General features: G+C 70.1%; 51 protein-coding genes and 1 pseudogene (1 of these 52 only partly in view). 25 read left to right on the top strand and 27 right to left on the bottom strand.

Features of this window, described 5'->3' with window-relative positions; genetic code table 11:
* The 9 genes from ACODT0_RS34975 to ACODT0_RS34935 form a co-directional block, all read right to left on the bottom strand.
* Positions 1 to 139 carry the start of a creatininase family protein gene (locus ACODT0_RS34975; RefSeq protein ID WP_203203336.1) on the bottom strand. Its footprint begins 683 nt before the window's first position, so 139 of the gene's 822 nt are visible here — the first part of the coding sequence; its start codon is at positions 137 to 139; its stop codon lies beyond the left edge, outside the window.
* Positions 140 to 256: 117 nt separating this feature from the next.
* Complete coding sequence (locus ACODT0_RS34970; protein ID WP_489043344.1) at positions 257 to 1420, bottom strand: MFS transporter; 1164 nt, start codon at positions 1418 to 1420, stop codon at positions 257 to 259.
* Between the two features lie 22 nt (positions 1421 to 1442).
* Positions 1443 to 3068: an MFS transporter gene (locus ACODT0_RS34965; RefSeq protein WP_261209003.1), complete on the bottom strand. Its 1626-nt coding sequence runs from the start codon at positions 3066 to 3068 to the stop codon at positions 1443 to 1445.
* 44 nt (positions 3069 to 3112) lie between these two features.
* The gene (locus tag ACODT0_RS34960) at positions 3113 to 3883 is read right to left on the bottom strand and encodes an amino acid ABC transporter permease (RefSeq protein ID WP_057595865.1); all 771 of its coding nucleotides are present in this window, start codon (positions 3881 to 3883) and stop codon (positions 3113 to 3115) included.
* A 91-nt stretch (positions 3884 to 3974) separates the two neighbouring features.
* Positions 3975 to 4745, bottom strand: coding sequence for a basic amino acid ABC transporter substrate-binding protein (locus ACODT0_RS34955; protein ID WP_489043343.1), 771 nt, complete (start codon positions 4743 to 4745; stop codon positions 3975 to 3977).
* 116 nt (positions 4746 to 4861) lie between these two features.
* Entirely contained in the window at positions 4862 to 5293 is a 432-nt protein-coding gene (locus ACODT0_RS34950; RefSeq protein WP_172705829.1) for a hypothetical protein, read from the bottom strand.
* Positions 5294 to 5296: 3 nt separating this feature from the next.
* Positions 5297 to 7684 (bottom strand): hypothetical protein, encoded by a 2388-nt coding sequence (locus ACODT0_RS34945; protein ID WP_057597867.1) that lies wholly within the window; start codon positions 7682 to 7684, stop codon positions 5297 to 5299.
* 21 nt (positions 7685 to 7705) lie between these two features.
* Positions 7706 to 10153 (bottom strand): type VI secretion system Vgr family protein, encoded by a 2448-nt coding sequence (locus ACODT0_RS34940; RefSeq protein WP_489043342.1) that lies wholly within the window; start codon positions 10151 to 10153, stop codon positions 7706 to 7708.
* A 131-nt stretch (positions 10154 to 10284) separates the two neighbouring features.
* Entirely contained in the window at positions 10285 to 10761 is a 477-nt protein-coding gene (locus ACODT0_RS34935; RefSeq protein ID WP_057594358.1) for an Lrp/AsnC family transcriptional regulator, read from the bottom strand.
* Positions 10762 to 10939: 178 nt separating this feature from the next.
* On the opposite strand from ACODT0_RS34935, the gene ACODT0_RS34930 reads away from it, so the two are divergent.
* From ACODT0_RS34930 to ACODT0_RS34910, 5 genes are all read left to right on the top strand, one after another.
* Entirely contained in the window at positions 10940 to 14542 is a 3603-nt protein-coding gene (locus ACODT0_RS34930; protein WP_489043341.1) for an indolepyruvate ferredoxin oxidoreductase family protein, read from the top strand.
* Positions 14543 to 14873: 331 nt separating this feature from the next.
* The gene (yajC, locus tag ACODT0_RS34925; protein WP_057594360.1) at positions 14874 to 15206 is read left to right on the top strand and encodes a preprotein translocase subunit YajC; all 333 of its coding nucleotides are present in this window, start codon (positions 14874 to 14876) and stop codon (positions 15204 to 15206) included.
* Positions 15207 to 15299: 93 nt separating this feature from the next.
* Positions 15300 to 17192: a protein translocase subunit SecD gene (secD, locus tag ACODT0_RS34920; RefSeq protein ID WP_489043340.1), complete on the top strand. Its 1893-nt coding sequence runs from the start codon at positions 15300 to 15302 to the stop codon at positions 17190 to 17192.
* Positions 17193 to 17204: 12 nt separating this feature from the next.
* Positions 17205 to 18158, top strand: a complete 954-nt coding sequence (secF, locus tag ACODT0_RS34915; RefSeq protein ID WP_057594362.1) for a protein translocase subunit SecF — start codon at positions 17205 to 17207, stop codon at positions 18156 to 18158.
* A 165-nt stretch (positions 18159 to 18323) separates the two neighbouring features.
* A complete protein-coding gene (locus ACODT0_RS34910; RefSeq protein ID WP_489043339.1) occupies positions 18324 to 20699 on the top strand; it encodes a DUF1631 family protein in 2376 nt (791 codons plus the stop codon).
* A gap of 13 nt (positions 20700 to 20712) precedes the next feature.
* Here the strand turns inward: ACODT0_RS34910 and ACODT0_RS34905 are convergent, their stop codons facing one another.
* The 3 genes from ACODT0_RS34905 to ACODT0_RS34895 form a co-directional block, all read right to left on the bottom strand.
* The gene (locus tag ACODT0_RS34905) at positions 20713 to 21231 is read right to left on the bottom strand and encodes a Smg family protein (RefSeq protein WP_057594364.1); all 519 of its coding nucleotides are present in this window, start codon (positions 21229 to 21231) and stop codon (positions 20713 to 20715) included.
* A 127-nt stretch (positions 21232 to 21358) separates the two neighbouring features.
* Entirely contained in the window at positions 21359 to 22513 is a 1155-nt protein-coding gene (dprA, locus tag ACODT0_RS34900; RefSeq protein ID WP_489043338.1) for a DNA-processing protein DprA, read from the bottom strand.
* Between the two features lie 16 nt (positions 22514 to 22529).
* Positions 22530 to 23744, bottom strand: coding sequence for a LysM peptidoglycan-binding domain-containing protein (locus tag ACODT0_RS34895; RefSeq protein WP_057594366.1), 1215 nt, complete (start codon positions 23742 to 23744; stop codon positions 22530 to 22532).
* Positions 23745 to 23904: 160 nt separating this feature from the next.
* On the opposite strand from ACODT0_RS34895, the gene def reads away from it, so the two are divergent.
* The 5 genes from def to ACODT0_RS34870 are packed head-to-tail and all read left to right on the top strand — an operon-like array spanning position 23905 to position 26972.
* Positions 23905 to 24426: a peptide deformylase gene (gene def / locus ACODT0_RS34890; protein ID WP_057594367.1), complete on the top strand. Its 522-nt coding sequence runs from the start codon at positions 23905 to 23907 to the stop codon at positions 24424 to 24426.
* Positions 24427 to 24429: 3 nt separating this feature from the next.
* Positions 24430 to 24933 (top strand): hypothetical protein, encoded by a 504-nt coding sequence (locus ACODT0_RS34885; protein WP_057594368.1) that lies wholly within the window; start codon positions 24430 to 24432, stop codon positions 24931 to 24933.
* Positions 24930 to 25889: a methionyl-tRNA formyltransferase gene (fmt, locus tag ACODT0_RS34880; RefSeq protein ID WP_489043337.1), complete on the top strand. Its 960-nt coding sequence runs from the start codon at positions 24930 to 24932 to the stop codon at positions 25887 to 25889. Before ACODT0_RS34885 ends, fmt begins: the two co-directional genes overlap by 4 nt.
* A 7-nt stretch (positions 25890 to 25896) precedes the next feature.
* Complete coding sequence (locus tag ACODT0_RS34875) at positions 25897 to 26637, top strand: AzlC family ABC transporter permease (protein ID WP_057594369.1); 741 nt, start codon at positions 25897 to 25899, stop codon at positions 26635 to 26637.
* Positions 26634 to 26972, top strand: coding sequence for an AzlD domain-containing protein (locus ACODT0_RS34870; protein ID WP_057594370.1), 339 nt, complete (start codon positions 26634 to 26636; stop codon positions 26970 to 26972). Before ACODT0_RS34875 ends, ACODT0_RS34870 begins: the two co-directional genes overlap by 4 nt.
* Here ACODT0_RS34870 and ACODT0_RS34865 read toward each other — a convergent pair.
* The 7 genes from ACODT0_RS34865 to ACODT0_RS34835 form a co-directional block, all read right to left on the bottom strand.
* Positions 26956 to 27870: an NAD(P)-dependent oxidoreductase gene (locus ACODT0_RS34865; protein ID WP_489043336.1), complete on the bottom strand. Its 915-nt coding sequence runs from the start codon at positions 27868 to 27870 to the stop codon at positions 26956 to 26958. The genes ACODT0_RS34870 and ACODT0_RS34865 overlap by 17 nt on opposite strands.
* A 66-nt stretch (positions 27871 to 27936) precedes the next feature.
* Complete coding sequence (locus ACODT0_RS34860; protein WP_057594372.1) at positions 27937 to 28920, bottom strand: Bug family tripartite tricarboxylate transporter substrate binding protein; 984 nt, start codon at positions 28918 to 28920, stop codon at positions 27937 to 27939.
* A 47-nt stretch (positions 28921 to 28967) separates the two neighbouring features.
* On the bottom strand, positions 28968 to 29942 hold the full coding sequence (locus tag ACODT0_RS34855) for an MBL fold metallo-hydrolase (RefSeq protein ID WP_489043335.1): 975 nt from the start codon (positions 29940 to 29942) through the stop codon (positions 28968 to 28970).
* Positions 29939 to 30148 (bottom strand): DUF2783 domain-containing protein, encoded by a 210-nt coding sequence (locus tag ACODT0_RS34850; protein ID WP_093351286.1) that lies wholly within the window; start codon positions 30146 to 30148, stop codon positions 29939 to 29941. The genes ACODT0_RS34855 and ACODT0_RS34850 overlap by 4 nt, the downstream gene beginning before the upstream one ends.
* On the bottom strand, positions 30145 to 31806 hold the full coding sequence (locus tag ACODT0_RS34845) for an FAD-dependent monooxygenase (RefSeq protein ID WP_489043334.1): 1662 nt from the start codon (positions 31804 to 31806) through the stop codon (positions 30145 to 30147). The genes ACODT0_RS34850 and ACODT0_RS34845 overlap by 4 nt, the downstream gene beginning before the upstream one ends.
* A gap of 15 nt (positions 31807 to 31821) precedes the next feature.
* On the bottom strand, positions 31822 to 32943 hold the full coding sequence (locus tag ACODT0_RS34840; protein ID WP_489043333.1) for an alpha/beta hydrolase family protein: 1122 nt from the start codon (positions 32941 to 32943) through the stop codon (positions 31822 to 31824).
* Positions 32936 to 33481 carry a VOC family protein gene (locus ACODT0_RS34835; protein ID WP_057594377.1) on the bottom strand — a complete coding sequence of 182 codons (546 nt, stop codon included), beginning with the start codon at positions 33479 to 33481 and terminating at the stop codon, positions 32936 to 32938. Before ACODT0_RS34835 ends, ACODT0_RS34840 begins: the two co-directional genes overlap by 8 nt.
* 106 nt (positions 33482 to 33587) lie before the next feature.
* Here ACODT0_RS34835 and ACODT0_RS34830 point away from each other — a divergent pair, with 106 nt between their 5' ends.
* The 3 genes from ACODT0_RS34830 (at position 33588) to pyk (ending at position 37328) form a co-directional block, all read left to right on the top strand.
* The gene (locus tag ACODT0_RS34830) at positions 33588 to 34496 is read left to right on the top strand and encodes a LysR family transcriptional regulator (protein ID WP_057594378.1); all 909 of its coding nucleotides are present in this window, start codon (positions 33588 to 33590) and stop codon (positions 34494 to 34496) included.
* 89 nt (positions 34497 to 34585) lie between these two features.
* Positions 34586 to 35779 (top strand): phosphoglycerate kinase, encoded by a 1194-nt coding sequence (locus tag ACODT0_RS34825; RefSeq protein WP_057594379.1) that lies wholly within the window; start codon positions 34586 to 34588, stop codon positions 35777 to 35779.
* A 100-nt stretch (positions 35780 to 35879) separates the two neighbouring features.
* Positions 35880 to 37328, top strand: coding sequence for a pyruvate kinase (gene pyk / locus ACODT0_RS34820; protein WP_489043332.1), 1449 nt, complete (start codon positions 35880 to 35882; stop codon positions 37326 to 37328).
* Here the strand turns inward: pyk and ACODT0_RS34815 are convergent, their stop codons facing one another.
* Positions 37329 to 38345, bottom strand: coding sequence for a 1-aminocyclopropane-1-carboxylate deaminase (locus tag ACODT0_RS34815; protein ID WP_057594381.1), 1017 nt, complete (start codon positions 38343 to 38345; stop codon positions 37329 to 37331).
* A gap of 151 nt (positions 38346 to 38496) precedes the next feature.
* On the opposite strand from ACODT0_RS34815, the gene ACODT0_RS34810 reads away from it, so the two are divergent.
* From ACODT0_RS34810 to ACODT0_RS34795, 4 genes are all read left to right on the top strand, one after another.
* Positions 38497 to 39036 carry an Lrp/AsnC family transcriptional regulator gene (locus ACODT0_RS34810; protein ID WP_057594382.1) on the top strand — a complete coding sequence of 180 codons (540 nt, stop codon included), beginning with the start codon at positions 38497 to 38499 and terminating at the stop codon, positions 39034 to 39036.
* Positions 39037 to 39118: 82 nt separating this feature from the next.
* A complete protein-coding gene (locus ACODT0_RS34805; RefSeq protein WP_082322028.1) occupies positions 39119 to 40048 on the top strand; it encodes an alpha/beta hydrolase in 930 nt (309 codons plus the stop codon).
* A gap of 66 nt (positions 40049 to 40114) precedes the next feature.
* A complete protein-coding gene (gene fba, locus ACODT0_RS34800; protein ID WP_057594383.1) occupies positions 40115 to 41179 on the top strand; it encodes a class II fructose-bisphosphate aldolase in 1065 nt (354 codons plus the stop codon).
* Between the two features lie 102 nt (positions 41180 to 41281).
* A complete protein-coding gene (locus ACODT0_RS34795; protein WP_057594384.1) occupies positions 41282 to 42187 on the top strand; it encodes a phosphoribosylaminoimidazolesuccinocarboxamide synthase in 906 nt (301 codons plus the stop codon).
* Between the two features lie 54 nt (positions 42188 to 42241).
* Here the strand turns inward: ACODT0_RS34795 and ACODT0_RS34790 are convergent, their stop codons facing one another.
* From ACODT0_RS34790 to ACODT0_RS34775, 4 genes are all read right to left on the bottom strand, one after another.
* The gene (locus ACODT0_RS34790) at positions 42242 to 42688 is read right to left on the bottom strand and encodes an META domain-containing protein (protein ID WP_057594385.1); all 447 of its coding nucleotides are present in this window, start codon (positions 42686 to 42688) and stop codon (positions 42242 to 42244) included.
* Positions 42689 to 42801: 113 nt separating this feature from the next.
* Positions 42802 to 44103: a type II toxin-antitoxin system HipA family toxin gene (locus tag ACODT0_RS34785; protein WP_413764590.1), complete on the bottom strand. Its 1302-nt coding sequence runs from the start codon at positions 44101 to 44103 to the stop codon at positions 42802 to 42804.
* Positions 44104 to 44144: 41 nt separating this feature from the next.
* The gene (locus ACODT0_RS34780; protein WP_413762044.1) at positions 44145 to 44444 is read right to left on the bottom strand and encodes a helix-turn-helix transcriptional regulator; all 300 of its coding nucleotides are present in this window, start codon (positions 44442 to 44444) and stop codon (positions 44145 to 44147) included.
* Between the two features lie 132 nt (positions 44445 to 44576).
* The gene (locus tag ACODT0_RS34775; RefSeq protein WP_489043331.1) at positions 44577 to 45497 is read right to left on the bottom strand and encodes a tetratricopeptide repeat protein; all 921 of its coding nucleotides are present in this window, start codon (positions 45495 to 45497) and stop codon (positions 44577 to 44579) included.
* A 36-nt stretch (positions 45498 to 45533) separates the two neighbouring features.
* Between ACODT0_RS34775 and purE the strand changes: the two genes are divergently transcribed.
* From purE to ACODT0_RS34760, 3 genes are read left to right on the top strand one after another with little or no spacing between them, the layout of a single operon-like run.
* The gene (gene purE, locus ACODT0_RS34770) at positions 45534 to 46076 is read left to right on the top strand and encodes a 5-(carboxyamino)imidazole ribonucleotide mutase (RefSeq protein WP_057594388.1); all 543 of its coding nucleotides are present in this window, start codon (positions 45534 to 45536) and stop codon (positions 46074 to 46076) included.
* Entirely contained in the window at positions 46073 to 47254 is a 1182-nt protein-coding gene (locus ACODT0_RS34765; RefSeq protein ID WP_057594389.1) for a 5-(carboxyamino)imidazole ribonucleotide synthase, read from the top strand. The genes purE and ACODT0_RS34765 overlap by 4 nt, the downstream gene beginning before the upstream one ends.
* A gap of 7 nt (positions 47255 to 47261) precedes the next feature.
* Positions 47262 to 48263 carry an L-threonylcarbamoyladenylate synthase gene (locus ACODT0_RS34760; RefSeq protein WP_057594390.1) on the top strand — a complete coding sequence of 334 codons (1002 nt, stop codon included), beginning with the start codon at positions 47262 to 47264 and terminating at the stop codon, positions 48261 to 48263.
* 26 nt (positions 48264 to 48289) lie between these two features.
* Here the strand turns inward: ACODT0_RS34760 and ACODT0_RS34755 are convergent, their stop codons facing one another.
* From ACODT0_RS34755 to ACODT0_RS34745, 3 genes are all read right to left on the bottom strand, one after another.
* Positions 48290 to 49888 carry an alpha/beta hydrolase family protein gene (locus tag ACODT0_RS34755; protein ID WP_479671078.1) on the bottom strand — a complete coding sequence of 533 codons (1599 nt, stop codon included), beginning with the start codon at positions 49886 to 49888 and terminating at the stop codon, positions 48290 to 48292.
* A 119-nt stretch (positions 49889 to 50007) separates the two neighbouring features.
* Complete coding sequence (gene dacB, locus ACODT0_RS34750) at positions 50008 to 51459, bottom strand: D-alanyl-D-alanine carboxypeptidase/D-alanyl-D-alanine endopeptidase (RefSeq protein ID WP_489043330.1); 1452 nt, start codon at positions 51457 to 51459, stop codon at positions 50008 to 50010.
* An 8-nt stretch (positions 51460 to 51467) separates the two neighbouring features.
* Positions 51468 to 52055 carry a GDP-mannose pyrophosphatase gene (locus ACODT0_RS34745; RefSeq protein WP_489043329.1) on the bottom strand — a complete coding sequence of 196 codons (588 nt, stop codon included), beginning with the start codon at positions 52053 to 52055 and terminating at the stop codon, positions 51468 to 51470.
* A gap of 79 nt (positions 52056 to 52134) precedes the next feature.
* Here ACODT0_RS34745 and ACODT0_RS34740 point away from each other — a divergent pair, with 79 nt between their 5' ends.
* From ACODT0_RS34740 to ACODT0_RS34720, 5 genes and pseudogenes are all read left to right on the top strand, one after another.
* Entirely contained in the window at positions 52135 to 52905 is a 771-nt protein-coding gene (locus tag ACODT0_RS34740) for a DeoR/GlpR family DNA-binding transcription regulator (protein ID WP_489043328.1), read from the top strand.
* Positions 52906 to 52971: 66 nt separating this feature from the next.
* A complete protein-coding gene (locus tag ACODT0_RS34735; protein ID WP_489043327.1) occupies positions 52972 to 54006 on the top strand; it encodes a DMT family transporter in 1035 nt (344 codons plus the stop codon).
* Positions 53999 to 54727: a tRNA (adenosine(37)-N6)-threonylcarbamoyltransferase complex dimerization subunit type 1 TsaB gene (gene tsaB / locus ACODT0_RS34730; protein WP_489043326.1), complete on the top strand. Its 729-nt coding sequence runs from the start codon at positions 53999 to 54001 to the stop codon at positions 54725 to 54727. The genes ACODT0_RS34735 and tsaB overlap by 8 nt, the downstream gene beginning before the upstream one ends.
* Complete coding sequence (gene rimI / locus ACODT0_RS34725) at positions 54724 to 55278, top strand: ribosomal protein S18-alanine N-acetyltransferase (RefSeq protein ID WP_057597908.1); 555 nt, start codon at positions 54724 to 54726, stop codon at positions 55276 to 55278. Before tsaB ends, rimI begins: the two co-directional genes overlap by 4 nt.
* Positions 55275 to 55524 (top strand): annotated as a pseudogene (locus ACODT0_RS34720) (uracil-DNA glycosylase family protein); the annotation flags it as partial. The gene rimI and the pseudogene ACODT0_RS34720, both read left to right, overlap by 4 nt.

The following is a 55524-nucleotide window of genomic DNA, read 5'->3' as shown; positions in this document are numbered from 1 at the left end:
TCGACATCGGCAGGTGCGGACCGTGCTGCTCGGTGGCGCCCACCGGCAGCACGGCGATCAGCCGTTCGCGGTCGAGGCGGGAGAACTCTTCGCTGGTCAGGTCCGACCAGAAGCGGCTGCGCAGGGTGACCGGGTTCATCGGGGTGGTCCTCGTTCGTGGCGACGGCGCGGATGATGACCTAAATTATCCGAATGGTCAAAAAAAGTCGCGTCAGGGTTTTCCTCGGGCTGCCGCCCCGCGCTCGGGTCGTCGCGCTCAGGTCGTCGCCACCCCGGCCTTGCGCCACGGCCACGGCAGCAGCAGGCAGGCGCCGACCAGCGTCACGCCGCCGGCCAGCGCGCAGAACACTTCCACGGGGAAGCGCGGCACCACGCTGCCGAGCAGGAACGAGACCGAGAAGATGCCGAGGTTGAGCAGGCTCGCGTGGTACGAGTTGATGGTGCCGCGGTAGCGCTCCGACAGCGCGCTGAGCCGCGCATGGTGCAGCGGCCCCGCGCAGCCGTAGCCGAAGGCCCAGGGCAGGCCGAGCAGCACCAGCTGCATGGTCGAGCCCACCGGCAGCGCGAGGCCCAGCAGGCCCGCCGCCGCGGCCAGCGCCGCGAGCGGCAGCGCGGCCTCGCCGAGCGCGCGCTGCAGCCGGCCGCTGGCGAGGTTGCCGGCGATCACGGCCAGGCCGAACAGGCCGGCGATCAGGCCGGTGTCGGTCGACGACAGCACCAGCTTGCGCGCCGCCACCTCGGCCACCACGGCGCCGAAGCCCGCCACCCAGCCCAGCCAGAGGTAGCTGACCGCGAGCCGTCGCCGCACGCCGGGCGTGCGCAGCGCCTGCGCGTGGGTGGCGAGGAAGCCCGCGTGCGATGTGGCGGACGGCACGCGCTGCACGAAGGTGCGCGTCACCGCGAGAAAGGCCAGCGCGGCCATCGCCGCCAGCGTGTAGTAGGCCGAGCGCCAGCCCGCGGTGTCGCTCAGCCAGCCGGCCACCACCGGCGTGAGCACGAAGGCCAGCATCAGGCCGACGAACACGTGGCTGAGCCGGCGGCCGATCTGCTCGGGCGGCGATTCGTCGGCCACCAGCGACAGCGCATTGGGCTGGATCAGACCCGCGCACAGCCCCGCCAGCGCCGACAGCACGATCGCCACCGCCAGGCTCGGCGCGCTCGGGAGCGCGGCGCTCAGCAGCGCGAAGCCCAGCAGCCCGGCCTGCAGCGGCCGCCGGCGGCCCCTGCGGTCCGACAGCGGCCCGGCGATCAGCGCGAAGGCGCCGTAGGCGAGACCGTAGGCGGCCGGCAGGTAGGCGATGGCGCTCGAGCGCACGCCGAGGTCGGCGCTCATCGCGCCCATCATCGGACCCGCCACCACCTCGGCCGAGCCGATGAGGAACAGGCAGCAGAACAGCGTGGCGACCTGGGTCGTCTTCATGGCGTCAGGGGGCTTGTGTGGATCAGCGGCGCACGACGTAGCGCGTGACCACCGGCGGCGATTCGCCGAGGTGGAAGGCCAGCCGGCGCTCGCGCAGCGCCATGTCGGCGGCGGTCGCGCGGTTGAAGCGGCGCAGGTGCTCGGTCCAGCTCTCGTCGACGATCTGCTCGACGTAGCGGCCCGGCTCGCCGATGTCGTGCAGCAGCTCCCAGCCGATCGCGCCCTGGCTCAGCCGCGCGCGGCGCGTCTGCTGCATCACCAGGTGAAAGGCGGCGGCGCGCGCCGGGTCGATGATGAACTCGACGTGGATCACCACGCGGCCGTTCTCCTGCGGCGCCTCGGACGGCGGCCCCGAGGCCCAGCCGGCCTTGGCGGGCGTGGTGTCGTCCTCGCCCGAGACGTCGGTGACCCAGCGCAGCGCGGCCAGCATCAGCAGCGTGCCGGTGACCGAGGCCACCACCAGGCTCACCTGCAGGTCGGTGACCGTGGCGACCTGGCCCCACAGCGCGGCGCCGATCGCGCTCGCGCCCATGATCGCCATCTGGTAGGTCGACATGCCGCGCGCGCGCACCCAGTCGGGCAGCGCGAGCTGGGCCGACACCGAGAGCGAATTGGCCACCGTGATCCAGGCCATGCCGCCGAAGAACATCGCCGGCACCGCGACCCAGGCATTGGGCGCGAAGGCCATCACTGCCGTGGCGGCCGACTGCAGCGCGGTGCCGCGCAGCACCAGCTGGTCGCGCCCCAGCGCCTGGCGCAGCCGCGGCAGGAACAGCACCGCCACGATCGCGCCCGAGCCCATGGCCGCCAGCAGCAGGGTGAAGGTGCCGGCGCCGCCGCCCTGGAGGTTGCGTGCCAGCAGCGGCAGCAGCGCCAGCAGCGCCGTCGAATGGAAGAAGAAGATCGTGATGCGGCTGAGCACCGCGCGCATGCGCTGCGACTGCCAGACGAACTGCACGCCCACGCGCATCGCGCTGATCAGCCGCTCGCGGCCCAGCGGATTGGGCGTGTGCTCGCGGCGCCAGCGCAGCACCACGAAGCCCGAGGCCACCGACAGCACCGCGTTGAGCGCGAACACCCAGACGCTGCCCGCGCTCGCGATCAGCATGCCGGCCGTGAGCGGGCCGATGATGCGCGAGGCATTCATCGCGATGCCGTTGAGCCCGAGCGCGGCCGGCAATTGCGGGCGCGGCACCAGCTCGGGCACGATGGCCGAGAACACCGGCCAGCGCAGCGCCAGCCCGATGCCGTTGGCGAAGGTCAGTGCCAAGAGCAGCGGCGCGGTCATCATGTCGAGCGCGATCGCGGCGCACAGCACGATCGCCGTGCCCGCGAGCCAGAACTGCGTGGCCATCAGCCAGCGCCGGCGGTCGAGGATGTCGGCCAGCGCGCCGCTGGGCAGGCCGAGCAGGAACACCGGCAGCGTGGAGGCCGATTGCACCAGCGCGACCCAGATCGGCGAGGTGGTCAGCGAGGTCATCATCCACGCCGCCGCCACGTCGTTCATCCACATGCAGATGTTGGCGATCAGCCAGGTGCTCCACAGCATGCGGAACACCGGCAGCTTCAGCGGCTCGAGCGCGGCGAGCTTGGGCGGCTTCGGCCGCGCGGGCGGGATGGGCGTCTCTTCGGGCGATATCGGGGGCATGTGGGGCTATTGTCGCCGCGAGGCCCCGGCCGGTCAGTTCGCGGTCAGCCGCGGTCGCTGCGCGCGAGCCGGTGCTCGAGCCGGCGCAGCAGCGTGGTCAGCACCAGCGTCATCACCCAGTAGATCACCGAGATCGCGAGGTAGGGCTCCCAGTAGCGCGCATAGGCGCCGGCCACCGTGCGCGCCGCGTAGGCCAGCTCGGCCAGGCCGATGGCGGAGACCAGGGAGGTGTCCTTCAGCAGCGCGATCGCGTTGTTGCCCAGCGGCGGCAGCATGCGGCGGAAGGCCTGCGGCAGCACCACGTAGCGCATCACCTGCGCCGGGTTGAAGCCCAGCGAGCGGCCGGCGTCGAACTGGCCGCGCGAGATCGACTGGATGCCCGCGCGGAAGACCTCGGAGATGTAGGCCGCCGAATTGAGCGTGAGCGCCACCACGCCCGAGATCAGCGCGCCGTGCTCCTGCTTGAGCGTGCGCGCGAGCTCGCCGTCGATCAGCAGGCCGGACGTGGGGTGGATGAACACCGGCATCACCGCGAAGTGGATCAAGAGGATCTGCACGAACAGCGGCGTGCCGCGGAAGAAGCTCACGTACACCGTGGCCGGCCAGCGCAGGAAGAAGCGCGCCACCCAGGTCCAGGGCGCATGCCGCGGCTGCGCCAGCCGCGCCAGCGCCAGGCACAGGCCCCAGCTCGCGCCCAGCAGCACGCAGACCACCGTCATGCGCAAGGTCATCCAGGCGCCCTGCCAGAACAGGTCCTTGTATTCGACCAGGATGTCCCAGCGGAACCATCCGAACAGCAACACCGGTTGTTCCATGGCGGCTTCCTTCAATGCAGAGAAACGAACGAAAAGAAAAACGAAACGGCCGCGAAGCGCGGCCGTGGGAGCAGAACGGGGGCCGTGCGGCTCAGCGCACGTTCGGGTCCTTGTTGAACCACTTCTTGTAGATTGTCACGTAGCTGCCGTCGGCGCGGATCGCCGCCAGGCCGGCCGAGAGCTTGTCGAGCAGCGCCTTGTCGCCCTTCTTCACCACGATGCCGAAGCCTTCCTCGGGGAAGGACTTGTCGTCGACGGTCTTCAGATCGGGGTTCTGCGACACGCGGTAGGCGATCACGCCGTTGTCGCCCATCGCCGCGTCGACGCCACCGCCGGCAAGCTCGGAGATGATCAGCGGCGTGCTCTCGAAGCGGCGGATGTTCGGGCTGGTCTTGCCGAACTCGCGCGACGCGATGTCGTCGGCCGTCGAGGCGCTCACCACCGCGATCTTCTTGCCCGTGAGCTCCTTGAGCGAGGCGACCGTGCTGTTCTTCGGCAGCGCGATCAACTGGCGCGCCGCGAAGTAGGGCGGCGTGAAGTCGTAGCTCTGCTTGCGCTTCTCGTTGATGGTCACGCCCGAGATCACGAGGTCCACGTCGCCGTTGTTGAGCGCGCCGAAGATGCCCGTGAACGGCGTGTTCACGATCTTGATCTTCAGGCCCTGTTGCCTGGCGATCGCGTTGATGATGTCGATGTCGAAACCGACGATCTGCTTGTCCTTGTTCTCGAACGCGAACGGCGCATAGGTGGCGCTGGACGCCACGGTCAGTTCGCGGTTCTGCGCCTGGACGGGCGCCAGGGCGCCGAAAGCCATCACAGCGGCGGCAAAGCCAAGCGCCAGGGCGCGGCGGGTGGGGGTCATGCGGGGTCCTTGGGTGCCGGGGGGGCGGGGGGCGGGGGGCGGGGGGCGGGGGGCGGGTTGGGGTGGGCGAGGATTTTAGGCTGGTGGCAGGCCTTGCCCTGGTGTTTCGCGATTCCCTACTCGCGCTTGCCCCATTGGCAGCCGGCGTCCGCGAAGCCCGCTGCGGCATCCAGCTCGAACAACCACACCTTGTTTTTCGCGAAGTTCCTGTAGCGCAGCACATAGCTGGAAATGCCCAGGCCTGCGCCTTCTCTCGAAAGGATGTATTCCCCGGAGGGCGCGTTGTTCGTGATTTCGATCCAGGTGGTGGCACTTTCCGGACCGGCAGCCTTACCGGGGGCGGATAGGACAAGGGGGATCTTCTTGTTCGATGCTTCGTACTTCACGAAGCCCGTACTCCAGTTCCTCATGCTGTCGTGATAGAGGCGCAGTTCCAGCCGTACCGGGTGTTTGGATCCGGACGTGAAGCAGGATGTCTCGCTCGACGTTCCGGCATTCGCAACGAGGGCCAAGGCCAGCCCGGAAAGCAGCGTGAAAAGGGATCGCATGGGCTAGGGAAGCTGTCTGATGAGCGGGACGTTGATCGTGTGCTGTGCAAGAACGAAGTGGGTCCGGGGCCTAGGCGGGTTGCCGCTCACCACCGGACGTCCCTGCGCATCCAGGACGGGCTCCTTTTGACTGCTTCGCCGCCAGGAAAAACCGATGCTTTCATTGCTGGCGCCCGAGATGTCTTCCAGGAAAAAATACTTGAGATGAATGGCGCTCTGAAGCCGTGCATCGAGGCCGTTCAGATTCTGGATCGCGACATAGCCGTTGACATCGTTGCTCACCCTGATCACGTCCGACTGCGAAATCCCGACATCCATGTGACTCAGCATGTTCTCTCGTCTGACCACATAGAAACAGGCGCTGTCCACGCAGTTGTCCGCATGATGAGCGCCGCGATTGTCCGCCGCGATCAGTGTGTCCGGGTTCCATCCGAGCGCGGGGAACGCGGCCGAAGGAAAGGTTCTCGGAAAGCCTCGAAACTCTCCATAGGACGTGTAGTTGCTCAGATGAGTCAGCTGGATCAAGCCTCGCCCGAAGTAGGGGGCATAGCTGGCACGTTCGCCAGCGATTTCTTTCACGAGCGCGAGATTTCCGGTTTCGGGAATGACGTGGGAGAAGAAGTGAAGAAGCCTTTGCTTGGCTGCGCTGATTCCATACTTTCTCGCCGCCTTGTTGAATGGCAGGATCCAGTTGGTCGCCCGCGCGATCGCCGTCTGCCACGGCGTGGTTGCTGATCTGAAAGTGGTTCCATGGAGGTGCAGCAGCGTCCGGGGAAAGCACTGCGCGAACTCCGCGGCGCTGAGCCATCCGCAGGCTCTCATGTGCGCGATGAACTCCCTGGGATGAAAGCGCCAGTCGGCACGCTTGAGTTCCTGGGGCAGGCCGAGGAAGCTCACGGCCTTGGCGTGTTTCACGAAGCGCTCCCACTTCCGGGTACTCGTGGCGTCGTCGTCGGTGGGCTTCAGATCCGCGGTTTCCAGCCAGCCATAGCTGGCTTCTATTTCCGCTTGGTCCCACTCGGTAGGGAAACGACAGATCGCGCGGCGCAGCCGGGCGCGGACTCGTGTATCTCCGAGGCGTTTGATGAGTTCCTCCCGCTCCATCCGGCGTTTGTTGTTCGGATCCGGATCGCGTATCGAGGCTTTGAGGTTGAGGGAATCGCAACGCAGATCGGATGGCGTGCCGTCGTCGTCGAAGAAGTTCCAGCCGGAGATGGTCGGAAAGTCGGCATCGCTGAATTTCAGGGTTCCGGTGGCGTTGAGATCCGCCCACAGCTCGCCCTCGCTCGTGACGATCTTGCGCCAATGCACGGCATCGGCCGGTAGTGGATCGGAGCCGAGATTGCGGCCGAAGCGCAGCAGTTCATACCAACCGCTGGCGCTGCTGCGGGCCTGGTCCGCGGACGGCAGGGCGTCATGGCGGTCCTTCGCCGCGGCACAGAGGTCATATTCGAAACGTCCGCGAGGCGTGGGGGTGGCCATCTGCCGGATGTAGTCATGCCGGCTGTCGATACGCGGTGCGCCGATCGGCTGGCCATGCCGGTCGAACGTGGCCAACATGACATTCCCTTCTTCATGGGCGATGCACACCCACAGCGGAACGCGCAAGGTATCGGGTGGGAAGTGGTCGGTGGCCGCGCTGGCGCCACCGCCGGCAGACAGGGCCGAACGAACATGCGTCGACGGCCGGTGTGTGGAAGTTGGCGTGCCGGCTGGAAGGTAGATGTAGGCGTTGCCGAAGACGCTATCTGTACGCCCACCGGTTGCAGGTACGAACGCGATGTCCGGGTCGACCCAGCGAGGTGCGCGTCCAGTGAGGTGGCGAAGATTGGCTTGGTCGCAGCAGATCTCGAAATGAAGCTGCCCTGCATGGCCGTAGATCTGGCCCGGCATGCCGATGACCTCCTTGCGGTAGATGGCGTCGCCAGGTGCCCATGGTGCGTTCGTTCGAGGACTGCGAGACAGGCCCTCCAGGTGCATGTAGACGCTGTAATAGACGACCTCCGTCGCCACCGCCTGCACCGCCCCGATCTCGGTCCGATGCTCGATGGCCATGAACCCGTCGCTGGTCCAGGCCGCGGTGGGCGGGCTGGCGCCGAAGGGGTTGTAGTTGAGCGGATGGTCGGGGTCGCTGTTCGGCGCGGTCGGCGCATGGACGAAGACGATCCTGCCGTCGGCGACGGCGCGCACCGGCAGGTAGGCGCCGGCGGCTTGCGGGGCCTGGATGTGCAGGCCGTTGTGCCAGGCCAGCTGCAGGCTCAGCGGAAAGGAACCTTCGGGCGCCTGGGTGCCGGGCAGGCGCGAAGCTGGCGGCGCCATCGCGATGTCGAGCCAGGCGCTCTCGGACTGGCCGGCGGCACGCTCGGGGAGGAAGGGCGGGCTGATGATCATGGTGCGCTCGACGCTTCGCTTTCAGAGCGACACCGGATAGGCCGCATCCCGGTCGGGCGACCGTCGCCATGTCGCCCGGGGAAAGGTCTGGCGTTCGAGCGGCCTCTGCATCGGCCCCACCTGCGCATGCAGCGCCGCATGCTCCTGCCAGGTGCCGGCGGTGCCATGCACGATCCCCTGCGCGCTCCATTCGGTGTAGCTGCCGCCGCCGATGATCACGACCTTCTTGCGGGCGCTGATGTGGAGCTCGCCGTCGATGCTCCGGATTCGCACGTCCTTGTGCGCGAGCAGCACCAGCTCGTCCGCATGGGCTTCGATGTCGATCGGTCCTTTAGCGGCGATGAAGCGGATGCCGTGCCGCTGCGTGAAGGCGCGGATGCCCTCGGCGGCGCTGGCGAGCCAGCGTCTGGCGCTGCTGAAGCCGAGATGGCCGCTGCTCGTGAAGGCCGCGTGTGTCTTGGCGTGCAAGTGCAGCGGACCCGCTGTCGAGGCCACGATGCCGGCGGGGCTCGCGAGCACCAGGTGCGGCGCTTCCAGTTCGGGGAATGGATCGCCCGTGCCGGCGATGGTCGTGTTCTGCCTTGCGAGCGCCTGCTGCACTTCGTCCTGGTCGATGCCGGCCTCCTGCGCGCGGTGCAGCCTGGCGGTTTCCGCGAGCATGTCGTGCTGGTCCTGCGCACGGGCCAGCCGCGCGGTGGTCTCGCCCATGTCGAGCGCATGGTTCGCCGCGTTCGGCCGGGCCTCGGTGGTGATCAGCATCCCCCGTGCCGCCCTCAGCACCCCGTGCCCGTCGGTGCGCAGCTCGAAGCCCTCGCCGCGCTCCTCCTTGCGTCCCGCATGGTCCTCGATGCGCGCGTAGCGCCCCAGGCTCAGCACGCTGCACTGGTGGTCGCTCCTGAGCTGCGCCTGGATCCGATCGGGCGTGTCGTCCAGCACCAGGTGGTTGCTGCGTCCCGCCGCCGCATTGCCGCCGCCCTCGGTCAGCTCCCGGCTCCTGAACCCGCTGAGCGCGGCCTGCTGCGGCAAGGCCCACGGCGGCAGGTTGTCCCGGTCATGCACCCGCCCCGTGCAGATCGGCAGGTCGGCATCGCCGCCGATGAAGCTCACGATCACTTCCTGGCCGATGCGCGGCAGCCAGGCGCCGCCGAGCTGGTTGCCCGCCCAGGGCGCGCTCACGCGCAGCCAGCAGCTGCCGTGGGCGTCGTGGGTGCTCTCGCGGTCCCAGGGGAACTGCACCTTGATGCGGCCCAGGGCATCGGTCCAGAGGTTCCGGCCCGCGGGGCCGACGACTCTTGCCACCTGCGGGCCGACGGCCACGGGCTTGGGCCGCACGAGCGCGGGGCGCAGCGGTTCGGCCAGCGGGTGGGCGGTGAAGTCGAGATTCACGCGCCAGTGCGCGCGGCGGTTGCTGTCGGCGCCGACCTCCTCGATCAGCAAGCGGGTGTCGAGCGCGAGGTACTCGGTGGCCTCGACCTCCTGGCGCGGGTGGCCGTGCAGGCGGAAGGTGTGTCCAGGGGCCAGGCCCCGCAGGGGTCCGCAGCCCCGCGCGCGCACCGCCTCGGCGCGCAGGGCCTGCAGGCGAAGCAGCGCCAGCTGGCGGCCCTCGGCGAAAGGATCGTTCGCGGCTTCCTCGAAGCCCCCGCGTCCGGCCCGAGGCTGCGCCCAGTGGCTGCCGCCCACCGGGTCGTGCCAGCTGTAGACCTCGGCCCGTGAATCGCCCTGGCCGACGGAAAGGTCGGCCCGCGGCCGCATGTAGTCGTACTCCCGGCTCGCATACCGCCCGCTGGCGATCCGGTGCATGGGCACGAAGCCGTGGACGTACTCCGCATCGAGCTTCCAGCCCGGCGGGTGGAAGTCCAGGTCGCGGTAGCGCCCGGCAGCAGGGTGGAAAGCCCCGGTCCCATCGCCGAGCACCAGCCGGTGCGCCCCGCCCGCATGCTCGAAGTGATAGCCGATGCCCCATTCCTGGCACAGGCGCTCGAAGAAGGCGAAGTCGCTCTCGTTGAACTGGGTCTGGTAGTCGCGCGGCGGATAGTGCTCGGCCAGGCGCCAGCGCACGGGAAAGGGATAGCGCGCGAGCAGGGCCTCGAGGATCTGCACGACCGTCAGGTCCTGGAAGATCCTGCAGTCGGTGCGCAGTTCGGCCAGGTGCAGCCAGGGCCGCAGTGTCAGCAGGTATTGGGCGTGGCGGCCCGCCTCGCCGAGAAAGGCCGCCTCGGTGACGAGCGCGTTGATCTCGCGCACGCCGTCCGCACCATCGTCGAGCGCGATGCGGCAGTGGATCTCGCGGCCGATGAAGGCATCGAGGTCGAGGTCGGCGTCATCGGGCGACTCGAGCAGCAGCTCATAACAGAACAGCGCATCGAGCCCCTCGCGGCCCGACAGCCGCACGGCCCGCAGCGCGGGCTGGCCATCGACAAGGGGAAGCGCCGGTCCGGAGACCGACAAGGTGCGCGGCAAGTTCGACATCGGCGTGACCTCCCAGGGAACGAGGTCGCGCAGTGTGCAAGCGCCATCGCGTTGGCACTGCAAACAATGGTCATCCCCGCAAGCGAGCGCTCACAAAAGCGCCGCGGGGCGGAGAAAAGTCATGGCCGCCGCTACTTCGCCAGGTGCCCCAGCGGCAGCGCGCTGCTCGCCTTCACCTCGCCGAGCGAGAAGCTGGTGTGCAGGTCCTTCACGTTCGGCAGGTTCATCAGGTGCTGCCGCGCGAAGGCGGAGAAACCGTCGAGGTCGCGCGCCACCACCTGCAACTCGAAGGTGCCCGTGCCGCTGATGTAGTGGCAGGCCACGACCTCGGGCATCTTGCGGATGGCGTCCTCGAGCTTGCGGGTCGCTTCGTTGGTGACGCGCTCGGTGTCGACGCGCACGAAAGCGAGCACGCCCAGCCCGATCTTGTGCCGGTCGATCTCGGCGCGGTAGCCCTTGATGAAGCCGGCCTCTTCCAGCGCGCGCACGCGGCGCCAGCAGGGCGCGGCCGACAGGCCCACGCGCTGCGCAAGCTCGGCGTTGGTGAGGCGGCCGTCGGTCTGCAGTTCTTGCAGGATGGCAAGGTCGAACTTGTCAATGCTTTCCATAAGCCTCGATATTAAGCAATCTTCTTTCTGGAAGTGGCTTTTTGGGGGCATGGAAAGCAAACACCTGTCGCGGACCCCGGCATACACTTTGCGTGATCATGGGCTCGCGCCCGACCGGGCACAGACCCGCACCTATCAGCCAGGCCCACAAGGCCCTGCCACCACGGAGACGACAGACATGAATGCCCCGCTGCCCGAGCACATCCGCCGCGCGCTAGAAACCGTCACGCTCGACGACAAATACAGCCTCGACTACGGGCGCGCATTCATGAGCGGGGTCCAGGCCCTGGTCAAGCTGCCGATGCTGCAGCGCCTGCGCGACAAGCAGGTCGGCAAGAACACGGCCGGCTTCATCAGCGGCTACCGCGGCTCGCCGCTCGGCGGCTACGACCAGGCGCTGTGGAAGGCCAGCAAGTTCCTCAAGGAACAGAACATCGTCTTCCAGCCCGGCGTGAACGAGGAACTCGCGGCCACCGCGCTGTGGGGCACCCAGCAGCTGGGCTTCTCGCCGCAGGGCACCAACAAGTTCGACGGCGTCTTCGGCATCTGGTACGGCAAGGGCCCGGGCGTGGACCGCTGCTCCGACGTCTTCAAGCACGCCAACATGGCGGGCACCACCGCCTGGGGCGGCGTGATCGCGGTGGCCGGCGACGACCACATCTCCAAGAGCAGCACGGCCGCGCACCAGAGCGACCACATCTTCAAGGCCTGCGGCACGCCGGTGTTCTTCCCGGCCAACGTGCAGGAAATCCTCGACCTCGGCATCCACGCCTTCGCGCTGAGCCGCTTCTCGGGCGTGTGGTCGGGCATGAAGACGATCCAGGAGATCGTCGAGTCGAGCGCCACGGCCATGATCGACCCCGAGCGCGTCGACATCGTGATCCCGACCGACTTCGAGATGCCGCCCGGCGGCCTGCACATCCGCTGGCCCGACCATGCGCTGGAGCAGGAAGCCCGGCTCATGCACTACAAGTGGTATGCCGCGCTGGCCTACATCCGCGCCAACCGCCTCAACCACAACGTGATCGAGGGCCCGAACGACCGCTTCGGCATCATGGCCAGCGGCAAGGCCTACAACGACACCCGCCAGGCCCTGATCGACCTGGGCCTGGACGACGCGGCCTGCCGCCAGCTCGGCATCCGGCTGCACAAGGTGGGCGTGGTGTGGCCGCTCGAGGCGCAGCTCACGCGCGAGTTCGCCACCGGCCTGCAGGAGATCCTGGTGGTCGAGGAGAAGCGCCAGGTCATCGAATACCAGCTCAAGGAAGAGCTCTACAACTGGCGCTCCGACGTGCGGCCCAACGTGGTCGGCAAGTTCGACGAGGGCGAGGTGCACGCGGCCGAGGGCTACTCGGGCGGCGAATGGTCGATGCCCAACCCGACCGCCCACACGCTGCTGCGCGCCAATGCCGACCTGAACCCGGCGCTGATCGCCAAGGCGATCGCCGGGCGCCTCAAGAAGACGGGCCTGCTGCCCGCCGGCTCCGACATGGCGGCGCGCATCGACGCGCAGCTCGCGATCCTCGAGGCCAAGGAGCGCTCGATGCAGGTGATCCAGGCCGAGGGCGTGAAGGACGCGCGCCAGCCCTGGTTCTGCTCGGGCTGCCCGCACAACACCAGCACCGTGGTGCCCGAGGGCTCGCGCGCCATGGGCGGCATCGGCTGCCACTTCATGGCGACCTGGATGGACCGCTCCACCATCGGCTTCACGCAGATGGGGGGCGAGGGCGTGCCGTGGGTGGGCCAGCAGCCGTTCACGACCGACCAGCACATCTTCGCCAACCTCGGCGACGGCACCTACTTTCACAGCGGCCTGCTGGCGATCCGCCAGAGCATCGCGGCCGGCGTGAACATCACCTACAAGATTCTCTACAACGACGCGGTCGCGATGACCGGCGGCCAGACCGTGGGCGAGCGCCCCGAGGGCCACTCGGTGCTGCAGATCGCCGAGAGCCTGCATGCCGAGGGCGCCAAGAAGGTCGTGATCGTGACCGACGAGCCCGAGAAATACGAGGGCGTCAGCATCCCGGGCGACCACGTGCAGGTCAAGCACCGCGACCTGCTCGACGAGATCCAGCGCGAGTTCCGCGCGATGCCCGGCACCACGGCCATCATCTACGACCAGACCTGCGCCACCGAGAAGCGCCGCCGCCGCAAGCGGGGCACGGCCGTCGATCCGGCCAAGCGCGTGGTCATCAACGAGTTGGTCTGCGAAGGCTGCGGCGACTGCGGCGTGCAGAGCAACTGCCTGAGCGTGGAGCCGCTGGAGACCGAGTTCGGCCGCAAGCGCGCGATCAACCAGAGCACCTGCAACAAGGACATGAGCTGCCTGAAGGGCTTCTGCCCGAGCTTCGTCAGCGTCGAGGGCGGCCAGCTCAAGAAGAAGGCGAAGAACAAGGCGGCCACGCCGACCGAGTTCGGCCTGCTGCCCGAACCCGCGATCCCGTCGCTGGACGGCGGCAAGGTCTGGGGCGTGGTGGTGGCCGGTGTCGGCGGCACCGGCGTGATCACCATCGGCCAGCTGCTGGGCATGGCCGCGCACATCGAGGCCAAGGGCATCGTCACGCAGGACGCGGCCGGCCTGGCGCAGAAGGGCGGCGCCACCTGGAGCCACGTGCTGATCGGCGACACCCAGGGCGACATCCGCACCACCCGCGTGGGCACCGCGGCGGCCGACCTGATCCTGGCCTGCGACCCGCTGGTGTCGGTGAACGGCGAGACCATGGCGCGCATGCGCGAGGGCCGCACCCACGTGGCGCTCAACACGCACAGCACGCCCACCGCGGCCTTCGTGCGCAATGCCAACTGGCAGAACCCCGAGGACGCCTGTGCCGCCGAGATCGCGCGCGCCGTGGGCGCCGAGGGCGTGGGCGCCTTCGATGCCGACGCGGCCGCGACCGCGCTGATGGGCGACACCATCTACGTCAACCCGATGATCCTGGGCTACGCCTGGCAGAAGGGCTGGATCCCGCTGGCGCACGAGTCGCTGATGCGCGCGATCGAGCTCAACGCCGTGGCGATCGACAACAACAAGGCCGCCTTCGAATGGGGCCGCCAGGCCGCCGTGCGGCCCGACGAGCTGCAAAAGCGCGTGCGTCCCGGCCAGGTGATCGAGTTCAAGAAGCGCGAGAGCGTCGACAGCCTGGTGGCGCGCCGCGTCGAGTTCCTGACCGGCTACCAGAACGCGGCCTATGCCGACGAGTACCGCCGCTTCGTCGCCAAGGTGCAGCAGGCCGAGAGCAGCCTGACCGGCAAGAGCTCGCTGACCGAGGCGGTCGCGCGCTACCTGTTCAAGCTCATGGCCTACAAGGACGAGTACGAGGTCGCGCGGCTGCACACCGACCGCGCCTTCCTCGAGCGCATCGAGGGCATGTTCGAGGGCGACTTCAAGCTCAACTACCACCTCGCGCCGCCGCTGATCGCGAAGAAGAACGCCAAGGGCCAGCTCGTGAAGCAGAAGTTCGGCCCCTCGATGCTGACGGGCTTCAGGCTGCTGGCGAAGCTCAAGGGCCTGCGCGGCACCGCCTTCGACGTGTTCGGCCGCACCGAGGAGCGCAAGACCGAGCGTGCGCTGATCGGCGAGTACCGCGCGAGCATCGACGAGGTGATCGGCGCGCTGCGCGCCGACAACCATGCGCTGGCGCTCGAGATCGCCACGCTGCCCGAGCAGATCCGCGGCTACGGCCACGTGAAGGAGCGCAACCTCGAGGCCGCGCGCATCCGCTGGAACGAGCTGCTGGCCAGGTGGCGCCAGCCCCGGGCCGAGCGCGCCGCAGCCTGAGCGCGCGCCCGCCGGCGCGGGCCCGCGCCAGCGGGTCCGGCGCCGAAACGGTGCTGTCACAGGCACCGCTTAGGATCGTTGCTATCTAAAACATAGCGATCCAGGAGCGCCTCCCCCACTTCGAATGCCCACCGCCTCGCGCCGGATAAGCGCGCGGGGCGGCGCTTCGCCACGAATACAATGCCCGGTGCTGTGCGCGGCCCCCGTCCGCCGAGCTTCGATTTGCGGCCCGTGCCCGTGGACCCCTGGCCCGTTGAAGGCCCTGGTGTCGCCAGACCCCGAGCGCGGCTCGCGCCGGCGCCCTTACCTCTTCCCTCTGTTGGAGACTTCCTTGTTCATTTCTACTGCTTTCGCCCAGACCGCCGCTCCCGCTGCCGGAGGCGGCGACATGATGTCCTCGCTGGGCAGCATGCTCCCCCTGGTGCTCATGTTCGTGGTGCTGTATTTCGTCATGATCCGCCCGCAGATGAAGCGCCAGAAGGAAGCCCGCGCCATGATCGAGGCGCTGGTCAAGGGCGACGAAGTCGCCACCGCCGGCGGCGTGCTCGGCAAGATCACCTCGGTCGGCGACCAGTACCTGGGCCTCGAGATCGCCAACGGCGTCGAGATCAAGGTGCAGCGCAGCTCGGTGGTGCAGGTGCTGCCCAAGGGCGCCGTCAAATAAGAAAGAAAAGCGTGGCCCGGTCTTGCGCTTCGTTGCCCCGGACCTCAAGTCACGCCGTGTCCCGTTCCTGCCGTCTCTGAAAAGCGCGATCTCATGAACCGTTACCCGGTCTGGAAGTACGCGATCATCGTGATCGTGCTGCTCGTGGGGCTGATCTATGCCCTGCCCAATTTCTTCGGCGAGGCGCCTGCGGTGCAGGTCTCGTCGGCCAAGTCGACCGTCAAGGTCGACGCCGCCACCCAGACCCGCGTCGAGGAGGCCCTGAAGGCGGGCAACCTCGTGCCCGATCTGATCACGCTCGACGGCGGTTCGCTGCGCGCGCGCTTCGCCAGCCCCGACGAGCAGCTCAAGGCGCGCGACCTGATCCAGCACGCGCTGGTGCCCGATGCCGCCGACCCGCCCTACACGGTGGCGCTGAACCTGGTGTCGCGCTCGCCCAAGTGGCTCACCGCGCTGCATGCCTTCCCGATGTACCTGGGGCTCGACCTGCGCGGCGGCGTCGACTTCCTGCTGCAGGTCGACATGAAGGGCGCCATCGACAAGAAGGCCGAGTCCTTCGCGAGCGACCTGCGCACCAACTTCCGCTCGAAGGACATCCGCGGCACCCAGGTGAGCCGCAACGGCCAGGCCGTCGAGGTGACCTTCCGCGACGCCGCGATGCTGGAAAAGGCCAAGCAGCTGATCCAGGACCAGTTCCCCGACCTCACGACCACCGATGGTCCGGACGGCAGCAACTGGCGCCTCGTCGCCACCATCAAGCCCGAGGCCGCGCGCCGCCTGCAGGACGCCGCGCTCAAGCAGAACATCACCACGCTGCACAACCGGATCAACGAACTCGGCGTGGCCGAGCCCGTGATCCAGCAGCAGGGCATCGACCGCATCGTCGTGCAGCTGCCGGGCGTGCAGGACACCGCCAAGGCCAAGGAAATCCTCGGCCGCACCGCCACCCTCGAGATGCGCCTGGTCGACGAGTCGTCCGAAGGCCGCGCGGCCGAGCTCAGCGGCGGACCGGTGCCCTTCGGTTCGGAGAAGTTCTTCGACCGCGCGGGCCGCCCGGTGATCGTCAAGAAGCAGGTGCTGGTGACCGGCGAGAACCTCACCGACGCGCAGCCCGGCTTCGATCAGCAGAGCAACCAGCCCAAGGTCGACCTGACGATGGATGCCAAGGGCGGCAACATCATGCGCGACGTCAGCCGCGAGAACTACAAGAAGCGCATGGCGATGATGATCTTCGAGAAGGGCAAGGGCGAAGTGCTCACGGCTCCCTCGATCAACGGCGAGCTGGGCAACCGCTTCCAGGTGTCGGGCTCGATGAGCGTGAGCGAGGCCAACGACCTCGCGCTGCTGCTGCGCGCCGGCTCGCTGGCCGCGCCGATGGAAATCATCCAGGAACGCACCATCGGCCCGACGCTGGGCGCCGACAACATCGACAAGGGCATCAAGTCCGTGATGTACGGCTTCCTGGCGATCATGGTCTTCATGTGCGTGTACTACGCGCTGTTCGGCCTGTTCTCGTCGATCGCGCTGGCGGTCAACCTGCTGCTGCTGGTGGCGCTGCTGTCGATGATCCAGGCCACGCTCACGCTGCCCGGCATCGCGGCCATGGCGCTCGCGATCGGCGTGGCGATCGACTCCAACGTGCTGATCAACGAACGCGTGCGCGAGGAGCTGCGCAACGGCGCCTCGCCGCAGGCGGCCATCCACGCCGGCTACGACCGCGCCTGGGGCACCATCCTCGACTCCAACGTGACCACGCTGATCGCGGGTATCGCGCTGCTGGCCTTCGGCTCGGGTCCGGTGCGCGGCTTCGCGGTGGTGCACTGCCTGGGCATCGTGACCTCGATGTTCTCGGCCGTGTTCTTCTCGCGCGGCATCGTGAACTTCTGGTACGGCGGCAAGAAGAAGCTCAAGAGCGTGTCGATCGGCACCGTCTGGCGCCCCAAGACCGATACCGCCGACGGCACGTCCGTGGCCCAAGCCAAGTAAGGAAAGAAGGCCATGGAGTTCTTCCGCATCCACCGCACCATTCCGTTCATGCGCCATGCCCTGGTGCTGAACATCATCTCCTTCGCGACCTTCGCGCTGGCGGTGTTCTTCCTGATGCACCGCGGCCTGCACCTGTCGGTCGAGTTCACCGGCGGCACCGTGATGGAGGTGGCCTATTCGCAGCCCGCCGACGTCGGCAAGATCCGCGACGCCGTGAGCAAGCTCGGCTACCAGGAAGTGCTGGTGCAGAACTACGGCAGCTCGCGCGACGTGCAGATCCGCCTGCCGGCGCGCCAGGGCATGAGCGCCGAGCAGCAGAGCGTGCCGGTGATGGCCGCGCTCAAGGCCATCGACCCTTCCGCCACGCAGCGCGGCATCGAGTTCGTCGGCCCGCAGGTGGGCGAGGAGCTCACCACCAACGGCCTGAAGGCGCTGGGCATGGTGGTGGTCGGGATCATGATCTACCTGGCGTTCCGCTTCGAATGGAAGTTCGCGCTCGCCACCGTGCTGGCCAACCTGCACGACGTGGTGATCATCCTGGGCTTCTTCGCCTTCTTCCAGTGGGAGTTCTCGCTCGCCGTGCTGGCGGCGGTGCTGGCGGTGCTGGGCTACTCGGTGAACGAATCGGTCGTGATCTTCGACCGGATCCGCGAGAACTTCCGGCGCTACCGGAAGATGACGACCACCGAGATCATCGACAACGCGATCACCTCGACCATCAGCCGGACCATCATCACCCACGGCTCCACGCAGCTCGTGGTGCTGTCGATGTTCTTCTTCGGCGGCCCGACGCTGCACTACTTCGCGCTGGCGCTCACCATCGGCATCTGCTTCGGCATCTATTCGTCGTGCTTCGTGGCGGCCGCCATTGCGATGTGGCTCGGCATCAAGCGCGAGGACCTGATCAAGGGCCCGATCAAGCGCGAAGGCGATCCGGACGATCCGAACGCCGGCGCGGTGGTCTGAAGCGGCGCCCCTGCGGCGTGCGCTGGGCAAGGTAAAGTCGGGCCCGTCCTTCGCCGCGAGGCGCCCATGCAACGCGACCGGGCGCGCACCCTTGTGCGGATGCGCTTCCCGATGCAAGCTCGCGTCTGTCGGGTGAAACCGGTACCTGCCCCCTGATCTTCCTCAATGAGCATTGCGCGATCAGCCTCGTCCCTGCAGCTCGCTCGCGAGACGCGTGAGCGTTTCGTGCTGGCGACGGAAGGCGCCATCGTTCCGCTGGCCCGCGCCGTCCGCGACCGCCTGACCCAGCTGGCTTCCGAAGTCGGCAGCGCGCGCGCCATGCAGGAGCACCGCGACGACTTCGTGGCGTTCCAGGGCAATGCCTCGCAATGGGTGTCGCTCGCGCAGACCGGCTGGCGCAAGGCGCTCGGCGAGAGCGGCCCCAGCGGCTTCCACAGCTCGACCTCGCACACGCAGATGCTGCGGCTCGAGCTGATCGGCGACGAGGTGGTGGAAAGCAACATCCTCTCCTCGCGCCTCGCGCAGGTGATCCACGACCGCGCGAGCTTCGAGCTCAGCGACCTGCGGCTGCGCATCCAGCACCTCGAGGGCACGAGCGAGCTCGACGGCAAGGACGTGCTCAAGCCCGAGACCCTGGCCAAGCTGCTGGTCGAGCAATGGCTGGCCGCCGGCCTGAGCCGCCAGCTCTGGGCTCGCGTGCAGGAGACGGTACAGGCGCAGCTGGTCGACGTGGTCGCCAAGGCTTATGAAGACGCCAATGCCCACCTGGTCGCCAACGGCGTGATGCCCGAGATCGACCTCAAGAGCTTCGTGCGGCGCACGGGTGGTGCGACCGGCCCGGGTGCTCCGGGCACAGCGGGCGCAGCGGGCGTTTGGCAAGCCGACGGCCCCGTGGCGCCGGGCGGCGCGATGTCGTCGACGGCCTCCGTGCCCGGCACGTTCCAGCGCGGCGGCGGCGTGCCCTCCGGCGGCTCGCCGCTCGCCACGGCTCGCCAGCGCGCCCAGACCGCGCTGCTGAACCTCAAGCGCTTCGTCACCGGCCGCATCGGCGGCGACACCGGCAACAGCACGCAGCCGGCCTCGTCGATCGGTATCGACGGCCGCGGCACTGCCGGCGGCGCCGACTTCGGCGCGCCGCGGCCTTTCTCGCGCACCTTCGCGGGCGCCATCGCCGATGCCGAGGCCGCCTACCGCGCGGCCGCCACCCAGTACCTGGATGCCCCGGGCGAGCAGGCCACGCTGATCCAGCAGAGCGCGGTCGACCTGCGCCGTCGCAGCACCGAACTCAAGAAGCGCGCGCCGACCACCGCCGACAAGGCCACGGTCGAGATCGTCGCGCTGATGTTCCAGGCCATCCTGGCCGAGGAGCGCATTCCGTTCTCGGCGCGCGTGTGGTTCGCGCGGCTGCAGATGCCGGTGCTGCGCGTGGCCATCGCCGAGCCCGAGTTCTTCGGCACGCTGCAGCATCCCGCGCGCATGCTGATCGACCGCATGGGCTCGTGCGTGATGGGCTTCGACGCGGCCGCGATCTCGGGCAGCGCGCTCGAGAACGAGATCAAGCGCGTGGTGCAGGTGATCGAGCAGTACCCCGAGACCGGGCAGCGCGTCTTCAAGCTGGTGTTCGACGAATTCGTCGCCTTCCTCAACCGCTACCTCACGCAGAGCGACACCGCGCAGCGCGTGATGAGCGTGGCGCAGCAGGTCGAGCAGAAGGAGACGATGGCGATCCAGTACACCATCGAGTTGCGCAAGATGCTCAACGACATGCCGGTGCGCGACGAGATCCGCGAGTTCCTGTTCAAGGTCTGGGCCGAGGTGCTGGCGATCGCCGCGCTGCGCTACGGCGGCCAGGACGAGCAGACCGTGACGCTCAAGCGCGCCGCCTCCGAACTGGTGTGGGCCGCGAGCGCCAAGCCCAGCCGTACCGACCGCGCGCGTGTGATCCAGGACCTGCCGCAGCTGCTGCAGCGGCTGCGCCAGGGCATGGCGCTGCTGGGCATCGTCGACGAGCCGCAGGAGGTCTACATCAAGACCATCGGCGCCACGCTGTCCGATGCCTTCATGCTCAAGACCGAGGCCATCCCGCAGGCCAAGATCGAGGCCATGGCCGAGCGGCTCGCGCACCTCGAGGACTTCGTGAGCGACAGCGGCGGCGATGCCGACCTGCCGCTCGACGCCACCAACATCGAGCTGCTGCTCGGCGTGGACGCGAGCGCGATCGAGGTCGTGGCCGACACGGCGGGCGCGCGGGCGAGCGAGGACATGCTGGCCTGGGCCAACGAGCTGCAGGTGGGCACCTGGTTCATGCTCGACCACAACGACCGCGTGAGCCAGGTCCAGTTCGTCTGGCGCAGCGACCGCAAGCAGTTGCACCTGTTCGCCTCGGCCGACGGGCGCAGCTTCCTGATCCAGGCCGGGCGGCTCGCGTCCTACCTGCAGGCGGGGTTGCTGACGCCGGCCGAGGAAGAAACGCTGACGGTGCGCGCCACGCGCGAGGCGCTCGCGAAGCTCGACGCGAATCCCGAGCGCCTGTTGAACTGAGGCGCCGCAGGGCTCAGTGCGCGAGCCGGCCTTCGTGGCTCTCGCAGAGCTCGTCGAGCACCAGCGCATCGGGCTCGATGCCGGTGCTCCAGTGCACCATCAGCACGATGATCTTGAGCTCGTCGAGCGCCACCGGCGCGCCCGGCGCGGCCATCGCGCGCTCGACCACGATCTCGCGCATGTCGCAGGGCAGCACGTTCGAGCCTTCGAGGAACTGGATGAAGCCCAGGCACTCGGCGCCCAGGTGGTCCTGCTCGGCCTGCGAATACACGCGCATCGAATCGGGCGACTGCGGCCGCGTGGCCTCGGCGCTGCTGCGCAACGCGACCGTGACGCTGCGGCCCTCCTCGTCGTTGCGCTTGAGCTGCACGCCTTGCGTGGCGAGGCTCAGGCCATCGAGCCATTGCAAGGCATCGCGTATCTCCTCGGCCTCGAAGCCGTGGGCGCTGAGCTTGCGGCTCAATTGTTCGGGTTCAGGGCAGGCATCGCTGCGCCAGTAGTTTTCGTAGACGAACACGAGCACTTCGAACATGGGCCCAATATAGCCCACGATCATGGACACGACGCGACGCGTGGTGCAAATGCAAGGATCGGCGTAAATACCGATGGCCGCCCGCGAGGCCGTGCGCGACGGTGGCGGGTGGTGCGCGTTCGTGCGCTCAGGCCGCGCCCATGCGCTGGAACAATCCGCCCGGCAGGCGCGCCACGCGGCCGTCGAGTTCGAGCTCGAGCATGCGGGCCTGCAGCGCCGCGGCACTCCAGCCGGTGCGCGCGCCCAGTGCATCGAGGCTCACCGGATCGAAGCCCAGTGCCTCGAGCAACGGATCCCCGTGGTCCGTGCCGCCGCTCCACGGCCTGAAGGCGTCCGGCGATGGCTGCTGCGCGAGCGGCTGCAATTCCTCGAGGATGTCGGCCACCGACTCGACCAGCTTCGCGCCCTGGCGGATCAGCGCGTGGCAGCCGCGCGACTGCGGCGAGTGGATCGAGCCGGGGATCGCGAACACCTCCTTGCCCTGCTCGGACGTGAGCCGCGCCGTGATCAGCGAGCCCGAGGCCAGCGCCGCCTCGACCACCAGCGTGCCGCGCGCGAGTCCCGCGATCAGCCGGTTGCGCTTCGGAAAGTTCTGCGTGAGCGGCGGCGTGCCGAGCAGGAACTCGCTCACGATCAGGCCCTGCTGCGTGATGCGCTGCGCGAGCTCGCGGTGCCGTGCCGGATAGACGCGGTCGAGCCCGGTGCCGACCACCGCCACCGTGGCGAGCCGCGGCCCGGTGCCCGCGGCATCGGCCGCGTCGAGCGCGCCCTGGTGCGCGGCGCCGTCCACGCCGAGCGCCAGGCCCGAGATCACGGGCAGGCCGGCTTCGCCGAGCGCGCGGCCGAAGGCGCGCGCGTTCGAGGCGCCCTGCGGCGTCGGGTTGCGGCTGCCGACCACGGCGAGGCTGTGGCCGAGCTGGGTCAGGTCGAAGGCTTCGGCGCCCAGAACGTGCAGCATCAGCGGCGGGTCGGCGGTCTCGAGCAGCGAGCGCGGATAGCCGGCATCGCCGAGCGTGACGATGCGGCGTACCACCGCGTCCTCGCCGTCCTCTCGCTGGCGCAGCCATAGCTGGGTCTGGTCGATCAGCGCCTGCAGGTTGGGCGGCATCTGTCGCAGCGCCGCGGCCTGGGCCTCGCTCACGACCTGCCGCAGCGCGGTCTCGCTCTGGGCGAAGACATCGGCCGGCAGGCCGAAGGCGGCCAGCAGGCGGCGCGCGGCGCCGTCGCCGATGCCCGGCGTCAGCGACAGCCGCAGCCAGCCCGCGAGTTCTGCGCGGTCCACGCGGGAACCGGGTGGGTCAGGGGTTGACGATGAAGTCGCCGGCGCGCGGGGTGTCGTTGATTTCGAGCACCAGCGCGTACGAGACCTTCTCGAAGGGACGGAACACCATCAGCAGGCCGATGCGTTCGTTCGGCAGCTTGATGGTTTCCTTCCTGTCGCCCGTGCGGTCGAGGATGGTCTCGCCGTTCTTGAGGATCGCCAGCACATGGCCGCTGTCGATGCCGTCGCGCGTGCCCTTGTTGATGGCCACCACCTGGTTCTGCGCCGCGAACTGCACCGCGTTGCCGTAGACCGAGACGATGCGGCCCTCGACCTGCGTGGACGGCGCGCGCGGCGCGTAGCTCAGCAGCTGGCGCGGCGGCTCGGGCAGCAGGCGGTCGCCGGCGCGGATCTCCTCGCGCGCCGCGATCACGTCGACGGTGGCGGGCACGACCGTGATGTAGTCCTTGTCGTCCTTGGTCTCGACCGTGGTCGACTCGCCGCGCTGCAGCTGGACCTTGCCCAGGTACTGGGCCTCGTAGCCGAGGATCTCGCCGGTGCCGGGGTCCTTGAGCGGCGTGGCGCTGCGGAACACGCGGAAATGCTGGATCGGGCCCGGCACCTCGAGCAGCGGCGAATCCTTCTCGCCGCGCGCATAGGCGCGGTCGCCGCGCGACAGCAGCACGCGGCTGTCGTTGCCGGCCACGATGCGCGGCGCGGCCTGCAGCGTGTTCTCGTCGACCACGATCGGCTCGCTGAGGAAGGGCTCGATCAGGCTCGGGTTGAGCGTGGGCAGCGCCATGCCGGCCAGCGAGTCGAAGCGCGTGCGCGGCGTGAGCTTGATGGTGCCGCCCTCGCCGCCGACGCCGCGGCGGGTGGTGAGGCGGGCGCGGCCGCCGCTCTTGTCGAGGTAGAGCACCTGGCCCGGGTAGATGCGGTGCGGGTTCGCGATCTCGTTGAGATTCATGCCCCAGAGCTCGGGCCAGCGCCAGGGGCGCAGCAGGTACAGGCGCGAGATGGCCCAGAGCGTGTCGCCGGGCTTGACCGTGTATTCGTCGGGCGCGTTGGGCGCCAGCTCGCTGAGCGGCACGCCGGCCTGCGCGGTCTGCTGGGCCGTGGCGCGCTGCTGCGCGGTGATCGGATAATTCTGCGCCCAGGCCGTGGTGCCGACGCCACCCGCCGCAACGACCGCGAGGGCTGCCAGGGAGGCGGAGAGGTTCGGGCGGCGAGCCGGGATTGGGAGCTTTTTCATGTCTGGATGGGTGAGCGCGCGACGTATCGCGGCGCATACGAATCTCACAATTTGCTACGAATTCTGGCGCCAAGCCCCCGGAAGGGCAACGTTTATCCGGCAAACGCGCGGCCTGGGGCCGCCGAATTGGCGAAAATAGCCACAACTTCCCCCCGATTTCATGGCCAAACGAATCATTCTGAGTTACCCGGACAAGCGCCTGCACACGGTCGCCAAGCCCGTGCAGGGCGTGGACGCGCGCATCAAGGCCCTGGTGGCCGACATGCTCGAGACCATGTACGACGCCAACGGCATCGGACTGGCCGCGACCCAGGTCAACGTGCATGAGCGGGTCGTGGTCATCGACGTGTCGGAAGAGCGCGACCAGCCGCTGGTGCTGATCAATCCCGAGATCACCTGGGCCAGCGACGAGAAGGTCGTCAACGAGGAAGGTTGCCTCTCGGTGCCCGGCATCTACGACGGCGTCGAGCGCTCGACCTCGGTCAAGGTGCAGGCGCTCGACCTCGACGGCGAGCTGCGCAGCCTCGAGGCCGAGGGCCTGCTGGCCGTGTGCATCCAGCACGAGCTCGACCACCTGCTGGGCAAGGTCTTCGTCGAATACCTGTCGCCGCTCAAGCGCAACCGCATCAAGAGCAAGCTGCTCAAGCAACAGCGCGAGGACCTGCGCGAAGGCAGGGCCTGAGCGATGCGCTTCGGTGCCTCGAGCCGCCTGCCCCTCCTCTGCGCCGCCGTCCTGCTGGCGCTCGCCGGCTGCGCCAGCGAACCCACCCGCATCGTCCCCGGCACCTCGGCCGCCGAAACCCTGCAGCGCCTGGGCGAGCCCACGGGCCGCTATCCGCTGAACGGCGGCGGCGAGCGGCTGCAATACTCGCGCACGCCGGCCGGCTTCGAGGTCACCGACATCGACGTCGACGCCAGCGGCAAGGTGGTCTCGGTGACCCAGGTGCTCGACGAGCGCCGCTTCGACCATGACATCCAGGTCGACAAGTGGCGCCAGAACGACGTCATGGCCTTCTACGGCCGCCCCTACGAGATCCGCCGCGTGACCTCCTTCGACGGCAATGTCTGGACCTGGCGCTACAAGGCGGTGAACGAGCGCCGCCTGCTCCATATCTACATCGACCCCGCCGGCGTGGTGCGGCGCTATCACACGGGCGACGACCTCGACTTCGATCGGCTGCGCTGGTGAGCCCGCTGCGCGTCGTTTTCGCGGGCACGCCCGAGTTCGCGCGCGTCGCGCTGGAGGCCATCGCGGCCGCCGGCCATGACGTGGCGCTGGTGCTGACCCAGCCCGACCGCCCGGCCGGCCGCGGCATGAAGCTGCAGGCCTCGCCGGTCAAGCAATGCGCGCTGGCCAGGGGCTGGCCCGTGGCGCAGCCGCGCAGCCTGCGGCTGGACGGCAAGTACCCCGACGAGGCCGCCGCCGCGCGCGAGGCCCTGCTGGCGGCGCGCGCCGACGTGATGGTGGTCGCGGCCTACGGCCTGATCCTGCCGCAGTGGGTGCTCGACCTGCCGCGCCTGGGCTGCCTCAACATCCACGCCAGCCTGCTGCCGCGCTGGCGCGGCGCCGCGCCGATCCACCGCGCCATCGAGGCCGGCGACGCGCGCACCGGCATCACGATCATGCAGATGGATGCCGGCCTCGACACCGGCGACATGCTGTCGGTCGAGGCGCTCGAGATCGGCGAGGACAACACCGCCCGCCTGCACGACCGGCTGGCCGCGCTCGGCGGCCGCATGATCGTCGAGGCGCTGGCCGGCGCCGCCGAAGGCCGGCTGGTGCGCACGCCGCAGCCGGCCGAGGGCGTGACCTACGCCAACAAGGTCGAGAAGCAGGAAGCGCTGATCGACTGGCGGCGGCCCGCCGCCGAGATCGAGCGCCGCATCCGCGCCTTCGATCCCTTCCCGGGCGCCAACAGCCCGCTCGAGAACGAGACCATCAAGCTCTGGGCCGCGCATGCCGTGGCCGGCACGGTCTCGGACGCGCCCGGCACCATCCTCGCGGTGACCGGCGACGGCATCGCGGTGGCGGCCGCCGATGCGGTCGTGACCGTCACCGAGCTCCAGCGTCCGGGCGGCAAGCGCCTGGGCGTCGCCGACTTCCTGCGTGGCTTCGACCTGAAGACCGGCCAGGTGTTCGGGTGAGCGCCTGATGTTCCTGTCGGCCGCCATCCGGCGCCGCCCGCAGTTCCGCGTGGGCGTGCGCGACATGACACCCGTGGCGCTGGGCATCGGCGCCTGGGGCCTGATGACCGGCGTGGCCATGGTCAAGTCGAACATGAGCGTGCTCGAGGCCGTGGCGATGACCCTGCTGGTCTACGCGGGCAGCTCGCAGCTCGCGGCCATTCCGCTGCTGTTCGCGGGCGCGCCGGCCTGGGTGATCCTGGCGACCGGCTTCTGCGTCAACCTGCGCTTCGTGGTCTTCAGCCTGCACCTGCGGCCCTACCTGATGCACATGCCGCGCTGGCGCCGCATGCTGCACGGCTACCTCACGGCCGACATGAGCTATGCGCTGTTCACGAAGCAGTACCCGGCGCCACCGGTCACCGACGAGGAACGGCTCGCGCAGGAGGCCTACCTCACGGGCAACTACGCCGTGACCTGGTGCGCCTGGATGGGCATGAGCCTGCTGGGCATCGCGCTGGCCAACCTGATCCCGCAGAGCTGGGGCCTGGGCTTCGCGGGCGTGCTGAGCCTGGTGGCGATCGTCTGCTCGATGGCCACGACGCGGCTGCGCATCCTCGCGGCGCTGATCGCGGGCGCCACGGCGGTGGCGGCCTATGCGCTGCCGCTCAAGCTCAACATCGTGGCCGCCATCGGCGTGGCAGTGCTGCTGTGCTTCTGGCTCGAGAAGCAGTTCGGCCTCGACCCCGCCGCGGAGGACGACAAGTGAAGGGCGAGACCGACCTCTGGACGCTCGCCGTGATCGTCGGCCTGGCCGGCGTCACCGTGCTCACGCGCTGCTTCTTCTTCATCCTCGACCGGCCCTGGGGCCTGCCCGAGTGGGCGCACCGCGCGCTGCACTACGCGCCGGCCGCCGCGCTGGCCGGCGTGATCGCGCCCGAGATCGTGATGACGCAGGGCCACCTGATCACCTCGCTGCACGACGCGCGCATCTACGCCACCGTGGTCGGCGCGGCCTATTACTACTGGCGCCGCGGCGTGCTCGGCACCATGCTGGCCGGCATGGCGGTGTACCTGCCGCTGCACCTCATCTGGGGCTGGTAGCCGAGCGGATCTCGGTGCCGGCCTCGGTCTCGACCCAGCGCACCAGCTCGCTCACGCTCACGCCGGGTCCGCGCGCGGCATCGGCCTGCTGCCACAGCCGGCGGCCCTCCTCGCTGATCGGCGCCGGCATGCCGAGTTCGCGCGCCAGGTCGACCGCGATACCCATGTCCTTGAGCATCAGCTCGAGCTTGAACGGATCGTCGAAGCTGCGGCTGATCACGCGCTGGTGGATGTGCGTGCGCGTGATCCACGAGCCGCCGGTGGCCTCGTTGAGCACGTCGGTCATCACGGCCGGATCGAGCCCGGCGCGGGTGCCGATCGCCAGCCCTTCGGCCGTGGCCGTGAGCGTCACGGCGGTGATCAGGTTGTTGAGGCACTTCATGGTGTGGCCGGCGCCGAGCGCGCCCAGGTGGAACACCGCGCGGCCCATCGCGTCGAGCAGCGGGCGCGCGCGCGCCACGTCGGCTTGTGCGCCGCCGACCATGAACACCAGCTCGGCCGCCTGCGCGCCCCAGGCCGCGCCCGAGACCGGTGCGTCGACCATCGCGATGCCGTGTTCGGCCAGCCGCGCGGCGGTCTCGCGCGTGATCCACGGTTCGGCCGAGGAGGTGTCGAGCAGCAGGCCGCCGCGCGCCCAGCCCGCGAGCAGGCCGTCGTCGGCGAACACCACCTCGCGCACCACGCGGCCGTTGGGCAGCATGGTCACGATGACGTCGCTGTGCACCGCCACCTCGCGCAGGCTGGCGCGTGCCGTGATGCCGGGCTGCGACTCGGCGAGCCGCTGCGCCGCGCCGGGCGCGAGGTCGTAGACCGAGACCGCGTGGCCGGCGCGCGCCAGGTGGCCGGCCATGGGCGCGCCCATGACGCCGAGGCCGATGAAGCCGACGCGATCGCGCACGGTCGAAGCTGGGGATGGTTCGTTGGACATGAATGAGAGAAAAAAGCAGTCGGATGAAGAGCGTGTTCAGTCGAGCTGCACGCCCGAAGTCTTGATGACCTGGCCCCAGTACGCGCTCTGCGAACGCGCCATCTCCTGGAACTCCTTCGGCGTGCCCGGCAGCGCCTCGAAGCCGAACTCGCTGAACACCTGCTGGATGCGCGGCGTCTGCAGCGCCTTGTGCAGCTCGGCGTTGAGCCGGTTCACCACCTCGGGCGGCATGCCGGCCGGGCCGATCAGGCCGTGGAAGGCGAAGGCGTTGACTTCCGGATAGCCGAGCTCGGCGAAGGTCGGCACCTCGGGCAGGCCCTTGGCGCGCTGCGGCAGCGCGATCGCCAGCGCGCGCAGCTTGCCGGTCTTGAGATAGGGCAGCGCGGCCGTGAGGTCGAGCATCATCATCGGCACCTGGCCGCCCATGATGTCCTGCAGCGCCGGCGCGCCGCCCTTGTAGGCCACGTGCGTGATCGACAGGCCGGCCTTCTGCTTGAACAGCTCCATCGCCATGTGGTGCGGCGTGCCGATGCCCGGCGAGGCGTAGTTGGTCTTGTCGCCGTTGGCCTTCACGTAGGCGACGAAGTCCTTGAGGGTCCTGGCCTGGAAGTCGGGCCGCACCACCAGCGCCAGCGGAATGCGGCCGATGGCGCCGATGTAGGTGAAGTCGCTCGCGGGCTTGTAGGGCAGCTTGGCGAACATGTGCTCGTTGAACAGCAGCGCCGCGTTCTCGGCCTGCATGATCGTGTAGCCGTCGGGCTTCGACTGCATCAGCAGGCCGACCGCGATGTTGGTCGAGGCGCCGGGGCGGTTGTCGATCACCACCGGCTGGCCCAGCGAGGGCTGCATCGCGTCGGCGAGCTGGCGCGCGATGTTGTCGGTGCCGCCGCCCGCGGCATAGGGCACCAGCCACTTGATCGGCTGGTTCGGATAGGGGCCGCTCTGGGCCGACGCGAGGCTGGCGCCGGCCAGCGCGAAGGCGGCGAGCACGGGGGCGATCAGGGGCAGGAAGCGCTTCATCGGTTTGTCTCCGGGGTGGTTTTTTCTTCAGGGGAAATCGTGGCGGCCTACGCGTGCAGCGTCTGCCAGAGTTCGCGGTCGCGCTCGGCGGTCCACACCACCGGGTGCTCGATGCCGCGCAACTCGTCGTAGGCGCGCGAGACGTCGAAGGGCAGCACGTGCTGGAACACCGGCCACTGGCCGAAGCGCGGCTTCATCGCGGCCTCGGCGCGCGCGAAGCAGCCCTTGAGCGCCTCGCCCGCGGCGATGCCGGCGCGCACGCTGTCGAGCAGGGTCGAGAGGAAGGCCTGGGTCAGGTCGATCGCCTCGGCGCAGGCGGCCTCGTCCTGCAGCACCGCGCCGCGGCCCGGCACCAGCACGCGCGGGCGCAGCGCGCGCACCGCGTCGAGCGTGCCGGCCCAGTCGCCGATGTAGGCGTCGCCCGCGTACACGCCGCAGTGGTTCTCGACCACGTCGCCCGAGAACAGCAGGCCGCAATCGGGCAGCCAGGCGACGGTGTCGCCGCTCGAATGGCCGCGGCCCAGCGCCATCAGCCGCAGCTCGCGGCCGGTGCCCGGGCGCGGGCCCAGCCACAGGCTCATCTCGTTCTGGAAGCTCAGGGTGGGCCAGGTCAGGCCCGGGATCTCCTCGAGGCCCGCGAACAGGCGCGGGAAGCGGCCCACTTCCGAATCGAAGTCGGCCTGGCCGCGCGTGCGGATCCAGTCGAGCGTGCCCGCGCTCGCGACGATCTGCTCGACCTCGTCGAAGGCGCTCGCGCCCATCACGCGCACCGCGTGGTAGTGGGTCAGCACGATGGTCCGGATCGGCTTGTCGGTCACCGTGCGGATGGCCGCGAGGAAGTCGCGCGCCATGCGCGGCGTGGGGCGGGTGTCGATCAGCACCACCTGCTCCTCGCCGACCACGAAGCCGCAGTTGGGATCGAAGTCGCTGATGTAGCCGAAGGCGCCGGGCGCGAGCTCGCGCAGCTGCGGCTTCTGCTCGCGGGTGTCGGAGGCGGAGGCGAAGGAGACGTTGGCGGTCATGCGGGGTGGGGGCTCGTGGAATGTTCTTCTTCGGCGGCCGCGCGGATGCAGGCCAGCAGCACCGCCTGGTCGGCGCACTGGTTGGCCAGCAGCAGCACGAGGCGGGCGTTGAGGTCGGCGCTCTGCGCCTCGCTGCGTCCTTCGTGCGCGGCCAGCAGCGCGGCATAGAAGCCGTCGGGATCGGGGATGCGGAGTTCGGTGTTCATGGCGCGGGATCGAGGGGGAGGGCCAGGGCGGTGCGGACGGCGTCGGCGATGGCCTCCGGCGTGGCCTGCGCGAGCACGCGGGCGCGGTAGGCATCGGGGCGCACCAGCACGAAGCTGCCGGGCTCGCCCGCGCCGACGTGGGCCGCGAGCCGGTCGTCGGGCTGCAGCGCGGGCAGGCCGTGGCCGGTGCCGCCGACCGCGAGCAGGCGCAGCGGCAGCGTCGCCGTCGCATCGAGCGCGGCCCCTGCCGCATCCGCCGTGGGCGCGAACCACAGGCCGATGCAGCGCGTGTCCTCGGCCAGCAGCTGCATCAGCGTGATGTCGCGGCCGTCGGCCCGGCGCAGCGGCAGGTTCTGCACCGTGCGGCCGCCCGCGGGCAGCTGCGGCGCGGCCGGGTAGTCGTTGGCGACCGACATGCGCCCGGTGTTCACCAGGGCGCGCGCGAACGGAAAGCGCGCGGCCAGCGCGACGACCGCGCGGCGCAGCGTGTGCTCGGCCGGCGAGCGCGGCGCGAGGAAGCGCGCCGAGCGGCTCGTGACCTGCAGGTTCTCGCGCGCGGCCGGCTGGCGCTCGGCGTCGTAGCTGTCGAGCAGCGCGTCGCCGGCCTGGCCCCGCGCCACCAGCGCGAGCTTCCAGCCGAGGTTGGCCGCGTCCTGGATGCCGCTGTTGCCGCCGCGCGCGCCGAAGGGGCTCACCACGTGCGCGGCATCGCCGATGAAGAACACGCGGCCATGGCGGAAGTGCTCGAGCAGGTGGTCGCGGTAGCCGTAGGGGCCGATCCAGACGAATTCGAACTCCACGCCCGGCCCCAACTGCTCGCGCAGCCGCGCGCCGGCCACCTCGGGCCGGCTGATGTAGGCGGTGTCGCAGTCCTCGGGCATCTGGTAGTCGATGCGCCAGACGCCGTCGGCCATCAGGTGCTGCCAGACGCCGCGCCCCTCGTTGAAGGGTGCGTCGACCCAGGTCCAGCGCTCGGTCGGCAGCGGCTTGCGAAAGCGCACGTCGCTGATGCACCAGCGGTCGGTGCTGCGCGAGGCATGGGCCTCGATGCCGAGGCCGGTGCGGATCGCGCTGTTGGCGCCGGTGGCGTCGATCAGCCGGTCGGCCTCGATCGTGTAGCGGCCCGCGGGCGTTTCGACCTCGAGGCGCACGCCGTCGGCGATCGGTTCGACGCGTGTGACGCGGCTCTTCCAGCGCAGGTCGGTGAGGCCGAGCTCGAGGATGCGCTCGACCAGGAACCACTCGATGTAGAACTGCTGCAGGTTGATGAAGGGCGGCTGCCGCGAGACGCTGGCCGTCTGCAGGTTGAAGTTGTAGACCTCCTGCTCGCCCGAGAAGGTGCGCCCGAAGGACCAGGTGATGCCCTTGGCCGCGATGCGCTCGAAGATGCCCAGGCGCTCGAAGATTTCCAGGCTCTTCTGCGCATAGCAGATGCCGCGCGAGGAGGCGCCGCGCACGCCGACGGTGTCGTCCTCGTCGAGCAGCACGGCGCGCACGCCGCGCTGGGCGAGGTCGCAGGCCAGCGTGAGGCCCGAGGGGCCGGCGCCGACGATCACGAGCGGGTGGCGCACCACCTGGCCGCTGGCCAGCTCGGGCGGCGGCACGAAGGGCCAGCTCGGCAGTTCGTAGGCTGGCGCGAAAGCGAAGTTTTCTTCCATGGCTTGCCTGCGTGACTAGAGCGAATGCGCGAACTCGGCGATCGCGTCGGCGGCCTTCGGCACCAGTTCCGGCTGGCCCGCGAGGTAGTGGTTGCCGCCGACGATGTCGACGTTGCGGATGCGCGCGCCGCCCGCGGCCAGCCAGGCATCGCGCGTGCTCGGGAAGGTCGACTGGTCGCCGGTGTAGGTCAGCAGCAGCTTGGGCACCGTGGTGCGCGCGAGGTTGGTGGGGCCGTCGGCCTGCGAGCGCGAGGACCACTGCGACAGGAAGGCCGTGAGCGAGGTGGTGCGGCCCATCGCGTTGGCCGAGTAGTTGACCTGGCGCGCATCGCCCCAGACGCTGCCGGGCAGGCGGTCGTTGGGATCGAGCGAGAGGTCGACGCAGCGCGGATCGGCGTGGGTGCGGTAGACGATGAAGGTCTGGTCGCGCGGCGCGCCCACGGTGCCGCGCAGCAGCGCGAGCCGGTCGAGGCACCACTGCTCGATGCGCGCGAGCCGCGCCTGCTGCGCCGCGGAGAAGCGCGCGAGGAAGTCGGCGTCGTAGGGCACGCGGTGGCGCGCGTCGTACATGTCGAGTTCGGGGTCCACCGACAGCGGGTCGTGCTCGTCGGTGACCGAGGGATCGATCCAGTCGCGCATCAGCCGCGTGCGGCCCAGGTGCGCGGCGCACAGCGCGATGCCGTCGACCGGCGGCAGGTCGCCGGGGTGCAGGTGGGTGGGGTCGCCGTCGGGGAAGTGCGTGGCCGTGAGCCGCTCTGCCTGCGCCTGGTAGAAGGCCGCGAGCGCGGCGCCGCCCGAGTTGCCGACCAGGAACACCTTCTCGTAGCCGGCCGCGCGCAGGTACTGCACGCCGGCGCCCAGGTCCTGGATCGCGCGCTCCATCAGCAGCACCGTGTCGTTGCCGGCGTAGCGCGAGTTGAGCCCCATGCAGCAGATGCCGCGCTCGGCCAGCGGCGCGATCAGGTAGTGGCCCATGAAGTTGCTGGTGGGATGCATCACGATCGCCGCGATGCGCTTCGGCCCCGCCGGCGCGCGGTACGCGCCGTAGATGCGCGGGCGCAGCATCTGCAGGCCCGACTGGCTCTCGAGCGCCGCGCCCGATTTGACGTCGATGACGGCGAGTTGCAGCTCAGGCATCGGCCGTGCCTTTCGCGGCCAGCAGCTGCGCCTTGCGCGCGGTCCAGGCGTCGAGGTCGGCATGGGCGCGCAGCGCGTGCGCGTCCATCTCGGCCTGCGGCACGGTGGGCGTGGTCAGCTCCACGCGGATGCCGTTGGGGTCGAAGAAGTAGATCGACTCGATGATGTGGTGGTCGGTGATGCCCAGCACCTCGACGCCCGCGGCCTCGAGCCGGGCCTTGGCGGCCAGCAGGTCGGGCACGCCGTCCACGCGCAGCGCGATGTGGTTGACCCACGAGGGCGTGTTGGGCGAGGGCAGCGCGGCGATGTCGTCGCCGAGGTCGAAGAAGGCGATGAAGGAGCCGTCGCGCATCCGGAAGAAGATGTGGACGTAGGGGCAGTACTCGCCGGTGCTCGGTACGTGGTCGCTCTTGATCACGTGCACCAGCGGCAGGCCGAGCAGGTCCTCGTAGAAGCGGCGGGTTTCCTCGCTGTCGCGGCAGCGCCAGGCGAAATGGTGCAGGCCCCGGATCGGGGGCGCGGCGGATGGGGTCGGCATCGGGCTTGTCTCCGGGACGGCCATCGGGGTCGTCCGAGCCGGTATTGGGCGATGGCCGGACCTATGATGCAATCGAAATTAATTCATCGATTGATGAAATAGCCATATGAATCTGACCTTGCGCCAGTTGCGCGCCTTCGCCGCCGTCGCCGAGACCGGCAGCTTCACCGCCGCGGCCCAGCAGCTGCACCTGACCCAGTCGGCGCTCAGCGTGCTGGTGCGCGAGCTCGAGCGCGAGATGGGCGTGCAACTGCTCGACCGCCACACGCGGCGCGTGCTGCTGTCGGAGGCCGGGCGCGAGTTCCTGCCCTCGGTGCACCGGCTGCTCGGCGACCTCGCGGGCGCGGTGGCCGGCGTGACCGAGCTGCGCGACAAGAAGAAGGGCCTGCTGCGGCTGGCCGCGCCGCAGCTCATGGCCTGCACGCTGATGCCGCGCGTGATCGCCGTGTATCGCGCGCAATACCCCGACGTGGAGGTGCGACTGGCCGACACCCTGCCCGAGCACCTGCTCGACGGCATCCTCGCGGGCGAGGTCGAGCTGGCCGTGGGGCAGGACCTCGAGGTCGACCCGGCGCTGATCGAGCGCCGCACGCTGCTGCGCGACCGCCACTGGCTGATCTGTCCGCCCGGCCATGCCTTCGAGGGGCGGCGCAAGGTGCGCTGGGCCGAGCTCGCGCCCTACACCTTCATCGCGCCCACGCGCGACTTCCGCCAGCGCGTGCTGCCCGAGCTCGCGAGCGCCGAGCGCGCCTGGATGCAGCGCCCCGGCACCCAGGAGGTGTCGTACATGACGACCGCGCTCGGCATGGTGGCCTCGGGGCTCGGGCTGACCGTGTGCCCGACCTACTCGGCGCCGCTGGTGCAGGCGCACGGGCTGCGCATGGTGCGGCTGGAGGCGCCCGACTTCCACCGCGAGGTCTGCGTCTACGGCGCGGCGCGGCGTTCGCTGTCGCCCGCGGCGGCCAGCTTCGTGCAGATTCTGGAGCGCTTCGCCAGCGAGCGGGGCGAGGGCTGAAAAGCATCGGCCGGCGTCACGAGACGCGCAGTCGCGCAGTGAGGCCCTACCTACAATGCGGGGCGACCCGTATCCATCCCATCCAGACCATGAACGTTCTTCGATTCACCGACCTCTGCGCCCAGGGCAAAGCCGCCGGCCAGCGCGTCTTCATCCGTGCCGACCTCAACGTGCCGCAGGACGATGCCGGCAACATCACCGAGGACACCCGCATCCGCGCCTCGGTGCCCTGCATCCAGCTGGCGCTCGACGCCGGTGCCGCGGTGATGGTCACCTCGCACCTGGGCCGCCCGACCGAGGGCGAGTTCAAGCCCGAGGATTCGCTGGCGCCGGTCGCGAAGCGCCTGGGCGAGCTGCTGGGCCGCGAGGTGCCGCTGGTCGCGAACTGGGTCGACGGCGTCGACGTGAAGCCGGGCCAGGTCGTGCTGCTCGAGAACTGCCGCCTCAACAAGGGCGAGAAGAAGAACGACGAGGCGCTCGCGCGCAAGCTCGCCGCGCTGACCGACATCTACGTCAACGACGCCTTCGGCACCGCGCACCGCGCCGAGGCCACCACCTACGGCATCGCGCAGTTCGCCAAGGTGGCGAGCGCCGGCCCGCTGCTGGCGGCCGAGATCGACGCCATCACCAAGGCGCTGGCCCAGCCCAAGCGCCCGCTGGTGGCGATCGTCGCGGGCTCCAAGGTCAGCACCAAGCTCACCATCCTGCAGAGCCTGTCGGCCAACGTCGACCAACTGATCGTCGGCGGCGGCATCGCCAACACCTTCCTGCTCGCGGCCGGCCTGAAGATCGGCAAGTCGCTGGCCGAGCCCGACCTGGTCGACCAGGCGAAGTCGGTGATCGAATCGATGCGCGCGCGCGGCGCCGACGTGCCGATCCCGGTCGACGTGGTCACGGCCAAGACCTTCGCGGCCGACGCGCCCGCCACCGTCAAGGCGGCCGGCGAGGTGGCCGACGACGACCTGATCCTCGACATCGGCCCGAAGACGGCCGCGCAACTGGCCGCGCAGCTGCGTGAGGCCGGCACCATCGTCTGGAACGGCCCGGTGGGCGTGTTCGAGTTCGACGCCTTCGCGGGCGGCACCAAGGCCATCGCCCAGGCGATCGCCGAGAGCAGCGCGTTCTCGATCGCCGGCGGCGGCGACACCCTCGCGGCGATCGCCAAGTACGGCATCGAGAAGGACGTGGGCTACATCTCGACCGGCGGCGGCGCCTTCCTCGAGGTGCTGGAGGGCAAGACCCTGCCGGCCTTCGAGATCCTGGCCAGGCGCGCCGCGGGCTGAGAGCGCGGAAGGCTCGCGCGGATGCCATCGATTCGCGCGGTGTCTTCCACGCGACACATAAAGTGTATACAGTAGCGGATACAAAAACGGAGATAGATCCATGAGCACCGACCGCCTTCCCCGCCACGCCACCAAGATCGTCGCCACGCTCGGCCCCGCGTCGAGCACGCCCGAGCTGCTCGAGCAGATGATCATCCACAAGGTCAGCGTGGTGCGGCTCAACTTCAGCCACGGGACGGCGCAGGACCACATCGACCGCGCCACCATGGTCCGCGAGGCGGCGCGCAAGGCCGGCCGCGAGGTCGCGATCATGGCCGACCTGCAGGGCCCGAAGATCCGCGTGGGCAAGTTCGCGCAGGGCAAGATCTGGCTCGAGCCGGGCGCGAAGTTCGTGCTCGACGCCTCGCGCACCGAGCCCGGCGACATCGATGCCGTGGGCCTCGACTACAAGGACCTGCCGCGCGACGTGCGCGCCGGCGACCGGCTGCTGCTCAACGACGGCCTGATCGTGCTGGTGGTCGACGCCGTGCGCGGCGAGGCGGTGCACACCACCGTCAAGCTCGGCGGCGAGCTCTCGAACAACAAGGGCATCAACAAGCAGGGCGGCGGCCTCACGGCGCCGGCGCTCACGGCCAAGGACATGGAGGACATCAAGACCGCGATGAGCTTCCAGGCCGACTACGTGGCCGTGAGCTTCCCGAAGAACGCGACCGACATGGAAATGGCGCGCCAGCTGTGCAACGTGGCCGCGGCCGAGTACGGCCACAAGCCCGGGCTGATCGCGAAGATCGAGCGCGCCGAGGCGATCCCGCGGCTCGAGGAGATCCTTCGCGCCAGCGACGGCATCATGGTCGCGCGCGGCGACCTCGCGGTCGAGGTCGGCAATGCCGCGGTGCCGGCGCTGCAGAAGAAGATGATCCGCATGGCGCGCGACATGGACAAGGTGGCGATCACCGCGACCCAGATGATGGAGTCGATGATCACCAACCCCGTGCCCACGCGCGCCGAGGTCAGCGACGTGGCGAACGCGGTGCTCGACGGCACCGACGCCGTGATGCTCTCGGCCGAGACCGCCTCGGGCCGCTACCCGCTCGAGACCGTGCAGGAGATGAGCCGCATCTGCGAAGCCGCCGAGGCCGCCGAAGACAAGCAGCTCGACGCCGACTTCAGCGGCCAGTCCTATGCGCGCATCGACCAGTCGATCGCCATGGGCGCGCTGTTCACCGCGCATCACCTGGGCGCCAAGGCCATCGTCGCGCTGACCGAGTCGGGCTCGACCCCGCTGTGGATGAGCCGCCACCGCGCCCACATCCCGATGTACGCGCTGACCTCGCGCCTGACCACGCAGCGCAAGATGGCGCTCTACCGCAACGTGCGCCCGCTGCTGATGGATTCGGAGAGCGACCGCGACACCGCGCTCGAGCAGGCCGAGGCGCATCTGAAGAAGCGCGGCATCGTGCAGAGCGGCGACGTCTACGCGATCACCTGCGGCGAGCCGATGGGCGCGCCGGGCGGCACCAACATGCTGAAGATCTGCCGCGCGAGCTGATCAGCCGTTGCGGAACAGGAAGCTGTAGGCATTGAGGGCGGGCACGCCGCCCAGGTGCGCATAGAGCACGCGTGAGCCGGCCGGGAATTCGCCCAGGCGCACCTTCTCGATCATCCCGTGCATCGACTTGCCCTCGTACACGGGGTCGGTCAGCATGCCCTCGAAGCGCGCGCTCAGGCGGATCGCCTCCAGCGTGCCTTCGTTCGGCAGGCCGTACTCGGGGCCGCCGAAGCGGCGGTCGAGCACCACGTCGCGCTCGGTGATCTCGCGGCCCAGCTCGATCAGCTCGGCCGTGTTGCGCGCGATGCGCAGGATCTGCTCGAAGGTCTGCTGCGGCTTGGCCGAGGCGTCGATGCCGATCACGCGGTCGGCCCGACCGTCGGCCGCGAAGCCCGCCACCATGCCCGCCTGCGTGCTGCCCGTGACCGAGCAGACCACGATGTAGTCGAACTTGAAGCCGAGCTCGGCCTCCTGCTGGCGCACTTCCTCGGCGAAGCCCACGAAGCCCAGCCCGCCCAGCGGATGCTCGGAGCAGCCCGCGGGAATCGGGAACGGCTTGCCGCCGGCCTGGCGCACGCTGTCCATCGCGTCCTCCCAGCTCTTGCGGATGCCGATGTCGAAGCCGGCCGCGTCGAGCCGCACATCGGCGCCGAGGATGCGCGACATCTCGATGTTGCCCACGCGGTCGTACACCGCGTCGGAGTAGTTGACCCAGTTCTCCTGCACCAGCACGCACTTCAGGCCCAGGTGCGCGGCCACCGCGGCCACCTGCCGGGTCTGGTTCGACTGGATGCCGCCGATCGACACCAGCGTGTCGTAGCCGCCCTCGAGCGCCTCGGGGATCAGGTACTCGAGCTTGCGCGTCTTGTTGCCGCCGAAGGCGAGGCCGCTGTTGCAGTCCTCGCGCTTCGCATAGAGCTCGACCTTGCCGCCGAGGTGGGCGCTCAGGCGCCGGAGCGGATGGATCGGCGTCGGACCGAAGGTCAGCACGTGGCGGGGAAATTTCTTCAGGTTCATCGGCAAGACTCCAGGGTGAAGCACAGGGGAAGGGCGATGGAGCCGATGGTAGGAAGAAGGTGGAGCAACAGGGTTGCAAAATTAGATGGCCTTGCGAACCAAAAGAAATCAAGATGCGGGAATCGAAGCCATTTGATGCGCCAAAGTCTCCATGAGCACAACGAAATTGCGTTCCTCGCCTGCGCGTTCCGCCAAGCCGCAACAGGCCCCCACGCCCGCCGTTTCGGCCGCCGCCGCGCTCGACCGCACCGACCGCGCGATCCTGCGCGCGCTGCAGCGCGACGCCTCGATGTCCAACGTCGCGCTGGCCGCCAAGGTCAGCCTCAGCGCGCCGGCCTGCCTGCGCCGTGTCGAGCGGCTCAAGGCCTCGGGCCTGATCAGGGGCGTGGTCGCGCTGCTCGACGCGCAGGCGCTCGACATGGGCATGCTGGTGATGATCGGCGTGGTGCTCGACCGCTCCACGCCCGACTCCTTCGCCGACTTCGAGAAGGCCGCGCAGAAGGTCTCGGGCTGCCTCGAGTGCCACGTGGTCACGGGCGAGTTCGACTACTTCATGCTGGTGCGCACGCGCGACAACGACAGCTTCAACCGGCTGCATGCCGAGCAGCTGCTCTACCTGCCGGGCGTGCGCCAGATCCGGACCTTCGTCGTGCTCAAGCAGGTGCTGTCGACCACACAGCTGCCTCTCTGACACGCGGCGCGCGCGCCATGCGCTGCAATCGGCGCTTCGTCGCGCCGCGAAACCGGCGCCCCATCCCGCGCGTACCCCTTCGATGACCTTTCCCGTCCTTGCGTCGATCCGCCGGCGCCGCCGTGCCCTGACCACCGCCCTGGGCGTCGCCGCGGCCACCGCGCTGGCGGCCTGCTCGCCGATCAAGCTGCTCAACGGCCTGGTGCCCACCGACACCTACCAGTTCCAGGGCGACATCGCCTACGGGCCCGCGCCGCGCCAGCAGCTCGACGTCTACCAGCCATTGCCCGACACCGTGCCCGCGCGCGGCCGGCGGCCGCTGGTGGTGTTCTTCTTCGGCGGCACCTGGACCACCGGCGACCGCGAGAGCTATCGCTTCCTCGGCGAGGCGCTGGCCGCGCGCGGTGCGGTGGTGGTGGTGCCCGACTACGGCCTCTCGCCGCGCCACACCTACCCGGTGTTCGTGCGCGACAGCGCGCTGGCGGTGAAATGGGCGCTCGACAACGCGGCCCAGCTCGGCGCCGACCCGAAGCAGGTCTACGTGATGGGCCACAGCTCGGGCGGCTACAACGCGGCCATGGTCGCGCTCGACGGCCGCTGGCTCGGCGAGCTCGGCGCCAGTCCGCGCCAGCTCGCGGGCTGGATCGGGCTGGCCGGGCCCTACGACTTCCTGCCCATCGGCGATCCGCAGACCCGCGTCGCCTTCGACTGGCCCCGCACGCCGGCCGACTCGCAGCCGCTCGCGCACGTCACGCCGGGCGCGCCGCGCACGCTGCTGATGGCCGCGGCCAAGGACAACCTGGTCTACCCCGAGCGCAACACCCTGCCGCTGGCCGCCGCGCTGCGCGCCGCGGGCGTGCCGGTCGAGGTGCGGGTGTTCGACAACCTGAGCCACGTCACGCTGATGGGCGCCTTCGGCAAGCCCATCCAGTGGCTCGGCGGGCCGGTGCTGCCGCCGGTCGTCGAGTTCCTCGGGTTGCCGTCAGTCCCGTCCCACAAGGGCGCTCGGTAGAATCGCGGCAGTTTTCTCTCGTCTTTTCCCCGTCTTCTCACCCTATTTCCCGCGAGGTATTTCCCCATGGCACTCGTCTCGATGCGCGAACTGCTGGACCATGCAGCCGCCAACGGCTACGGCATTCCGGCCTTCAACGTCAACAACCTCGAACAGGTGCAGGCCGTCATGGAAGCGGCCAAGGAAGTCGGCGCGCCCGTGATCCTCCAGGCCAGCGCGGGCGCCCGCAAGTACGCCGGCGAAGCCTTCATCAAGCACCTGATCCAGGCCGCCATCGAGGCCTATCCGCAGATCCCGCTGGTGATGCACCAGGACCACGGCCAGAGCCCGGCCATCTGCCAGGGCGCCATCGACCTCGGCTTCTCGTCCGTGATGATGGACGGCTCGCTCAAGGAAGACGGCAAGACGCCGGCTTCGTTCGACTACAACGTCGACGTGACCCGCAAGGTGGTGCAGCTGGCCCACAAGGTCGGCGTCACCGTCGAGGGCGAACTGGGCTGCCTGGGCTCGCTCGAGACCGGCATGGCCGGCGAGGAAGACGGCATCGGCGCCGAGGGCGTGCTCGACCACTCGGCCCTGCTGACCGACCCCGAGGAAGCCGCCCAGTTCGTCAAGGCCACGCAGCTCGACGCGCTGGCGATCGCCATCGGCACCAGCCACGGCGCCTACAAGTTCACCCGCAAGCCCACCGGCGACATCCTGTCGATCTCGCGCGTGAAGGAAATCCACGCCCGCCTGCCCAACACCCACCTGGTGATGCACGGTTCGTCGTCGGTGCCGCAGGACCTGCTCGAGATCATTCGCCAGTACGGCGGCAACATGAAGGAAACCTACGGCGTGCCGGTCGAGGAAATCCAGGAAGCCATCAAGTACGGCGTGCGCAAGATCAACATCGACACCGACATCCGCCTCGCGATGACCGGCGCGGTGCGCAAGTTCATGGCCGAGAACCCCGAGAAGTTCGATGCCCGCGAGTGGCTCAAGCCCGCGCGCGAAGCCGCCAAGCAGATCTGCAAGCAGCGCTACATCGAGTTCGGCTGCGAAGGCCAGGCGCCCAAGATCAAGGGCGAATCGCTGCAGATCGTCGCCGCCAAGTACGCCAAGGGCGAACTCGCGCAAGAAGTGGTCTGAGCCGCTTGCCGTGAATCGCCGGCCACCGCTCGCGGTGGCTTTTTTCTGCGCGCACAATCCGCTTCACCGTCTCCCGTTTTTCACCGTTCGCCGTCCCTGCCCATGACCACCGTCCACACCTCCTCCATCCAGAGCCTGCCCCTGCTTGCGCGCGGGAAGGTGCGCGACAACTACGCGGTCGGCGAGGACCGCATCCTGATGGTCGCGAGCGACCGGCTCAGCGCCTTCGACGTGATCATGGGCGAGCCGATCCCCGGCAAGGGCGAGATCCTCACGCAGATGGCGCTGTGGTGGTTCGAGCGGCTCGGCCAGCTCTGCCCCAACCACCTGACCGGCGACGCGCCCGAGAGCGTGGTCAAGCCCGAGGAAGTCGCCCAGGTCACGGGCCGCTCGATGCTGGTCAAGCGCCTGAAGCCGATCCCGGTCGAGGCCGTGGTGCGCGGCTATCTGGCCGGCAGCGGCTGGAAGGAATACCAGGAATCGCGCGCGGTCTGCGGCGTGCCGCTGCCCGAGGGCCTGACCAACGCGAGCAAGCTGCCGCGCCCGATCTTCACGCCCGCGGCCAAGGCCGCGGCCGGCGAGCACGACGAGAACATCAGCTACGAGCGCGTGGTCGAGATCGTCGGCCCCAAGCTCGCGCAGCAGATCCGCGAGACCAGCATCGCGATCTACGAGACCGCGGCCCAGATCGCGCTGGCCAAGGGCATGATCATTGCCGACACCAAGTTCGAGTTCGGCCTCGACGAGGCCGGCACGCTGGTGCTGATGGACGAGGTGCTCACGCCCGACAGCTCGCGCTACTGGCCGGTCGAGGGCTACGAGGCCGCGCTGGCCGCCGGCACCAACCCGCCGAGCTACGACAAGCAGTTCGTGCGCGACTGGCTCGAGGCCACGAAGATCAACGGCAAGCCCTGGGACAAGACGCCGCCGGCGCCGCGCCTGCCGGCCGAGGTGATCGAGAAGACCGCCGCCAAGTACCGCGAGGCGCTGGAGCGGCTGACGGCCTGAGCGGGCCGGGTTTCGTATTCAAAGAAAGGGCCGGTTCTCCGGCCCTTTTCCTTTTCAGCGTCCCGAACTCAGGGTTGCCACCGTGCGTCCGCCCGCGTCGAGCAAGGTCAGCCGTCCGGGCGCCAGCCGGTAGCTGGTCGTGCCCTGCAGCACCGCGAGGAACTGCGCCTCGGTCGCACCGCGCACCGGGTCGGCGCAGGCCATGCGGGTGGCGGCGATCTGGCCGATGCGCAAGGCGCTGCCGGTGCGCGTGTACGAGCCCGAAATCCGGTTGCAGCCGCCCGAGCCGGTGACGCGCGCGTTGGCGCGGTCGAACTGCAGCTGGGCGTCGCTGCCCGGCGCGATCGCTTCCTCGCCCAGTTGCGACAGGCGCCACACCGGGCCTTCGATCGGTTCGTCGAGGTTGATGCCGCTGCCGCAGGCGGTCAGCAGTGCCGCGAGCGCGGTGGCAGCGAGGGTGGGAAGCACGCGCAGGGCGGCAGGGCGGGCGGAGAAGCGCATGGCCGGTCGGTCCTTTTGACGAATCTGCAACAAGGTGAAATCGGTGTGATCGTATGCGAGCCGGCGTGGCTCGCCAACGCCGGGGGCCAGTGGGTGTTCGCAGGCCCGCGCACTCAGCGCGGCAGGTCGGCCGCGAGCGCCACGCCGCCATCGAGCCGCGCCTGCACGCAGCGCCGCACCGCGGGCGGGATGGCCTCGTCGGCCAGCAGCGCCGGCCACTCGGCGCGCGCCTGGCGCACCGTGTCGCGTGCGATCGCGAGCAGCCGCGCGGGACGCAGCAGCCCGGCGTCGCGCAGCAGCGCCTCGAGCGCGGCCCAGCCGAAGCCGCGCAGCTTGGCGTCGATGGCGCGGTTGACCGCGTAGTCGCCGCCGGGCACCTGCTCGAAGAAGGCGGCCACGCAGACCGGGTCGTAGAGCGGCGCGAGCACCGGCGCCACGCCATCGGGATAGCGCAGCGCCCAGTTCTTCAGGTGGGCATCGCTGTTGCCCAGCAGGATGAAGGCGACGATGCGGCGCACGAACTCGCGCACGTCGGCCACCGGGTTCGGCGACAGCCGGTCGAGCACGCGCAGCATCGCGGGTCCGTCGATCGCGAGGCCGCGGCCATATTTCTGGCGCGGCTCGTACTGCAGCACCTGCGCGAATTCCTCCATGTGGATGCGCCCGCCGTCGGGCGTGCGGTCGAAGCGGCGCACCGCGAGGATCTGCTCGAACGGCAACTGCTCGGGCAGGTCGGCGTCGGCGCGGCCGATCACGCTGGCCTCGGCGCAGTCCAGGCCGAGCGCGCCGCACAGGCGGTAGCCGGCGATCTCGTTGGCGACCAGGTCGGGGTGGCGCACGGTCGGCAGCTTGAGAATGAAGGAGCCGGCCGCGCCGTGGCGCCGCACCACGTAGCGCCGGCCATCCTGCACGGCCGAGAACTTGGTCACCACGCCGGGGATGGCGGCCGCGTCCTCCACCGGCAGCTCGACGAAGCCGGGCTCGAGCACGTCGAGCCCGAGCGCGGTGTGCCAGTGCCGCACCGTGTCGGGAATGCCCTCGGCCGGCGGCACCGGCTCGACCTCGATCGCGCCCATCAGGTCGTGCCCGGCGGCGGCCAGCAGTTCGAACTCGTCGTCGGCGCGGCAGCCGCGCTGCCGGGCGAGGCGCTCGCGGTTGTGGCCCTCGGGCAGCAGGTTCTGGAAGTAGGCGGGCCAGTGGCCGTCGCCGCGCGACACCCGCGCATCGCGCGCCGAGCCCAGGATGGCGCGCGTGGCGGCCTCGTCGGCGCCGCGGTAGGCCAGCGACAGCGTGGGGCGCGCCGGGTCGTCGACGTAGCCGGGGTCGAACGAGACGCGCAGGATGTCGCCGTACTGCGAGAGCCAGCCGATGGAGCGTCGGCGCGAGGCATCGCCGCCCGGGGCGTGCAGGTACATCCGCAGGTAGCGGATGCTGGTGCCGAAGGCGGCGCCGGCGGTCAAGGGCCGAGGCTCTGGGCGATGGAGGGCGGCGCCTCGATGCCGGCCGGCTGGCCGAGCAGCCGGCCGCCCGCGCGCACGAAGTCCTCGAGCGTGGGGCGCAGCGCCGCGGGCACGGGCATCAGCCCGAGCCCCAGCACGCGCGCCATCTCGAGCAAGGTCGACAGCCGCGGGTCGATCTGGCCGCTCTCGATGCGCTGCACCGTCATGCGCGACAGCCCGGCGGCCTTGGCCAGCGCCTCCTGGCTCAGGCCGGCCGCCTTGCGGGCCTGCTCGAGTTCCTGGATCAAATGGATCATTGGAGTGATCTTTTCAGGAAAAAAGAGTATTGATAGTAGCTATACGGAAGTGAATCAGCAAATAAAAAAAGCGACCCTAAAGTCGCTTTTCAATGAAATTGCGCACTCAAATGCGCTTTTGACTCGATCGCCTCAGCTCAGCACCACGCTGCTGAGCCGGCGCCGGTAGGTCGCCACGGTCGGATCGTCGGGCGGGATCTGGCCGTCGGCCACCTTCACCTTCGGCGGCTCGATCAGCTCGAGGATCGCCACGTAGGTCTTGCGCGCGAGTTCCTCGTTCCAGCTCTTGTCGCGCATCAGGATCTCGAGCAGCTCGTCCATCGCGGCAGTCCATTGCTGCTGCGCGACCAGCAGGCGGGCGCGGTCGAAGCGGGCCTGGAAGTCGCGCTTGTTGGCCGCGATCTTCGCGTCGAGCTCGGCCACCGCGGGTGCCGCGCCCGTGGGCGGGGCCGCGAAATCGATCGCGTCCATCCAGCGCTGCAGCGCATCGAAGCGGCGCACCACCGAGGCCTTGGCGATCACGGGCGCGAAGGCCACCTTGGCGTCGTCGGCGCGGTCGAGCTGCAGCAGCAGCTTCACGTAGTCGAAGCGCGCGTCATCGTTGGCCGGGTCGGTGGCCACAGCGTGCTGCAGCTTCTCGAGCGCGCCCTCGGTGTCGCCCTCGGCCAGCGCCTCCTGCGCCGCCTCTTCCTCGGCGGCGGCCTCGGCCTCGTCGGCACCGGGCACGTGCTTGTCGAGGAATTCGCGGATCTTCTCGGCGGGAATGGCGCCGACGAAGCCGTCGACCGGCTGGCCGTCCTTGAACATCACGCAGAACGGGATGCTGCGCACGCCGAACATCTCGGAGAGCTGGGAGGAGATCTGCGGCACCTTGTCGGCGTCGAGCTTGGCCAGCGTGAAGCGTCCGGCGTACTCCACCTCGAGCTTTTCGAGCACCGGCCCGAGCTGCTTGCAGGGGCCGCACCATTCGGCCCAGATGTCCAGCAGCACCGGCCGGGCGAGGGAGGCTTCGATCAGCTCGTCCTGGAAATTTTCGAGAGTGATGTCGATCATCGGGAACAACTGGGGGTGAAACGTAAAATTGGAACCATGAACGAAACCATTCAGGTCGGTGTGGTGATGGGCTCGAGCTCCGATTGGGAGACGATGCGCAACGCGGTCGAGATTCTCCAGCAATTCGGCATCCGCCACGAAGCGAAGGTGGTCTCCGCCCACCGCATGCCCGATGCGCTCTTCGCGTACGCCGAAAGCGCCGCCGGGCGCGGACTCGCGGCGATCATCGCCGGCGCGGGGGGCGCGGCCCACCTGCCGGGCATGCTGGCCTCCAAGACCACGGTGCCGGTGCTCGGCGTGCCGGTCGCCAGCCGGCACCTGCAGGGCGTCGATTCCCTCTACAGCATCGTGCAGATGCCCAAGGGCGTGCCGGTCGCCACCTTCGCCATCGGCAACGCGGGCGCGGCCAACGCGGCGCTGTTCGCGGTCTCGATGCTGGCCGTCAACGACCCCGGCCTGCGCGCCAGGCTCGACGCCTTCCGAGCGGCCCAGACCGCCGCGGCCGAGGCCATGGCGCTGCCGCCCGTGGAGCCGGCCCCGGTTTCTCCTTTCTCGCCGCAAGGCGGAGGTGCCCTGTGAGCAACAGCAAAGGCGACCTGCCGATCCTCCCGGGCGCCACGCTCGGCGTGCTCGGCGGCGGCCAGCTCGGCCGCATGTTCGTGCATGCCGCCCAGCGCATGGGTTACTTCACCGCGGTGCTCGACCCCGATGCCGACAGCCCGGCCGGCCGGGTCAGCCACCACCACATCCACACCGACTACGGCGACGTCGACGGCCTCGCGCGGCTGGCCGGCCTGGCCGACGCCGTGACCACCGAGTTCGAGAACGTGCCCGCGCCCTCGCTCGAGCACCTCGCGGTGGCGCGGCCGGTGGCGCCCGCCGCGCCGGCGATCGCGATCGCGCAGGACCGGATCGCCGAGAAGGCCCATTTCGGCCGCTGCGGCGTGGCCTGCGCGCCCTACGCGGCGATCGAGACCGCGGCCCAGTTGGCGGCGGTGGAAGACCGGCTCCTGCCCGGCATCCTGAAGACCGCGCGCCTGGGCTACGACGGCAAGGGCCAGCAGCGCGTGCGCACGCGCGCCGAGCTGGTCGAGGCCTGGCAGGCCACGGGCTGCGTGCCCTGCGTGCTCGAGAAGCTGCTGCCGCTGGACTTCGAATGCTCGGTGATCGTGGCGCGCGGCCGCGACGGCCAGCTGGTGCACTTCCCGCCCCAGCGCAACCTGCATCGCGACGGCATCCTGGCCGTGACCGAGGTGCATGGCCAGAACATGCCCAAGACCGTGGCCCAGGCCGCGATCACCGCGGCCAAGAACATCGCCAACGGCCTCGGCTACGTCGGCGTGCTGTGCGTCGAGTTCTTCGTGCTGGCCGACGGCTCGCTGGTGGTCAACGAGATGGCGCCGCGCCCGCACAACAGCGGCCACTACACCATGGAGGCCTGCGACGTGTCGCAGTTCGAGCTGCAGGTGCGCACCCTGGCCGGCCTGCCGCTGGCCATGCCGCGCCAGCACAGCCCGGCCGTGATGCTGAACCTGCTGGGCGACCTGTGGTTCTCGGCCGGCGACGACAAGCCGGTCTCCCCGCGCTGGAGCGAGGTGCTCGCGCTGCCCGGCGCCCACCTGCATCTGTACGGCAAGATCGAACCGCGCCGCGGCCGCAAGATGGGCCACCTGACCTTCACCGGCGCCGACGCCGACCAGGTGCGCGCCATCGCCTCGCAGGTCGCGCTGCTGCTCGGCCTGCCGCCGGTGGCATGAAGGCCGCATGATCCTCGACGGTCCATCGCCCGCAGCCATCGCCGAGGCGGCGCGCATCCTGCGCGCCGGCGGGCTGGTGGCCTTTCCCACCGAAACCGTCTACGGCCTCGGTGCCGACGCCAGCAACGACGCGGCCGTGGCCGGCATCTTCCAGGCCAAGGGCCGGCCGGCCGACCATCCGCTGATCGTGCACGTGGCGGCCGGCACCAAGGGCACCGAGGCGCTGTCGCGCTTCGCCCAGCCGCTGCCGCCGTTCGCGCAGAAGCTAGTGCAGGCCTTCTGGCCCGGACCGCTGACCCTGATCGTCACGCGCCAGCCCGGCGTGGCCGCCGCCGCCGCGGGCGGGCAGGACACCATCGGCCTGCGCTGCCCCTCGCACCCGGTCGCGCAGGCGCTGCTCGAGGCCTGCGCCGAGCAGGGCGTGCCCGGCCTCGCGGGCCCGAGCGCCAACCGCTTCGGCCGCGTGAGCCCGACCACCGCGCAGCACGTGTTCGGCGAATTCGGCGATACCGTGCCGGTGCTCGACGGCGGCGCCTGCGAGGTCGGCATCGAGTCGACCATCGTCGACTGCAGCCGCGGCGCGCCGGTGCTGCTGCGCCCGGGGCTGATCACGCGCGCGCAGATCGAGGCCGCCTGCGGCGAACGCCTGCGCGACCGCGAGCTCATGGCGATGCCCGACCCGCGCGCCTCGGGCACGCTGGAGGCGCACTACGCGCCCGACGCCAAGGTGCGGCTGATGGACGCCAAGGCGATCCAGACCGGCCTCGACGTGCTCGGCGCCAATGCCGCCCACATCGCGATCTGGACCCGCAGCGCCGTGCGCAGCCGTTCGCAGCGCGTCGTGCAGCGCCGCATGCCCGACGACGCCGCCGCCAGCGCGCAGCAGCTGTTCGCGGTGCTGCGCGAGTTCGACGCCGAGGGCGTCAAGCTGATCTGGGTCGAGACGCCGCCCGACACGCCCGAGTGGGAGGGCGTGCGCGACCGCCTGCAGCGGGCGGCCGCGGCCTGAAATCGGGATCGGGCAGCCTCCCAGCCTCAGCCCCCCGCTGCCAGCACGCCCTGGAAGAAGCCGCGCGCCGCCGCCAGGCAGAACGGCGGCGCCAGCGTGCCGTGGTAGGCCAGCATCACGGCGCGCGCCTTGTCGGCGTCGCTGCCGCCGGTGCTCTGCGCGAGCACGTCCTTGGCCTGGGCGAAGCCGGCGCGCGCGGCCGAGTAGGCGTCGGTGGTCGCGCTGTCCTCGAGGTCGACCACGGTCAGCCGCTCCGACGGCACGCCCTTGGCGCGGAAGTAGCCGGCGGTGGCCCGGGTGCTCAGGAAGTTGACGGTCGGGTCCTGTGCGCCGCCGCACATCAGCACCGGCCTGGCCGGCACCCAGTTGCGCAGGTCGTTGGCGCGCGCCGCCTTGCGGAAGCCCAGCGTGGGCGCGCAGTCGAGCGGCGTGGCCGAGTTCAGCGAGGCGGGGGTGGCCTTCAGGGCGTTGCCGGGGCAGGGGCTGCCGTCGATGTCGTTGGAGGCGCGCGTCAGGTAGCTCTGGCGCACCAGGTTGCCGGCGCCGTAGAAGATCGACAGCGAGGGATCGACCGGGCCGGGCGTGGCGCCGGCCGGATACAGCGCGAGCTGCGGCAGCTTGCCCTGGGCGATCAGCGTGCTGGTGGGCGTGAGGCTGGGCAGCAGGGTGTCGATGCCGGTCGCGTACTGCGCCTCGTAGATGTCGCTGGTGTTGCTGTAGACGTCGCCGAACTGCTGTTGCCAGCTGGTCGACAGCAGCGGCACGAACAGCGTGCTGCCGAGCGCCGGCCAGCCCTTGAAGTTGTAGTCCACCAGCAGGCTGATGGCCGAGGGTGCCGACAGCGGCGCCGAGGCCGTCACCGTCTTGCCCGTGGCCTGCAGCTCGCGGTGCGCGGCCAGCGCCACGTAGCCGCCCTGCGAATAGCCGGTGACGAACAGCGAGCCCGCGTCCGAGGCGTCGATGTTGGCGAAGGTCTTGCGCGCGGCGGTCAGCGCATCGACCATGTCCTTGCCCTGCTGGTCGCCGTTGAGGTAGGGGTGGTAGGGCAGCGTCGACTTGTCGTAGCCCGCGTAGTTGGGCGCGACCACGATGAAGCCCTGCGCCGCCAGCATGGCCGCGACCACCACGCCCTCGCCGGCGGCGGCCTGGTTCACGTCGGCCCACTTGGCGATGTTGTAGTCGCGCGCGGCGTTGGTGCCGTGGGCGTACAGCACGATCGGGCGCGGGCCGCTGCAGGCCGCGTCGCCGCCGCGCGGCACCATGATGGCGGCCGTGGCGTTGGTGGCCTCGCCCTTGCCGCCGACGGTGCGGTATTCGAGGTAGCGCGTGTCGATGCCGCACTTGGGCGTGCCCGACACCTGCAGCAGCGCCTTGCCCTTGTCGTCGAGCTGCAGCAGCGTGCGGAAATCGCCGGCCGACAGGCTCAGCACGCGCTCGGGCGGATTGGTCACGACCGAGCCGCGGCCGGTGTCCTCGGGCGGCGGCGGCGCGGGCGGGAAGGTGCCGATGCCGAAGCCGCCACCCCCGCCGCCCCCGCCGCAGGCCGAGAGCAGCAGCGTCGCGCTCGCGAAGGCGGCGGCGAGCAGGTTGCGGGAAGGGGAGGGTGGCGGTACGAGGCTTGGCACGTCGGGGTCTCCTGGATCTTCGAACGAACGGGCGTTCGATTCTGTCAGCGCCCCGGTGCCATGCAAGCAGTGCTTGCCTGCACAACGTTTTCAGTACAGGCCGCCGGGCCCGCGGTCGTTCAGTTGTCCTGCGCGGTCCAGTCGACCAGCGCGTCGAAGGCCGCGCGCGCCGCGCCCGCGTTCTCGGCGTTGGCGATCGCCACCAGCACGTAGCGCCGGCCGCTCGCGCCATGCACGTAGCCGGCGATGCCCGAGGCGTCGCGCAGGGTGCCGGTCTTCAGGTGCGCGGCGCCGCCCGAGCGCAGCGTGCGCTTGCGCAGGGTGCCGTCCACGCCGAGCGCGGGCAGCGAGCCCACGAGCTCGGGCATCACCGGCGAGCGCCAGGCCACCTGCAGCATCCTGCCGAGCGCGGCCGCGCTGATGCGCTCGTCGCGCGACAGGCCCGAGCCGTTCTCGAACACCGGCGGCGCCTCGCCGGTGCCGATGCGGTCGCGCCACCACTGGACCAGCGCGCCGCGCGAGGCCTCGAAGGTGCCGCGGTTCTTCTGCGTGAGGCCGAGGGTCAGGAACACCTGCTGCGCCATCACGTTGTTGCTGTACTTGTTGATGTCGCGGATCACCTCGGGCAGCGGCGGCGAGGCGAACTCGAACGCCGGCTTGAGCCCCGCGGGCACGCGGCCCTCGCGCATCTGGCCGCCCACGCGCCCGCCCATCTCGGCCCACAGGCCGCCGATGGCGCGCAGCGCGTAGCTGCGCGGATCGGCATAGGCCACGGCCCAGCTCTTCTCGCCGCAGGCGGCGGGAAAGCCGCCGTTGAAGCGGATGCGGTTCGGATCGCCGTAGTCGGCGCGCAGCGCCGTGCGCCAGTCGCCGCATTCGCCGGGCGAAAGCGGCACCGTCTGCGGCATCGCCACGGCCGCCAGCGGCGGCTCATAGCTCACGCGCGCGAACTGGCCGCCGCGGTCGGGCACGAAGGTCATGTTGACCGACTTGAAGTTCAGCAGCAGCGCATCGGGCGAGGCGTTGTAGGGGCGCAGCGGCTCGCCGTCGAAGGCGCCCGGGTCGTTCTCGACCGTGTTCTCGAAGGCGCTGCGGTCGATCACGATGTCGCCGCTCACGCTCGTGATGCCCAGGCCCTGCACGTGGCGCAGCAGCAGCCACATGCGCTCGATCACCAGCTTGGGATCGCCCTGGCCCTTGATGTAGAGGTTGCCGTTGAGCACGCCGTTGGCGATGCTGCCCTCGACGTAGACCGGCGTGTTCCAGGTGTAGGCCGCGCCCAGCAGGTCGAGCGCCGCGTAGGTGGTCACCAGCTTCATGATCGAGGCGGGATTCACAGGCACCTGCGTGCGCCAGGCCAGCCGCGGCGGACGTACGCCGTCGGCATCGGCGACCAGCATGGTCACGGCGTCGCGCGGCAGCTTGGCGCGGGCCAGCGCGGCATCGACCTCGGCCGGCAGCGGCTGCTGGGCGTGGGCGCCGGCCGCCAGGCACAGCGCGAAGGCGCAGAGCGCGCGGGAAGGACGGGAAGGGCGGGGGAGGGGGAGGCGTGCGACGGTGACAGCGGGCATGCGGCCCATTATCCCGGCGCGAAAAGATGCAGCCGCGCGTGGTACAGCAGCAGGATCGTCTTCGCGTCCGCGATGCGGCCGTCGGCCACCATGGCCAGCGCCTCGTCGATGCCGAACTCGAGCACCTCGATGTCCTCGCCCTCCTCGGCCAGCCCGCCGCCCGCGCCCACGCGCATCGAGGGCTCGTACTCGGCGACGAAGAAGTGCAGCTTCTCGGTCACCGAGCCCGGGCTCATGAAGCATTCGAAGACCTTCTGCACCGCGCCCAGCCGGTAGCCGAGTTCCTCCTCGACCTCGGCGCGGATGCGTTCCTCGGGCGCCGCGTTGTCGAGCAGGCCGGCCGCGGCCTCGATCAGCAGGTCGTCCCAGCCGTTGACGAAGGCCGGGTAGCGGAACTGCCGCGTCAGCAGCACCGTGCGCCGCGCGCGGTTGTAGGCCAGCAGGGTGGCGCCGTTGCCGCGGTCGTAGGTCTCGCGGTGCATGCGCTGCCAGCTGCCGTCGCTGCGGCGCCAGTCGAAGGCCGTGGTCTTCAGCGTGTACCAGTTGTCGGAGAGAAGGGTGACTTCGTGCACCCGGACGCGGTCTTGCAGGGTCATGGCGGCGAGCATAGGTGCGAATTCGTGCAATAACAAGAAAATTCGTGCAATCGCGTGAAGCCGCCGCTACCATCGACCCATGCTCACCCGGCAGCGCAAGCAACACATCCTCTCGGTCCTGGCGCGCGACGGCCAGGTGGTCGCCAAGCCGCTCAGCGAGGCGCTGGGCCTGTCGGAAGACACGATCCGGCGCGACCTGCGCGAGCTCGCCGCCGAGGGCCGGCTGCAGCGCGTGCACGGCGGCGCGCTGCCGCTGGCACCGGCCGAGGCCGACCTCGCGGGCCGCCAGCGCATCGCGCCCGGGGAGAAGGTGGCCATCGGCCGCGCCGCCGCGCGCATGGTGCGCCCGGGCCAGGTGGTGTTCGTCGACGGCGGCACCACCGCCGTGCAGCTCGCGCGCCACCTGCCCCTGGACCTGCGCGCCACCGTCGTCACCCACAGCCCGCTGGTGGCGGCCGAACTGGCCGGCCATGACCGGCTCGAGCTGCTGCTGATCGGCGGGCGGCTGTTCCGGCATTCGATGGTGGCGGTGGGCGCGGCCGCGATGGACGCGATCTCGCGCGTGCATGCCGACCTCTTCTTCCTGGGCGTCACCGGCGTGCATGCCGAGGCCGGCCTGACCACCGGCGACAGCGAGGAGGCCGAGATCAAGCGCGCGCTGATGGCCGCGGCCGCCGAGACCGTGGTGCTGGCCTCGTCCGAGAAGCTGGGCGCGGCCTCGGCCTGGGTCGTGAATCCGGTGCGCGCGGCCGCGCGGCTGCTGGTGTCGCCCGAGGCGCCCGAGAAGGCGCTGGCGCCGCTGCGCCGGGCCGGCCTCGCGATCGTGCGCGGCGATGCCGCGCCTGGCTGACCCCGCCGCAGGCCGCGATTCGCCCCCGCCGGGCGCAGTCCGCGGGGCCCCTCGATAATCCCGGGGATGCCCGCCGCGCCCCCGATGTCTCCCCCTGTCCGTCTCTCCCCCCGCACCGTCGGCATCGGCGCGGCCGTGATCACCGTGCTGGTGTGGACCGCCTTCATCGTCATCGCGCGCGCTTCGGCCGGCCGCTCGCTGTCCCCGTTCGACATCGCCTTCGCGCGCATCTGCGGCGCCAGCCTGGTGCTGGTGCCCTGGGGCGCATGGCTCGTGATGCGCGCCCGCGCGGGCGGCGCGCAGGCGGCCGCCTCCTTCTTCGGCCTGTCGCCGCTGTCGCTGCGCGTCACGGCCATGGCCGGCGTGTTCGGCGGCGTCGCCTATGCCGTGTGCGCCTACTGCGGCTTCTTCTTCGCGCCGGCCAGCCATGCCTCGGTGCTGCTGCCCGGCAGCCTGCCGCTGTGGACCACGCTGCTGGCCGCGCTGGTGCTGCGCGACCGCATCACGCCGGCGCGCGCGCTCGGGCTGGCGCTGATCGTCGCGGGCGACCTGCTGGTGGGCGGGCGCAGCCTGCTGCATGCCTTCGAGGGCGGCGAGGTCTGGAAGGGCGACCTGCTGTTCATGGCCGCGGCCTTCTGCTGGGCCTGCTACAGCATCGTGGTGCGCCGCCACGGCCTCGACGCCGTGCGCGCCACCATCGCCATCACCGTGTTCGCGCTGCTGAGCTACGTGCCGGTCTACAGCCTGCTGGTGGCCGGCGGCTGGGTTGCCAGCCGCATCGGCAGCGCGCCCTGGGGCGAGCTGGCGTTCCAGATGCTGTTCCAGGGCATCGGCTCGGTCGTGGTGTCGGGCATCACCTTCACGAAGATGGTCCAGCACTTCGGCCCGGTGCGCACCACCATGATCACGGCGCTGGTGCCCGGCCTGTCGGCGCTGGGCGCGGTGCTGTGGCTCGACGAGCCGCTCTACTGGAACCTGATCGCCGGCCTGCTGCTGGTGACCGCCGGCATCCTGTTCGGCGTGCAGAAGCCGGCGCCCGCGCGCGCTGCCGGCCTGGTGCCGGCCGTGGCCACCGTGGCGGGAGGGCGTCGCGATGCCTGATGTGTTGGCCTTCGACACCAGCACCGAGCAGCTGTCGATCGCGGTGCGCCGCGGCGAGCGCGTGTGGACGCACGAGGGCGCGGGCGGCGCCCAGTCCTCGGCCACGCTGATCCCGCTGATCCAGCAGCTGCTGGCCGAGGCCGGCCTCGCGCTGGCGCAGCTCGACGCCATCGCCTTCGGCCGCGGCCCGGGCTCGTTCACCGGGCTGCGCACCGCCTGCGCGGTGGCGCAGGGCCTGGCGCTCGGCTCGGGCGTGCCGCTGCTGCCGGTCGACACCCTGCTGGCCGTGGCCGAGGAGGCGCGCCATGCCTTCGGCGCCCGGCGCACGGTGGCGCTGCTCGACGCGCGCATGGAGGAGATCTACGCCGCGCGCTACGACTTCGAGGCCCATGGCCCGCTCGGCGAGCCCGCCGCCGGTGGCGAAGGGCCGCTGCTGATGGCGCCCGAATCGCTCGCGGTGCCGGCCGGCTGGGCGTTGGCCGGCAATGCCTTCGCCGCCTACGGCGAGCGCCTGCCGGCCGCCGCCGCGCGCCACGCGGTGCTGCCCACGGCCGCCGCCATGCTGCGCCTGGCCCCCGCGCTGTTGGCGGCAGGCCGCACCGTGCCCGCGGCGCAGGCCTGGCCGCTCTACGTTCGCGATAAAGTGGCGCAAACCACCGAGGAGCGTGCCGCCATCAAGGCGGCCGCCGCCCACCACAACACACCGCCCGCGACCGCATGAGCGCCCTCCCGCAACCCGTGGAAGCCCGCCTCGAGCCGCTCACCATCGAGCGGCTCGACGCCGTCTGCGCCGTCGAGCAGACGGCCTACAGCCATCCCTGGACGCGCGCCAACTTCACCGACTCGATCGCCGTCGGCTACCACTGCCAGTGCCTGCTGGCGCCGGTCGCCGGCACCGGCATCGAGGCGGCGCGCCTCTCGCCGGTCACCAGCCTCGGCGAGATGCTGATCGGCTACTTCGTGGCCATGAAGGGCGTCGACGAGGTGCACCTGCTCAACATCACCGTGGCGCCGGCCTTCCAGCGCCAGGGCTGGGCGCCGCTGATGCTCGAGGCGCTGACCGGCTGGTCGCGCGCCCAGGGCGCCCAGTGGCTGTGGCTCGAGGTGCGCCAGAGCAACCGGCGCGCGCTCGACATCTACCTGCGCCAGGGCTACCGCACGGTCGGCGTGCGCAAGGGCTACTACCCGGGCGCCGAGGGCGGCCGCGAGGATGCGATCGTCATGAGCATGCGCCTCAACGAAACAGGCAGTGCCTGGGGAGCCTTGCGATGAACGCCGCCGTGCAGACCCTGCGGCTCGATGCGCGCCAGCGCGCGATGCTCGACGAGATGGGCGTGAAGGTCTGGTGGCCGGTGCCCGAGGCGGCCGAGGTCCCCGTGGCCGTGGCGCCCGCGCCGGTGGTGGAGGACGAAGCCGAACCGATCGACATGCCGCCGCCGGACGCCCGCCACGACGCCCGTGACGACCCCGCCCCCGAACCCGAACCGGTCGCGCCGCGTGCCCCGGCCGCCGCGCGCG

This window comes from Variovorax sp. FG153, assembly GCF_057809595.1.
The sequence above is the reverse complement of the archived record's forward strand: the minus strand, read 5'-3'. Positions and strand labels throughout refer to the sequence as shown.

Excerpts from the sequence above, each read along its gene's own strand:
- ACODT0_RS34970 (WP_489043344.1), bottom strand. The coding sequence starts at position 1,420 with ATGAAGACGACCCAGGTCGCCACGCTGTTCTGCTGCCTGTTCCTCATC.
- ACODT0_RS34965 (WP_261209003.1), bottom strand. The coding sequence starts at position 3,068 with ATGCCCCCGATATCGCCCGAAGAGACGCCCATCCCGCCCGCGCGGCCG.
- ACODT0_RS34960 (WP_057595865.1), bottom strand. The coding sequence starts at position 3,883 with ATGGAACAACCGGTGTTGCTGTTCGGATGGTTCCGCTGGGACATCCTG.
- ACODT0_RS34955 (WP_489043343.1), bottom strand. The coding sequence starts at position 4,745 with ATGACCCCCACCCGCCGCGCCCTGGCGCTTGGCTTTGCCGCCGCTGTG.
- ACODT0_RS34950 (WP_172705829.1), bottom strand. The coding sequence starts at position 5,293 with ATGCGATCCCTTTTCACGCTGCTTTCCGGGCTGGCCTTGGCCCTCGTT.
- ACODT0_RS34945 (WP_057597867.1), bottom strand. The coding sequence starts at position 7,684 with ATGATCATCAGCCCGCCCTTCCTCCCCGAGCGTGCCGCCGGCCAGTCC.
- ACODT0_RS34940 (WP_489043342.1), bottom strand. The coding sequence starts at position 10,153 with ATGTCGAACTTGCCGCGCACCTTGTCGGTCTCCGGACCGGCGCTTCCC.
- ACODT0_RS34935 (WP_057594358.1), bottom strand. The coding sequence starts at position 10,761 with ATGGAAAGCATTGACAAGTTCGACCTTGCCATCCTGCAAGAACTGCAG.
- ACODT0_RS34930 (WP_489043341.1), top strand. The coding sequence starts at position 10,940 with ATGAATGCCCCGCTGCCCGAGCACATCCGCCGCGCGCTAGAAACCGTC.
- secD (WP_489043340.1), top strand. The coding sequence starts at position 15,300 with ATGAACCGTTACCCGGTCTGGAAGTACGCGATCATCGTGATCGTGCTG.
- secF (WP_057594362.1), top strand. The coding sequence starts at position 17,205 with ATGGAGTTCTTCCGCATCCACCGCACCATTCCGTTCATGCGCCATGCC.
- ACODT0_RS34910 (WP_489043339.1), top strand. The coding sequence starts at position 18,324 with ATGAGCATTGCGCGATCAGCCTCGTCCCTGCAGCTCGCTCGCGAGACG.
- ACODT0_RS34905 (WP_057594364.1), bottom strand. The coding sequence starts at position 21,231 with ATGTTCGAAGTGCTCGTGTTCGTCTACGAAAACTACTGGCGCAGCGAT.
- ACODT0_RS34895 (WP_057594366.1), bottom strand. The coding sequence starts at position 23,744 with ATGAAAAAGCTCCCAATCCCGGCTCGCCGCCCGAACCTCTCCGCCTCC.
- def (WP_057594367.1), top strand. The coding sequence starts at position 23,905 with ATGGCCAAACGAATCATTCTGAGTTACCCGGACAAGCGCCTGCACACG.
- ACODT0_RS34885 (WP_057594368.1), top strand. The coding sequence starts at position 24,430 with ATGCGCTTCGGTGCCTCGAGCCGCCTGCCCCTCCTCTGCGCCGCCGTC.
- ACODT0_RS34875 (WP_057594369.1), top strand. The coding sequence starts at position 25,897 with ATGTTCCTGTCGGCCGCCATCCGGCGCCGCCCGCAGTTCCGCGTGGGC.
- ACODT0_RS34860 (WP_057594372.1), bottom strand. The coding sequence starts at position 28,920 with ATGAAGCGCTTCCTGCCCCTGATCGCCCCCGTGCTCGCCGCCTTCGCG.
- ACODT0_RS34855 (WP_489043335.1), bottom strand. The coding sequence starts at position 29,942 with ATGACCGCCAACGTCTCCTTCGCCTCCGCCTCCGACACCCGCGAGCAG.
- ACODT0_RS34850 (WP_093351286.1), bottom strand. The coding sequence starts at position 30,148 with ATGAACACCGAACTCCGCATCCCCGATCCCGACGGCTTCTATGCCGCG.
- ACODT0_RS34845 (WP_489043334.1), bottom strand. The coding sequence starts at position 31,806 with ATGGAAGAAAACTTCGCTTTCGCGCCAGCCTACGAACTGCCGAGCTGG.
- ACODT0_RS34840 (WP_489043333.1), bottom strand. The coding sequence starts at position 32,943 with ATGCCTGAGCTGCAACTCGCCGTCATCGACGTCAAATCGGGCGCGGCG.
- ACODT0_RS34835 (WP_057594377.1), bottom strand. The coding sequence starts at position 33,481 with ATGCCGACCCCATCCGCCGCGCCCCCGATCCGGGGCCTGCACCATTTC.
- ACODT0_RS34830 (WP_057594378.1), top strand. The coding sequence starts at position 33,588 with ATGAATCTGACCTTGCGCCAGTTGCGCGCCTTCGCCGCCGTCGCCGAG.
- ACODT0_RS34825 (WP_057594379.1), top strand. The coding sequence starts at position 34,586 with ATGAACGTTCTTCGATTCACCGACCTCTGCGCCCAGGGCAAAGCCGCC.
- pyk (WP_489043332.1), top strand. The coding sequence starts at position 35,880 with ATGAGCACCGACCGCCTTCCCCGCCACGCCACCAAGATCGTCGCCACG.
- ACODT0_RS34815 (WP_057594381.1), bottom strand. The coding sequence starts at position 38,345 with ATGAACCTGAAGAAATTTCCCCGCCACGTGCTGACCTTCGGTCCGACG.
- ACODT0_RS34810 (WP_057594382.1), top strand. The coding sequence starts at position 38,497 with ATGAGCACAACGAAATTGCGTTCCTCGCCTGCGCGTTCCGCCAAGCCG.
- ACODT0_RS34805 (WP_082322028.1), top strand. The coding sequence starts at position 39,119 with ATGACCTTTCCCGTCCTTGCGTCGATCCGCCGGCGCCGCCGTGCCCTG.
- fba (WP_057594383.1), top strand. The coding sequence starts at position 40,115 with ATGGCACTCGTCTCGATGCGCGAACTGCTGGACCATGCAGCCGCCAAC.
- ACODT0_RS34795 (WP_057594384.1), top strand. The coding sequence starts at position 41,282 with ATGACCACCGTCCACACCTCCTCCATCCAGAGCCTGCCCCTGCTTGCG.
- ACODT0_RS34790 (WP_057594385.1), bottom strand. The coding sequence starts at position 42,688 with ATGCGCTTCTCCGCCCGCCCTGCCGCCCTGCGCGTGCTTCCCACCCTC.
- ACODT0_RS34785 (WP_413764590.1), bottom strand. The coding sequence starts at position 44,103 with ATGTACCTGCACGCCCCGGGCGGCGATGCCTCGCGCCGACGCTCCATC.
- ACODT0_RS34780 (WP_413762044.1), bottom strand. The coding sequence starts at position 44,444 with ATGATCCATTTGATCCAGGAACTCGAGCAGGCCCGCAAGGCGGCCGGC.
- ACODT0_RS34775 (WP_489043331.1), bottom strand. The coding sequence starts at position 45,497 with ATGATCGACATCACTCTCGAAAATTTCCAGGACGAGCTGATCGAAGCC.
- purE (WP_057594388.1), top strand. The coding sequence starts at position 45,534 with ATGAACGAAACCATTCAGGTCGGTGTGGTGATGGGCTCGAGCTCCGAT.
- ACODT0_RS34760 (WP_057594390.1), top strand. The coding sequence starts at position 47,262 with ATGATCCTCGACGGTCCATCGCCCGCAGCCATCGCCGAGGCGGCGCGC.
- dacB (WP_489043330.1), bottom strand. The coding sequence starts at position 51,459 with ATGCCCGCTGTCACCGTCGCACGCCTCCCCCTCCCCCGCCCTTCCCGT.
- ACODT0_RS34745 (WP_489043329.1), bottom strand. The coding sequence starts at position 52,055 with ATGACCCTGCAAGACCGCGTCCGGGTGCACGAAGTCACCCTTCTCTCC.
- ACODT0_RS34740 (WP_489043328.1), top strand. The coding sequence starts at position 52,135 with ATGCTCACCCGGCAGCGCAAGCAACACATCCTCTCGGTCCTGGCGCGC.
- ACODT0_RS34735 (WP_489043327.1), top strand. The coding sequence starts at position 52,972 with ATGCCCGCCGCGCCCCCGATGTCTCCCCCTGTCCGTCTCTCCCCCCGC.
- tsaB (WP_489043326.1), top strand. The coding sequence starts at position 53,999 with ATGCCTGATGTGTTGGCCTTCGACACCAGCACCGAGCAGCTGTCGATC.
- rimI (WP_057597908.1), top strand. The coding sequence starts at position 54,724 with ATGAGCGCCCTCCCGCAACCCGTGGAAGCCCGCCTCGAGCCGCTCACC.